Origin of the sequence: Blautia sp. HCP3S3_C12, from assembly GCF_052064155.1 — a bacterium.
GTDB lineage: Bacteria > Bacillota > Clostridia > Lachnospirales > Lachnospiraceae > Blautia_A.
The window spans coordinates 1-57,671 of record NZ_JBQHWC010000021.1 but is presented as its reverse complement, the minus strand read 5'-3'; the positions used below and the strand labels follow the sequence as shown (position 1 = coordinate 57,671).

The window sequence follows — 57,671 nt, the reverse complement described above, 5'->3', positions numbered from 1 at the left end:
TAATGGATTTAAAATCTATGGAAATGTTGGTACAAATGTCGAAAAATATGCAAAAGGAAATGGTTTTGATTTTATAAACTGTAAACCGGCAGCAGGACGTTTTTCTTTAAGTTTGAAGTCCAAAACGATGAATTATACTGGTAAAATGGTTAAACCAGGAATTACGGTAACTTATAAAGGGAAAAAAGTATCCAGTAAAAATTATACGGTAAAGTATTTCAATAATAAAGAAGTTGGAACAGCTACGGTTCTGGTTACCGGAAAGGGAAGCTATAAGAACTGTTCTGGTTTCACAACTTTCGAAATCCTTCCAAGTCCTGTGCAGAATTGGAAATGTGTAAGTAATAAAAAGGGAACGATTCAAGTTACATGGAAGTATAATAAAAATGCAGATTTATACAGGATTGAATTCAGTACAAAGGCTGACTTTTCAGATATGATATCGGAAATGATATATGATCCAAATAAAACTACTTGCACAAAAGAAAATTTGAAGTCAGGAAAGAAATATTATGTCAGAATATGTGTAAGTGATGTAAACGGAAAAACGTCTAATTGGAGTAAAGTAGCAACAGTAGTTGTGAAGTGATTTTTACTAAATGCATTGTAGGAAAACATGCATATGGAAAGTATCTGTGTATTCCTAACTGGGGGAACGGCGGTGTTGCAATATTGGATGCCTACTTTTTGATAATAATAAAAAAATATAGTGTATGAAAATAAAATAATTGTTATAATCTAAGTAAGAATATAACAGAAAGGTTGGTAGTGATTATGTGTGAGAAAAAAGAATTGAGTTTTTCAATTTTCATGATATATAGTCTTGCAGATAAATGGAAAATGTCCCCAGCCAAAGTGTATAAAATATTAAACTCAACTGGGATTTTGGATAATTATATTATTAAATGCTACGATGTTCTTCATACACAGGGAAAGAAATATTTGGTAGAGGATATTACTGATTATGTGAGGGAAAAAGAGGTTAATGTATGATTGTATATCATGGATCAAACAATGGTAGATAAGAAACAATTGGCAGAAGATTTGATTGAGAATGAACCGAAGCTTTTTGGATAAACCGAAACCGGTCAGAAGAATGGAAAAGAAAAAGATCTCAATGCCAGTGATGGCAGAGAGATCTTTTTTGTGTGGAATAAAATGTCTGGAAATGTTTTTTCTACTTGACATTCTGAGCAGTTCATCATACTCTTTTGTAGATGCGTTATTGTGAATGGAGCAGTAACTAAGATTTATGAACATAAAATGTAGAGGAAAGGGAAAAGCACAGATGAAAAACTGGGATAATGTAGTTTTGATGCCGGAGTTCGATGAGCAGGGTGTTGCATGCTATCGTCTCGAAGGTGGAGATTATGAAAATGAGTATTATGTTATTTCTGAGGCAGAATCAAGAAAACTTTTGAATACACCGGAAATAGTAGGATATGAGGTTTATAACTGTCTTGTTTCTTCCACTTCTCAGATGCTTTATTATCTGAAGGAGCAGAAGAAGGTTACAACAGCAAATATTCTTTCTATCCTGAGAGGTGCGCTGAATTATCCTCTCGAAGAGGCTTGTTATAGAGAACATATCCGTGTTCATGATATCAGCTTTCTTTCAAGTGAGCGTGTCTTTGAAGAAGAGGAGATCGCAGGCCTTGAAATCAAATACAGCAAGCTTACCATGGTACCGGACAGTACACTGATGATCGGTGACATCATTGCAAGCGGAGAGACACTGATCCACTGTCTTCGTTATGTAACTGATTTCTACAGAGATCACGGCGCAAGACTTCGCAATATTATTATCTTTACTATCGGCGGAACAAAAGGAATTGATATTCTTGAGAAGCTTACTGCAGAAATCCGCCAGTTCTGGCCGGAGTTTGAAGGCTTTATCACCGTTTATTATGAAGGAATCTTCAGTACATATCAGGATAAGGGTGTTTCCGGAATTAACCTTCCGGACGTGGATTTCTACTGGAAAGGTGGTATTGTTGCGCCTGAGTTCAGAAGAGAGACGCTTTCCATGTGCAGCCCTCTTTTTGAAAAATGTATTATTTATGATGGTGGTGCGAGACGTTACGAGATTCATGAGCATGTAGAAGAAGTTCTGGAATTCTGGAAAGGGATCAGTGAAAGAGCGGATAAGATCGATTTTAAGGAACTTCTGGATGAAAAACTGGGTTATCCGACTCCGATCAGCTATGAAGACTGGGTTAAGGCAAACCACTATCAGGATATCCGCCCGGCAGATGCAAAATGGCTGTATCGTCAGGAACTTGGATATATTGAAAGTATGAAAGATATTACATTAAAAGAGCTTGCAGAGCAGCGTATCGGAGAATTTACGGACGCACTGCGAAAATATATTTTAGATTAAGGAAAAACGGGGAGAACAGATGAGTGAAAAAATGACAACAGCAAATAGCGCAGAGCAGGGAAGTATAGACATTGACTTTGCAGAGTGCGCAGTTCCGAAATGGAGCAGACGCAGATTTCTGACAATGTTTATGATCATGCTTGGATTTACTTTCTTTTCTGCGAGTATGTGGGTAGGACAGGAAATGGCAGCAGGACTGGACTTCTGGGGATTTATCAAAGCCCTTCTTCTGGGTGGAGCGATCCTTGGTGTTTATACAGGTCTGCTTGGTTATGTAGGCGCAGAGACAGGTTTAAGCCTTGACCTGCTTTCCAAGAGAGCGTTTGGAGAAAAAGGTTCTTATATTTCTTCAGCACTGACAAGCTTTACACAGATTGGATGGTTTGGTGTAGGTATTGCGATGTTTGCGATTCCTGTTGCACGCGAACTTTTTGGCGGAAGCACAGCAGTTGAATGGGTATTGATTCTGATCGCAGGAGCATGTATGACTGCATCTGCATATTTTGGAATCAAGTCTCTTACAATCATCAGTTATATTGCCGTACCGCTTGTTGCAGTTCTTGGAACAGTGGCAATGGTCATGGCAGTAAGACAGGGGGATGGCACGATCATTGATCAGTTTGCTGTATCCAGTGGCTCTCTGAGTGTTATCGGCGGTGCAGGACTTGCAATTGGTTCTTTTGTATCAGGAGGAACTGCAACACCGAACTTTACACGATTTGCAAAAAATGGTAAACAGGGAACGATCGCAACAGTAGTTGCCTTCTTTATCGGAAACTCCCTGATGTTCTTCTTTGGAGCAATCTCTTATATTTTTGTTGGTGGAAATGATATTTTTGAAGTTATGATTCGTCTGAATCTGTTCTATCTTGCAATCCTGGTTCTGGGATTAAATATCTGGACAACCAATGACAATGCTCTGTATACAGCAGGACTTGGTCTTGCAAACATTTTCAATAAGAGAAAGAAACCCATGGTTCTGATCTCCGGTATTATCGGAACACTGCTTTCTGTATGGCTGTACTACAACTTCTGCGGATGGCTGAATATCCTGAACTGTACACTGCCGCCGGTTGGTATCATCCTGGTCCTCTCTTATTTTATGAATAAAAAAGCTTACGATACAGATACCTTTGAGATCGTAACAGTCAACTGGTTTGCAGTTGCCGGAGTTATTCTTGGTGCGATCGTGGCAAACGTAGTGACATGGGGAATTGCATCCATCAATGGTATGATTGTTGCAGCGCTGTGCTATGTAATCGGAGAAATGTACAAGAGAAAAAAATAAAAATTGTAATTATAAGAGAAATGAAAAAAGCCAGTCTTTTGACCGGCTTTTTTCATACTATTTCCGCAGTTTTGCTTCATCCAGCAAATTCAATTTTTTTGCAGAAAGTACAAGTTCTGTTTGCAGAAATGCAAGATTGCAGGCTGTTGAAAATGCATCCATAAGTAACTCGATACTGATCACTAATGCAATTCCTGCAGAGGGGATTCCTAATTGTGCAAATAAAATGGATTTACAACTTTTCCTTCAGCAGGTAAAAGAATATAGGTTCTGCCGAATTTAGAGCCACTGGTAAAGGTACAATTTTTTCTGTCATCTTTTGCATTGAATACTCCTTTTTGGTCTTATTCTTTATTAATTTCTGCGAATCCGGCAGCATCAATCTTTAAGTCTGTTTTTTCGCCTTTTTTCAGCTTTTTCCATTCAGAGAAATCCATCTCATAGCGTTCTGTTTCGGTTTTGCCTTCCTTTTTCTCATAGGTAGCAGTCACGAAATAGTGCTCATCCTTTGTTCCTGTTCTCTGGTTGTCTTTCAGCTTTGGTTCTGGCCAGGCTGGATTCTGGTCCCTTCCGGAATTTTTCGCAGTGTCTACCACAGTCCACCGGTCTATTTCGTAGTAATATTTTGTAGCATACACCGGTTCTTGTCGATACACTGGTTTATCCGTGGTTTCTGTATAGGTTTCATCTTTGTATACAGGAACACTCTTGGTTTTCTCCTCAAAATACCCGTTTCCTAGGTCAACATGGGAGACTTCATCTTCATAATGGTCGATAACGCGGCGTGTTTTGGTTTCCGTAACTTTCTCATAGTGGTCTATGACTTGTTCGTATGACTTAATCTCATTTTTCGTGTATTGTAGCCGTGCGTCATCTGGCAGCTGCCAATCACTTTCGCTGTGTGTAACGATTTCTTCGATGTCGATGGTTCGTTCCCAGTCAAAGTCATCAATGGTTACATTTTTTACTTTCGGTGCCAGACAGGACATCATTCCGAAAATGATGACAGCAAAGATTCCCAGAAAGAGAAGAGCTCTTTTCATCAGTGATTTCTTCTTTTTTTCTTTTTTCTTTGGTGCACTTTTTGCAGTATTTTTCTGGTGCGTTTCTTTTTTCTCTTCTTTTTTGCGTTTCTTTTCTTCTTCCTGCTGCCGTATTTCGAAATAGTTTCTCTCAGAGTCTTCTTTTGTGGCTCCGCAGTTTTTGCAGATGTTCAGATCGTCACTGTTAAGGCTGCCGCAAAAACTGCACTGCCAGTCTGGATTTCGGCTGATTTTGGCAGCCTTCTCCTCTGAAACATATTCAATTGCGTCCGGCATGTAGAATTTTGTGTTTTCATCCTGTGGATGTCCGCAAAGTGGACAGGTTTTCTGCCCGGCTTTGATTCTCTTATTGTCACAAAACGGACAATCCCAGAGTCCTTCGATTAATTTTCCCATACTTAGTTCTCCTTTCCTGTCTATTATACATTTAATTTGACGAAAAGAATAGACTGATAATTCGTTACTGTTCACACACCACTACGTTACTGTGAACGAAGTGAACAGTAACGATAATTCAGGAATTGCATCGCATTTGCCGGATTCTGTGTTATAATAAAAATAATTGATATGATAAAAAATACTACAGAAGAGGAGCAAAAAGATGCTGTATATAGGAAATCACACAAGTTCATCCCGGGGATATGTTGCAATGGGAAAGCAGATGCTGGCAAATGGCGGTAACACATTTGCATTTTTTACCAGAAATCCAAGAGGAGGAAAAGCCAAAGAAATAGATCCCCAGGATGTGCAGGCATTTCTGCAGCTGGTAAAGGACAATCATTTTGGAAAGCTGGTAGCTCATGCACCCTACACTATGAACTGTTGTGCTGCCAAAGAAAACCTCAGAGATTTCGCCAGAGAAATCATGACAGATGATCTGAAACGTCTGGAAATGACACCGGGAAATTATTACAATTTTCATCCGGGCAGCCACGTAGGACAGGGCGCAGAAGTAGGAATCCGTAAAATTGCAGAAATTCTTAATGAAGTGCTGACAAAAGACCAGAGTACAATTGTACTTCTGGAAACTATGGCAGGAAAGGGGACGGAAGTAGGAAGAAATTTTGAAGAACTCCGTCAGATCATTGACCAGGTGGAATTAAAAGATAAATTAGGGGTTTGTCTGGATACCTGTCATGTCTGGGATGGTGGATATGATATTGTAAATGATCCTGACAGTGTATTTGCAGAATTTGACCGGGTCATAGGTCTGGACAGACTAAAGGCTATCCACCTGAATGACAGCATGAATCCACTTGGCAGCCATAAGGACCGTCATGCCAGAATCGGAGAGGGTCAAATAGGACTGGAAGCACTTGTTCGCGTGATCAATCACCCTGCCACAAAAGGAATTCCCTTTATTCTGGAAACACCCAATGATGATGAAGGATGGACTCATGAAATCGCCTTGCTCAGAGCAGAGTATAAAGGAAAATAAATAAGATAAAGAAAAGTAAAGATAAAAAATTTCTTGGAGGAAAAGGAGATGTTTATGAAAAAACGGAAACGGATTCTGTCAGTGATACTTACCATTGTAACATTGCTTCTGCTTGTGTTGGATATTCCTGTGGCAGCAGCCAAAACCAAAAAGGTAGACGTTTTGTTTACCCATGATACCCATTCCCATCTGGATAGCTTTTCAACTATTGTAGAAGGCCAGCAAAAAGAAGTTGGCGGATTTGCCAGACTGAAAACCCTGATGGATGAAAAGCGAAAAGAAAATCCGGATACTCTGGTGCTGGATGGAGGAGATTTTTCCATGGGTACACTGATCCAGACTGTATATGATACAGAGGCAGCGGAGCTTCGGATGCTGGGGTATTTGGGGTATGATGTAACTACCTTTGGAAATCATGAATTCGACTACCGGTCAAAGGGGCTGGCAAATATGCTGAAGGCAGCTGTAAATTCCGGTGAGACACTGCCGGAGCTTGTAGTGTGTAATGTGGATTGGGACGCTATGGAGAAAGAGGGCTTAAGTGATGGCCAGAAGCAGATCAAAGAAGCATTTGAAGCCTACGGTGTAAAGGATTATGTGGTGGTTCAAAAGGGGGATACGAAGATTGCAGTAGTTGGTGTCTTTGGAAAAGATGCCCTGGAATGTGCCCCTACCTGTGAACTGCTGTTTAAGGATCCGACAGAGTCAGTAAGGCAGACAGTAGCAGAGATTAAGAAAAATGAAAAAGTAGATATGATCGCATGTGTGTCTCATGGCGGAACCTGGGAGGATGAGGATAAGTCTGAGGACGAAATCCTTGCAAAAAAGGTTCCTGAGCTGGATCTGATCATCAGTGGACATTCCCACACAGAGCTGAAGGAAGCCATCAAACATGGGAATACCTATATTGTATCCTGCGGTGAGTATGGGAGAAATCTGGGATCGCTTTCCATGACACAGAAGCAGGACGGACGCTGGAAGATGACCTCCTACGAGCTGATTCCTGTGTCCGAAGAGATCAGGCCGGATCAGGCAACACAGAAACGGATTGATGAATTAATGGATACCGTAGACACCAATTACCTGGAAGATTTTGGTTACACCAGGGATGAAGTCCTGGCTGAGAATGACGTTGAATTTAACAGCCTGGAAGAAATGGGCACAAAGCATGAAGAACTGAATCTTGGCGATATTATGTCTGATGCCTATGTATATGCTGTGGAACATTCAGAATATTTTGATGGAGATCCTGTAGATGTAGCAGTGGTTCCAAGCGGGACTGTCCGCGATACCTATACAAAGGGAAATATTACAGTAGAAGATGTCTACAATTCATTCTCTCTGGGAATCGGAAAAGACGGAGTAGCAGGATATCCTCTGATCAATGCCTATCTGACAGGAAAAGAATTGAAGCTGGTAGCAGAAGTGGATGCTTCTGTTTCAGACTTTATGACAACTGCAAGATTATATTGCAGCGGACTGAATTTTACATACAATCCTCATCGAATGATTCTGAACAAGGTGACGGACTGCTATCTGACCAGAGAGGACGGAGAACGGATCGAAATCCAGGATGATAAACTGTATCATGTTGTGACAGACCTGTACACCGGACAAATGCTTGGCTCTGTAATGAAAATGTCATATGGCCTGCTGTCTCTGGAACCAAAGGACAAGAATGGAAATCCTATTGAAAATCTGGAGGACCAGGCAATCATGGAGAATGGCAGGGAGCTGAAGGCATGGGATGCCATTGCAAGATATATGCAGTCCTTTGAAGATACAGACGGGGATGGAATTGCCAATGTACCGGAATATTATGCAGCCACACATAACCGTAAGGTTGTAGATGACAGTAAAAACATCCTGGATCTGGTGAAACATCCCAATAAATTCTCAGTAATCATAGTGCTGATTTGTTTGATCTTTATTGTAATAATTGTCGTTATTATCATTCTGATCCGGAAGCTTGTCCGCAGGAGAAAAAAGAAAAGAATATCATAAAACGTTATTGAGATGACTTATTCCAGGTATGCCATATATGGCATACCTCAGGTCTAAAAAGGAATATGTCAATATCCCCCCGCAGGGCTTACTGATGTCAGAATTGTCTGATATCATAAAAGCCAGTTACCAATAAAGAAAAAGCGAGGGAACATGAAATGAAAAAGGGTTTATTGACAATGGCCGGAGTGCTTCTGACTGTATCACTGGTCAGTGCCGGAACAACAGTGCCTGTACTGGCAGAGGAAGAAACAACACTGGTATACGGAAGCGGAGATTATACCAGGATCAATCCTGCTATGGATGAACATGGAGAGATCAATATTCTGATCTTCAACGGTTTAACTGCACATGACGGAGATAATCAGGTAGTTCCGGGATTGGCGGAGAGCTGGGATTTTGATGATGAAACCAATACCTATACATTCCATATGGCAGAAGATGCCAAGTGGCAGGATGGCGAACCTGTGACAGCAGAGGATGTTAAGTTTACTATCGAAGCAATCATGGATCCGGAAAACGGTTCTGAGAATGCACCCAACTACGAGGACGTAGAGGAAATCAATGTTATTGATGATCATACGGTTGCGTTCAAGCTTGAGGACAAAAACGTTGCATTCCTTGATTATATGACAATGGCAGTTCTTCCTAAGCATCTGCTTGAGGGCGAAGATATGCAGACCTCTGATTTCTTCCGTAATCCGGTAGGAACAGGTCCATACAAGATTGAATCCTGGGATGAGGGACAGGCGATCATACTGGTTAAGAATGAAGATTATTTTAAGGGTGAGCCTTCCATCGATAAAATTGTATTCAAGATCGTACCGGATGACAATGCGAAAGCACTTCAGTTAAAATCCGGAGAACTTGATCTGGCATTATTAACACCAAAGGACGCAGCTGCTTTTGCAGATGATGAGGCATATACATGCTACGATATGAAGACTTCTGACTATCGTGGAATCATGTTTAACTTTGGAAATGAATACTGGCAGAAAAACCGTGATCTGATCCCGGCAGTATGCTATGGGCTTGACCGTCAGGCGATCATCGACGCAGTTATCCTTGGACAGGGAATGCCGGCTTATGGTCCTCTTCAGAGAAACATCTATAATTATGAAGATGTAGAGCATTATGATTACAATCCTGAAAAAGCAAAAGAAATTCTGGAAGCTGCAGGATGCGAGATGGGTGATGACGGATTTTATTATCGTGATGGCGAAAAAGTTGGATTTGTAATCAGCGTAAGTGCAGGAGATCAGGTACGTATTGATATGGCTCAGATCGCAGCACAGGAACTGAAAGAGATCGGCATGGATGTATCAGTAGAGATCCCTGCACAGACAGACTGGGCAGGACAGATGGCATTCCTCATCGGATGGGGAAGCCCATTTGACGCTGACGACCATACATACAAAGTATTCGGAACAGATAAGGGAGCAAACTACTCCGGCTACTCTAATGCAGACGTTGACAAGTATCTGAAAGAAGCAAGACAGTCAGCTGATCCAAAAGTACGTGCAGAAGCCTATGCTAATTTCCAGAAAGCTCTGGCAGAGGATCCGGCTTATGCAATGATCTGCTATATTGATGCCAACTATGTTGCTGACAGCAATATTAAGGGAATTGATCCTGATACAATTATGGGACATCACGGAGTTGGTATTTTCTGGAATGTAGCAGACTGGACTATCGAATAAATAAGATAAAGGTTGTGACGGGGGCACGAGGAGTGCCCCCTTTTCACACGAGCGGAAAAAGGAATAAAGATGGAACATTTATTAGAAGTTAAAAATCTTTCTGTCAGCATAGACGGTCCTGCCGGAGAAGTTCAGGCAGTAAGAGATGTGTCTTTTTCATTAAAAAAGGGAGAGGTGCTGGCTATAGTTGGAGAGTCCGGATGCGGAAAGAGTGTGCTTTGCAAAAGTATTATGAAGCTTTTACCGCCAAGTGCAAAGATTAAAGAGGGCAGCATTTGTGTGAACGGACAGGATATTACCTGTTACAGGGAAAGGGAGATGCAGAAACTGCGTGGAAGAGTTTTTTCCATGATCTTTCAGGATCCTATGACTTCCCTGAATCCAACTATTAAAATTGGAAAACAAATTGGGGAAGCAGTGGTGATCCACAATAAGAATTATACGAAAAAACAGGTAGATCAAAAAGTTCTGGAACTTATGGAACTGGTAGGTATCTCCCATCCAAAGGAACGATATCATCAGTATCCATGGCAATTCTCCGGGGGAATGCGTCAGAGATGTGTCATGGCCATCGCTCTGGCAGCAGATCCGGATATTTTATTTGCAGATGAACCAACTACTGCACTGGATGTGACTATACAGGCACAGATTCTGGATCTTCTCCGGGAAATACAGAGGAAGCTGGGAACAGCTACCATACTGGTATCCCATGATCTGGGAGTGGTTGCACGTGTGGCAGACAGGGTGGCAGTCATGTATGCAGGCAAGATCGTAGAGATTGGTACAGCAGAGGAAGTGTATTATGATCCCAGACATCCATACACATGGGGGCTGATGAGATCACTGCCTGCATTTGCAAATGGAAAAGAAAGCCTGTACACTATCCCCGGCATGCCTCCTACTTTGATAGATCCGCCGAAAGGTGATGCTTTTGCATGTCGAAACGAATATGCCCTGAATATTGATTATGAAGAAATGCCGCCTATGTTTAAGATAACAGATACTCATTATGCGGCAACCTGGCTGCTGGATCCAAGAGCACCGCAGATCAAATCACCTATGGGAGGAACAGCGCATGAGTAAAGAAGTTTTATTAGATGTCAGGCATCTGACTCAGCAGTTTCATCTGACAAAAAAGATCAAGGTAAAGGCTGTAGATGATGTCTCATTTCAGATCCATAAAGGTGAGATCTTTGGTCTGGTAGGGGAATCCGGTTCAGGAAAGTCCACAGTTGCCAGATGTCTGATGAATATATATCAGCCGGCTCAGGGAGAAATCTGGTATAAAGATGTAAATATCTGCGACAAAAAGGAATTCAAAAAGCATAAAAAAATGCTGCAGACCTGCCGCCAGATGATCTTTCAGGATTCCGCATCCAGTCTGAACCAGAAAATGAAGGTGTCAGATATTATTACGGAACCAATGAGAATCCAGCATATTACACCTCCGAGAGGAAGCTTTGTGAAGGAAGCTGCTTTTCAGATGGAATATGTAGGACTTGAGAACAGTTTCCTGAATCGTTATCCATCTGAATTATCAGGGGGACAGAGGCAGCGAGTGGCCATAGCCAGATCTCTGTGTATGGAACCGGAATTTCTGGTGGCCGATGAACCGATAGCTTCCCTGGATGTGTCCATGCAGGCCCAGATCGTCAATCTGTTCCGTCATCTGCAGGAGGAGCATGGATTTACATTTCTGTTTATAGCTCATGACCTGGCTATGGTTGAGTATCTCTGTGACCGTGTGGGAGTTATGTATCATGGAAAACTGGTAGAACTGGCGCCATCAGAAGAATTGTATTCCCATCCGGTGCATCCTTATACAAAAACATTGTTGTCTGCAATTCCTGTTCCTGACCCCATCAGGGAGAGAAAAAGAGTTCTGCAGTACTATGATGGCGAAGGAATGGAAAACAGCGTGTGGACAGAAGTGTCACCCGGACATTTTGCAATGCTTCCGGCTGAAGGAAAGGGGTGCAGTATATCATGAGACAAAAAAAGTTAGTCTACTATGGTAAAAAATGCCTGATATTCCTGATCTCAGTATTTATATTGTCTGTAGCTGTATTTTATGTAGCCCGTCTTGCACCGGGAGATCCTCTGATTTCCTACTATGGTGACCGTACAGAGAAGATGAGTCCGGAAGAACGTGAATGGGCTATGGGAAAACTGGGATTGAACGAACCAATTTCTGTGCAGTATGTAAAGTGGGTAAAAAATGCCTTTCATGGAGAATTTGGAATTTCATTTAAATATAAACAGGATGTAGTAGAAGTGATCGGCGGACGTATTGGCAATACACTTGTGCTTGGAGGAATCGGATTTATCATTATGTTTGCCGGAGCCTTGCTCCTGGGAATTCTGTGTGCCTGGTACGAAAACCGGCTGGCAGACCGGATTCTGTGTAAGCTGGGAACCATATCCAGCTGTATTCCTGAGTTTTGGATGGCTCTGGTCCTGATCCTTGTTTTTTCCGTAAATCTTAAGATCCTGCCAAGCAGTGGCGCTTACAGTACAGGAAATGCAGGAGATATAGGTGACAGAGTGCTGCATCTGATCATGCCTCTGACCATCGTGGTCATGGAGCATTTATGGTATTATGCTTACATGATCCGAAATAAGATTCTTGAAGAGGTTCGCGCAGATTATATACTTTTGGCAAAGTCAAAAGGCCTGGATAAGAAAAAGCTTATGTTCAGACATTGTGTCCGAAATGTAATGCCTGCTTATCTGAGTATTATGGCCATTGCAGTCCCCCATGTACTTGGAGGAACCTATGTGGTAGAAAGTGTATTCTCTTATCCCGGAATCGGAGCTCTGTCCTATGAGAGCGCCAGATATCATGATTACAATCTGCTGATGCTGCTTTGTATGATGTCAGGAATCCTGGTTATTTTCTGCAATATTGTCAGTCAGACGATTAATGAACAGATAGATCCCCGTATGAAGGACGAAGTAATAACCGAGAAATCGGAGGTAGTAGAAGGATGACCAATCATTTATTTGAACTGGCAGGAAACAGAAAGACAGAAACAGTAATTCCCAAATCAAAGAAAAAGTGGTATCAGGGAAAACCTGTTGTTTCAGCAGCAATCCTGATTTTTATCGTACTGGGCTGCCTGTGCGCGGAACTGATCATGACAAAGGATCCTGCTTATATGGATCTGTTAAACTATAATAAAGCTCCTGACAGGGAGTTCCTTTTTGGAACGGATACTATGGGAAGGGATATTTTTTCCATGATCTGGTATGGAGGAAGGATTTCAATTCTGATTGGTGGATTAGCCACTGTTATTTCTACTTTTATTGCAGTAGTAGTCGGTGCCTTCAGTGGAGTGGCACCTGCCTGGCTGGATGAACTGATCATGAGATTTACAGAAATATTCTTAAGTATACCAACTCTGCTTCTGATCATTTTGCTGCAGGCTATTATGGGAAATGCCAATATTCTGAGCCTGTCCTTTGTAATCGGTGTGACCAGCTGGACCAGTATTGCGAAGGTGGTACGCACAGAGGTACGGCAGATACGAAACAGTGAGTATATCATCGCTGCAAGATGTATGGGAGCCGGGTTCTTCCGTATTTTGTGGAAGCATCTGGTGCCGAACTTTTTCTCATCCATTATGTTTATGGTAGTTATGAATGTAAGAACTGCAATGATCTCTGAGGCGACTTTGAGCTTTATGGGTATTGGACTTCCCATAGAGGTTATCACATGGGGAAGTATGCTGTCTCTGTCAGATAAGGCATTAATGACAGGATCCTGGTGGATCATTCTGATCCCCGGACTTTTCCTGATCACCACAGTGCTCTGCCTGACCAATATAGGAAACGCCTGCAGAGAACAGACAAACAGAAAAGAAAGTAATTTCTGATACTGGGCTGTGCTGTTACCCCATAATTTGTCACAAAAAATGTCAAATTGTCCTTTTTTCCTTGTTGAATGGGTGAAAATTGTGTATGCTGTATTAAAGGAGGAAGTAGTTATGTATAGGAAAAAAAGTTTTATAAGTCTTAGCTTAAGTCTGATGCTGGCAATGGGAAGTCTGGCAGCACCGGTAGGAGCAGCAGAGTTTTCAGATGGAGAGGTGCAGGCTGTACAGCAGCAGGACGCAGAGGCAGCACAGGTAGAAGAATTTTCAGATGTGGAGCAGGCACCGTCTGTAGAACAGGAAGAAGAAACAGAGGTCTTTGGGGCAGAAGCACAGCAGGAATTTGACTTTTCAGACATGGAAACAGAGGAAAGTAATTTTACAGTTACAGACCGCAGTGTGGAGGAGCTTCCTGACGGTACTGTCCATGTGACAGAGAAAATCAGCATAAAGATAGAGGATCAGCCGGATGGGGATAAATTGTTCGGAGAATATGCCAGTCGCTTTTTCTATGATCAGGTATCTACCGCACCGGGTACCTCTATCGGTGAAACCGTTCTTTCCGGAGTACAGCAGGCACTTTATGAAGAAATGAAAACAAAGGTTACATCCATAGCAGCCAGAGGCGGATCTACCAAATTGGGAATTACTTCAGATCTTGGACTGCGCTGGCAGACTTCTGCCACAGGTGCAAAGCTGGAACAGGAAGTATCCAGGAAGTTTGACAGCCTGAATAAAGAAAAGATCACGACCTGTCTGCTGGCAGACTGTCCCTATGAGTTATACTGGTATGAAAAGACTGCAATGACACAGTGGGATTATAGTTATTCCGTATCTGTCAGGGGCGGAAAAAGAATCGCAGAGATTTCAGATATAACAGTTTCCATGCCTGTGATCAGCGAATATGCAGCTAAGGAGTACCGGGTAGATTCCCGTATGGTGAAGACTGCAAAGAAAGCAGCTTCCAATGCAAAAATGATTGTTAATGAATTTAAAAATATGTCTGAGCCGGAGAAGCTGGCTGCATATAAAGAAATGATCTGTTATCTGACAGATTATAATGATGAGGCAATCTCTGATTCCTATGGAGATAAATACGGAGATCCGTGGCAGCTGATCTGGGTATTTGACTGGGATGAATCTACCAATGTAGTTTGTGAAGGATATTCCAAAGCTTTCCAGTATCTGTGTGACCTTAGCGATATTACCTGTTATACAGTAACCGGTGATATGGATGGCGGAACCGGTGCAGGTGCCCATATGTGGAATATCGTGGAACAGGACGGCAGATATTATATTGCGGATATTACAAACAGTGACACGGATTCAGCAGGAGAGAATGGTGAGCTTTTCCTGAACACACCTGCCAGAGGAAGTGTTTCAAAAGGTTATACTTATGAGACTGAGGGCGGAGATATCTATTTCAAATATGATTCAGATACAAGAAAGGCCTATGGAACAGGAGCTTCCTCCATTCTGCAGATGACAAATGTAGAATATAATGTGGAAAGCACCACAGTAAAGCCTTCCAGACCGACGATCAGCAGTATTTCCAACAAAAATGCAAGAAGACTTACACTTACCTGGAAGAAATCCAGAAATGCAAAAGGATATGAAATCTACCGCAGGATCGGGACAACCGGTTCTTATAAGAGAGCTGCAGTGATCAAATCCGGTTCTACGGTACGATACACAAATACAGGTCTGAAAAAAGGAACAAAATATTATTACAGAATCCGTGCATATGCTTATAATGCCCAGGGGAAAAAGGTATACAGCAGATGGTCGGATGTGAAATATAAAGCTTCCAGATAAATAAAATAATAAAAAATAATTTAAGCCATCTGGCAGGACAAGAACCGGTATCTGAGAGCAGAATAAGAAATGATTTTTCTGCTCTGATATAAAGACAAATGAAACAGCTTCATGTAAATGGATGGATAGTTCTTTGCATGGAGCTGCTTTTTATGGAAAGATAAGGAAGGCAGAAATGAAAACATTAATTTTTAACGGATCGCCCAGAAAAAAAGGTGAGACAGCGTATATGATCAAGACATTGCAGGAAAAACTTGGCGGGGAATTTAAGGTAGTGGATGCATACAGAGCCAGAATAAGTCCATGTATAGACTGCAGGTGGTGTTTTGAACATGCAGGATGTGCGGTACAGGATGAGTGGCAGGAAATTCTTTCTTTTATTGAAGAGTGCGACCATATTGTGATAGCTTCACCTGTATATTTTGAAGAGGTGACGGGAATGCTTCTTGCTGTGTTAAGCAGGCTTCAGACATATTTCAGTGCCAGGTATCTCCGCAAGGAAGAACCTGTCCCCAAAAAGAAAACAGGAGCAGTCCTTCTGGCAGCAGGGAGCATTGGACCGAGAGAAAAAGCGGAAAGTACAGCAGAAATGCTGCTCCGCCAGATGAGCTGTGACAGTCTGGGAACTGTCTATGTGAATCGCACAGATAAAGTACCGGTAAGAGACCGTGAGGATATTATACAGGAAATAGAAGAGCTGGCAGAGAAATTGAGATAAATGTGGACCTGAGGATAACGGACGGAGAATGATATGAACACAAATTTTGAATATTATAAGGTGTTTTATTATGTATCGAAATATGAAAATCTGACTAAGGCGGCTGCTGTATTAAAGACAAGCCAGCCAGCAGTGACCAGAACCATACATAATCTGGAAAATATGCTTGGCTGTAGATTGTTTACCAGAAGTAAAAGCGGAATGAAACTTACCCCTGAGGGAAAGGTTTTTTATCAGTATGTAGCTGCAGGATGTGCACAGTTCTTTAAGGCGGAAGACAATCTGAATAACCTGATCAGCCTTGAGAATGGGACTATTTATATCAGTGCTACAGAAACTGCTCTTCACTGTTATCTGTTTGAGGCAGTGAGAGATTTCAATATACAGTATCCAAATGTGCATTTTAAGATATTAAATAACAGCACGACAGATTCGGTAAATGCACTGAAGGAAGGAAAAGTAGATCTTGCTGTTGTATCGGCTTCTTTGCAGGTGTCAGAACCTTTGAGGATGAAGGTAGTGAGGAAGTATAAGGAAATCCTAATCGGCGGGAATCGTTTCGCTGAGCTGAAGGGAAGAAAAACCTCTCTGGAAGAATTATCTTCTTATCCATGGATCAGCCTGACTTCTGAAGCAATCACCAGACAGTTTCTGAATGCATATTTTGAAAAGAATGGTTTGCAGTTTTCGCCGGATGTGGAGCTGGCAACTACAGATATGATCCTTCCTGCCGTGCGTTATAATATGGGAATCGGATTTCTTCCGGAAGAATTTGCCAGGGAAGATCTGGCATCTGAAAAGGTTTTTGAGATTGATGTAAATGAGACCTTTCCGGAGAGAAGTATTATTTTGATCCATGATACGGAATATCCTCAGAGCATTGCATCCAAGGCATTTCAGAAGTTTTTAACAGACAGAAAATAAGTGCTCAGGCTCAAATATGGGAGAATAGAGACTTAAAATATAGTAAAAGTAAACAGCCGTCAGGAATTGACCAAATGTGGATTTCCTGACGGCTGTCTGTAAGATTAGGAATTTATCATTTTGTCTTGTAAGAGATTATTTATGCCACTCCCAGTTTCTGACCTCTTCCAGATCCTGGCCATATTCAGCAATGTACTGTTTGTGCTCAACAAGCTTGTCGTTCATCTTCTGAATTAAGAAGGAACCTTTGTTTCCAAGCTGTGGAAGATGCATGATGGCATCCTTTACAAGGTTGAAACGGTCGATCTGGTTCTGTACACGCATATCGAATGGAGTAGTGATAGTACCTTCCTCCTGATATCCGTGAACAGAAATGTTGCGGTTGTGACGTTCATAAGTAAGCTCATGGATCAGTGTTGGATATCCGTGGAATGCGAAGATGACAGGTTTATCTTTTGTAAAGATTGCATCATATTCTGCGTCACTTAAACCGTGTGGATGTTTGTGGTCGGATTCCAGTTTGAACAGGTCCACAACATTAACAACACGAATCTTAAGTTCCGGCATTTCATCACGAAGGATAGTAACTGCAGCCATGATCTCAAGTGTAGGTGTATCACCGCAGCAAGCCATAACAACGTCTGGCTCTTCCCCACAGTCATTACTTGCCCACTCCCAGATACCGATACCCTGTGTGCAGTGCTTAACAGCCTGCTCCATGGTCAGCCACTGGCAGCTTGGATGTTTGGAAGCTACGATTGCGTTTACATAGTTCTTACTCTTGATGCAGTGATCGAAGCAGGAGAGTAAGCAGTTAGCGTCCGGTGGTAAGTACATACGAACCACGTCTGCTTTCTTATTTGCAATGTGATCTAAGAATCCAGGATCCTGATGAGTAAATCCGTTGTGATCCTGCTGCCATACATTGGATGTCAGGATGAAGTTCAGGGATGCAATGGGCTGTCTCCAGGAAAGCTGGTTGCAAACTTTCAGCCATTTTGCATGCTGGGCTGCCATGGAGTCAACAATACGGATGAAAGCTTCATAGCTTGCGAAGAAGCCATGACGACCTGTTAACAGGTAACCTTCCAGCCATCCTTCACACATATGCTCACTGAGCATACTGTCCATAATACGTCCGTCTCTTGCAAGGCAGTCATCAGTATCAAGCATTTCTGCGTTCCAGTCACGTTTCTGATATTCAAATACTTTGTACAGACGGTTGGACATGCTTTCATCTGGTCCAAAGATACGGAAGTTCTTGTTTTCTTCATTCAGTTTGAAGATGTCGCGGATGTATCCGCCAAGCTCGATCATATCCTGAGCTTTTGTTTTGCCAGGCTGTACTTCAATACCGTAATCGCGGAAGTCCGGAAGACGAAGATCTTTCAGAAGAAGTCCGCCATTTGCATGTGGGTTGGCACCGAGACGTGCATTTCCCTTAGGAGCCAGTTCAGCCAGTTCAGGGATCAGGCGTCCGTTTTTATCAAACAGCTCCTGAGGACGATAGCTTTCCAGCCACTCCTTCAGAAGTTCAAGATGTTCCGGTTTTTCCATAGTGATCGGAACCTGATGAGCACGGAAGGAACCTTCAATCTGAAGTCCGTCAACAACCTTAGGACCTGTCCATCCTTTAGGAGTACGGAGGACGATCATTGGCCATACCGGACGTTCCGGATCATTGTTCTCACGGGCGTTCTTCTGGATTGCTTTGATTTCTTCGATTACTGTGTCCATTGTCTCAGCCATCTTCTTGTGCATTGTCATTGGATCGTCGCCTTCAACGAAGTATGGCTTCCATCCACAGCCCTTGAAGAAGCATTCAAGCTCTTCGTGGGAAAGACGGGAGAAGATAGTCGGATTGCTGATCTTATATCCATTTAAGTGAAGAATAGGAAGTACAGCACCGTCAGTAATCGGGTTCAGGAATTTGTTGGACTGCCAGGATGTCGCCAAAGGACCAGTCTCAGCTTCGCCATCGCCTACAACAGTAGTTGCAATCAGATCAGGGTTGTCAAATACAGCTCCGAAAGCATGAGCGATGGAGTAACCAAGCTCGCCACCTTCATTAATGGAACCAGGTGTTTCCGGTGCGCAGTGGCTTGGAACTCCGCATGGGAAGGAGAACTGTTTGAACATTTTCTTCATACCTTCCTCATCCTGGCTGATGTTAGGATAAACTTCGCTGTAGGAACCTTCCAGATAGGTGTTGGCGATCATGAAGTTTCCGCCATGTCCAGGACCGGAAAGCAGGATCATATCAAGGTCATAACGTTTGATGACACGGTTGCAGTGTGCATAAATGAAGTTCTGTCCTGGTACAGTTCCCCAGTGACCAACAATTTTTTTCTTGATCTGATCCATAGTTAATGGCTCTCTCAGAAGCGGATTGTCAAGAAGATAGAGCTGTCCGGCAGACAGATAGTTAGCTGCACGCCAGTAAGCATCGATTTTGTCAAGCATTTCCTGGTTTAAAGGCTGCTTTTCCAGACATAATTTGTTGTCTTCCATTTTCTTACCTCTTTCTTTGTCTTTGATGTGTATAGTTTAAGATGTCGAAGATATCTGTATAAGAAACTTTCTGATGACAATTAATAGGAAACGCTTCTTAACAGATAAGTTGGAGTGTTGCTTTGTTATTTTTTTAACCGAACACATCCTATCATATCAGAAACAGAACGTAAAATAGCAATATTACATTATAATTATAAGTTTTTGATATGGATATTAATTGGAAAATATATTGAAATAAGAAATTAATACTTGTAATATGGATTACAGGGTGTTATAATTTATTTTAAGCAAAGGTGCTGAAGAGAAATCTTCGGCACCTTTTTTGTTTAAAGTCCGTTATCCGGGGCTTTAAACATTAAAAAAATTTGAATTTTACTTGCGTAAAGTGATAAAGCATGGTATAATTCAAAAAATGTTTGAGAGATGAGGACAGATGTTCTCTGAGGAAAAACAACCAAATTATCTTAAAGGAGGAAATTATTATGAAGAAAAGAGTTTTAGCCGTATTACTTAGCGCAGCAGTAGCAGTATCTATGGTGGCAGCCACAGCAGCAACTGCATTTGCAGCTGACACAGTAAAGATTGGTGTATATGAACCGGCATCCGGCGACAATGGTGCAGGCGGTAAACAGGAGACGCTGGGTATCCAGTATGCCAACAGTGTACAGCCTACCGTAGAGATTGATGGCAAGGAATATAATGTAGAGCTGGATATTGTTGATAATGAATCCTCCAATGATAAAGGACCATCTGCTGCATCCAAGCTGGTAAGTGATGGAGTTTCTGTTGTACTTGGATCTTACGGTTCCAGTGTTGCCATCGCAGCATCTGATATTTTCAAACAGGGCGGGGTTCCTGCAATCGGTGTTACATGTACCAATCCACAGGTAACTCAGGGAAATACCCATTATTTCCGTATCTGTTTCCTGGATCCTTTCCAGGGTACTGTACTTGCAAACTTTGCAAGTGACAAATTTAAAGCAAAAAAAGCCTATGTGCTGACAAAACAGGGTGATGATTATTCTGCCGGTCTTGGACATTACTTTACAAAAGCATTTGAGGATGCAGGCGGTGAAGTTGTATCTGATACATTCCCGGAAGGAAACAGCGATTTCGCTTCCTATGTAACAACAGCTAAGAATGAAGGGGCAGATGTATTCTTTGCACCGGTTTCCACAGAGGCAGCAGCCCTGATCATTGACCAGGCAGCTTCCCAGGGACTGGAGGCTCCTCTTCTTGCAGGCGATACCTGGGATTCCAATGTTATCCTGAATGCTGTTAAAGGCAAAGATCTTCAGCTTTATGTAACAACCTTCTACCAGGAGGGTGGTAACAAAGAATTTGATGAAGGTATGAAAGAATTTGTAAATTCTGATTCCACAAACAAAGCCAACAATGGTGGAAATGATACCATCGCTGCTGTATCTGCCATGGGCTACGATGCATACTTTACAGCTCTGGAGGCACTGAAGGGAGCTGGCTCCACAGATCCGGCAAAGGTAAATGAAGCACTCTGGGATGTTAAGTATGACGGCGTATGCGGACACATCGAATTTGACAAGGAAAACGGGGATGCAGTAAGAGATACAGCATATGTAAAACAGGCAAATACAGAGACCGGTGCATGGGAATTTGTAGGAGAACAGGGAATTAAATAATCTTTTTACTTATAAAACTGCAGTCGTGATATTAAAATGAATATCAGTAAGTAGCAGGGTATTTCCCGAGAAAGATACCTGACTGCTCCGGTGTTAGGGATGATGCATCTCTTAGCCGGAGCAGTTTTGGTTGATTATTATAAATCGTAAGCATAAGGAGAAATTATATGGAATGGTTCAGCAGAAATCTGCCCTATTTGCTGGCAGGTATTTCAGTAGGCGGACAGTACGCACTGATCGCCATAGGATATACCATGGTATATGGTATTCTGCGACTGATCAATTTCGCCCATGGTGATATTTTTATGGTCGCAGGTCTGATTATGATATATGCATCCACGGTTATGCCCATGTATATATCTATCCCTTTAGTATTAGTTGCAACTGTTGTGATTGGTTTTCTGGTAGAACGTGTGGCTTACAAGCCTCTGCGGTCTGCACCCAGAATGTCCATCATGATCTCAGCGATCGGTGTTTCCTATCTGCTGCAGAATCTTGCTTTGTACATAACTGGAGGTCTGGCACAGCAGTATCCGGCAATCCCATGGATCAGTGATACTATTACAGTATTTGGTGCTACCACAAAACGTGTAACAGTGATCACACCCTTTCTGACGATTATTCTTGTAATCGCCCTGGTTGCCCTGATCAAATATACAAAGATCGGTATGGCCATGCGCGCAGCATCCAAGGATTTTGAGACTTCACAGCTTATGGGAATCAAGATCAATTCGGTCATTAGTATGACCTTTATTATCGGTTCTTTCCTGGCAGCAGTGGGAAGCCTTCTGTTTTTTACAAACTATACAGGTGTTACTCCTACTGTAGGTGCTATGCCTGGCCTGAAAGCTTTTGTAGCAGCTGTTTTCGGAGGTATCGGTTCTATCCCCGGTGCGGTGATCGGAGCGTTTATCATCGGTATCTGTGAGAATATTATTAAGGGTATGGGCTGGACGACCTTCTCAGATGCATTTACCTTTGCATTGCTGATCGTCATCCTTATTGCCAAACCAACCGGACTTTTCGGTGAGAAATCTACAGATAAGGTTTAAGGAGGCAGATATTATGACAAAGAAGAAAGAAACGATCATAAGCGTTGCCTTAATCGCTGCCTTACTGATCGTATTATATGTGCTGGAGCAGATTCTTCCGTCTACCTCCATGCTTTTTACAGTTTTGAAAAAAGGCGCTATTTATGCGTTGGTTGCAGTTTCCATGAATCTGTTAAACGGATTCACAGGACTGTTCTCTCTGGGACAGGCAGGATTTATGCTTCTGGGTGCCTATACCTATGGAATCCTTACCATTCCGGTGGAACAGAGAGAAAATGTATATATGTATTTTGACGGCGGTATTGTACAGTTTACTGTGCCGGTTTTTGTTGCACTGATCGCAGCCGGTGTGGTTGCAGCGATTTTTGCATATCTTATCGGTTTGCCTGTGCTTCGCCTGAAAAGCGATTATCTGGCTATTGCCACACTGGGCTTTGCGGAAATTATCCGTGCAGTGTTCCAGTGGGATAAATTAGGACCTCTGACAAATGGTTCCAACCTGCTGAGATCCTATCCTACCTTTAGCAGTGTGCTGTTTCCTTTCATTGTATCCGGAATCTGTATTGCCATTATCGTGATGATGATTAATTCCACTTACGGCCGTGCTTTCAAGGCAATTCGCGATGACGAGGTGGCTGCAGAGGCTATGGGAATCAACCTGGCTCATCACAAGAGAATTGCCTTTGTAGTAAGCTCCTTTTTTGCAGGAGTTTCCGGTGCATTACTTGCCATGTATCAGACTACGATCCAGGCATCTACCTTCAAATCAGCCATGACCTATGAAATCCTTCTGATCGTGGTAATCGGAGGTATCGGTTCTGTTACAGGAAGCTGTATCAGTTCTTTCCTGTTTATCATTTTCTCTGAATGGATTCTTCGATTCCTTGACAATGATACTTATATAGGAAGCTTCCATGTGCCTCTTCTGCGTGCCGGTTTCCGTAAGGTTGTATTCTCAGTGGTCATCATGATCATCGTACTTTTCTTCCGACAGGGTATTATGGGAACCAGAGAATTTTCCATCAGGGGAATCTATAATTTCCTGACCGGAAAATCCAGAAAGAAAAAAACTGCCAAAGGAGGTAACGCCTGATGAGTGAGAACAACGTACTGAAGGTTGAGAATGTTACCATGCAGTTTGGTGGTGTGATCGCTGTAGATAACATGAATATTGAGGTAAACAAAGGGGAGATCGTTTCACTGATCGGTCCTAACGGTGCAGGCAAGACTACTGCGTTCAATGTAATCACAGGAGTGTATGCGCCTACCAACGGAGCTGTTTATTTCCAGGGGGAAAAGATCATTGAAAATCATCCTCAGGGTAAAATGAAAAAGCTTTATCAGGGAGAAAATAATGGAAAATATACTCATTCCATTGTTCCCACGCCGGATAAGATCACAAAGCTGGGGATTGCCAGAACCTTCCAGAATATTCGTCTGTTCAAAAGCCAGACTGTATTCGAGAATATTCTCATTGCCAAGCATCTGAGAAGAACCAGTAATCTTTTTACCGCCACCTTCCATCTGAATGGAAAAGAAGAAGCGAAAATGCGTAAGGAGGCAGAAGAGCTCCTTCGCATCGTAGGTCTGGAAGATCTGAGAGATGAGATGGCAACTTCTCTTCCTTATGGTAAACAGAGAAGACTGGAGATTGCCAGAGCCCTGGCTACAGAGCCCAAGCTGCTTCTCCTGGATGAGCCTGCTGCAGGTATGAATCCACAGGAGACTGATGATCTGACTGCTTTTATTGCGAAAATCCGTGATGAATTTGGTCTGACTATATTTATGATCGAACATCATATGGATCTGGTTATGGAGATTTCTGACAGAATCTATGTTCTTGATTTTGGTAAACCTATTGCAGAGGGTGTGCCTGAAGAAATTCAGAATAATCAGAGAGTTATTGATGCATATCTTGGAGGTGCCGCAGATGAGTAATATTTTGGAAGTAAAGGATTTAAGCGTAAGCTATGGCGGCATTAAGGCTGTAAAAAACATCAGCTTTCAGGTCCCGAAGGGGGAGATCGTAACCCTGATCGGAGCCAACGGTGCCGGCAAAAGCTCCACCCTGCGTTCTATTGTAGGTCTGGTAAAGCCAAAGACTGGCAGCATCAAATTAAATGGAAGTGAGATCGCAGGAAAAACTCCGGAACAGATCGTAAGTCAGGGAATTACCCTGGTTCCGGAAGGACGTCGCGTTTTTGCAGATCTTACAGTGCTGGAGAATTTAAAGATCGGTGCATATATGCGCAAGGACAGCCTGGAAGAGGACATCAACTGGTGTTATGATCTGTTCCCCAGATTAAAGGAAAGAAACTGGCAGCTGGCAGGAACTCTATCCGGTGGTGAACAGCAGATGCTGGCCATTGCCCGGGCCCTTATGTCCAGACCGGATATTATCATGATGGATGAGCCCTCGCTGGGACTGGCACCTATTGTTGTTAAGGGCGTGTTTGATATTATCCGCGAGATCAATAAGCAGGGAAAAACTATCCTGCTGGTAGAACAGAATGCCAATATGGCTCTCCGTGCAGCTCACCATGGCTACGTAATGGAAACTGGAACCATCACCCTGTCCGGAACAGGAGAGGAGCTTGCATCCGATGAGTCAGTAAAGGCTGCATATCTGGGTAAAAATAAGAAGAATAATGCAGTAAGATAAAAAAATACCATTCTGTACTGAAAAATAGTACAGGATGGTATTTTTTTGCCGGAAACAGAAAAATCAGTGAAATATCAGATTTCCCTGACTCCCGCCAGGGAGGGCTCTGCCATCAGAGAATAATTGGTATAATAAACCACAAAGCCAGGCTTGGCACCTGCCGGTTTTTTTACCTGTTTTTTCTGGATATAATCAATTTCCACCTTTGGTGCAGTACGTCCTTTGGAATAATATGCTGCAAGCTGTCCTGCAATCTCAAAAATATGATCCGGCAGCTCTCCGTCCCTGGATTTTACCACAACATGGGAACCGGCCATCTTCTTCGCATGAAACCACCAGTCATTTCCTGTGGCAAACTTAAAGGTAAGTTCATCATTCTGGAAATTATTTTTCCCTACATAAATATCATAGCCATCCTCTGTGACATAGTGGAAGGGCTTGGATTTGGTCTGCATTTTCTGGCCTTTTTTTCGATCATAATGCTTCTTGATATAGCCGCATTCTGCCAGCTCCTCCTTGATCTGGGACAGATCGCTTTCAGCCAGCGCAATATCCAGGGCATTGGAGATAGACTCTAGATGATCGATCTCACTTCTTGTCTCTTCAAGCTGTTCCTTAAGAGCCTCCTCCGTACGTTTCAATTTGCCGTATTTGTCAAAATATTTCTTGGAATTTTCGGCAGGAGTCATGGTAGGATCCAGAGGAATGATAACTTCTTCATTATTATAATAGTTCACAGCCTTAAATGACTTACAGCCATCCTCCAGGCCATAACCATAAGTATTGATCAGCTCTCCATAGATTTTATACTTGTCCTTTTTGGCAGTATCCTTCATCTGCTTCTCCTGCAGTATCAGCTTCTTGCGGTTGCGCTCCAGGGCAGTCTGTACAATCCGGCGCAGATCTGCAGACTTCTGATGAATACGTGAAAGAGTATTCTTTTTCGCATAATAAGTTTCCAGCATGGCAGACACACTGTCAAAGGTCTCAGCATGATACTCAGCCCCATACTGCTGAAAAAGAAACACCCCATACTCCACAGGCTCCTCACCCCGGAACACAATGTTGGGGGTAAAATCACATTCCTTAACCTGCTCCATCAGTCTGCTGAAGGTATGGTACAGATGCACCTGGGCTGCTTCATCCAGTGACTGCGCCGCATCACTGCCGTCAATGGAAGCCCTGTAGCAGATTTCCTCTGCAACAACAGGACTAAGTCCGGTGAGAGAAGAGTAGATCGCCTTGGAAATATTACAAGGCTTACTGCAGATAACCCTTATAAAATCCTCCTCACTTACAGACAGCGGATCCAGCTTATCCTGAGTTTTCGGAATAAAATATTCCCTTCCCGGAAGAACCTCCCTTACAGAACTCATATGAGAAGAAACATGCTTAATACTGTCCAGAATCATCCTCTGATCATCACAGAAAATAATATTACTGTGTTTCCCCATCAGCTCCATGATCAGAACCTTCTTACAGGGATCCCCCAGCTCATTCAGATGCTCCAGCTCAAACTTCACCACACGCTCCAGCCCCGGCTGCCTGATCCCGGAAATACGCGCACTGCCAATATGCTTACGCAGCAGCATACAGAAATTGGGCGCAGTCAGAGGACTTACCTTATTCTTAGACGTAAAATAAATAAGCGGAAGCGAAGCACTGGCCGACAAAAGCAGCCTGCACTGCCCATTCGCCCCCTTCCCCGTAATCAACAACTCATCCGCCTCCGGCTGAGCAATCTTATTAAACCTGCCCCCATCCAAATTCAAATGCAGCTCCGCCACCATCGCCGCAATGGTAATTCCATCAAATGCCATACATACACACTCCTAATTAAAATTTATACATATAAGAAAGACAAACAAATCCCCGCAATCTTATTCCTGTCCCCATAGCATAGCCAGCAGGAGAAACGTCATGTCCGGGGCGCATTTGCAGGAGTTGTGTAGTTCTTAGTGCGTGGAAGACTGCGTTATGAGCCCAAAGCCTCACTGTCTGAGCGTCAGCGAGTTTGAGCTTTGGGCGAATGCACTTAGCAGTCTTTCACACACTTAGAACTACTAAACTCCGAAACCGCGCCCCGGACATGACGTTTCTCCTGCGTTCCTATAGTATACCATACCCCACGTCTCACAATCAAGGATTCAAGCATACCCCCAAAACCACAAAAAATATTTGACTAAGATTTCATAATGAACTATAATAAATCTGTATGTAAATTTTACACCCCAATACTTTTAAAACAGACCCACAAAGAGAGAAAAAACATGATAAAAAGTATGACAGGTTTCGGCCGCTCAGAAGTCGTAACCGATGAACGAAAAATAACCATCGAACTCAAATCCGTTAACCACAGATATCTGGATCTGAGTATCAAAATGCCAAAGAAACTCAGCTTTCTGGAAGGCTCCATCCGAAATCTGATGAAAACTTATATCCAGAGAGGTAAGGTAGACGTTTATATCACATACGAAGACTATACCATAAACAACGGCACTCTGAAATACAACAAAGAGCTGGCAGCCGAATATATAGCCTGCCTGAAGCAGATCCAGCAGGACTTTGACCTGGACTATGACATAAAAGTCAGCACCCTCTCCCGATACCCGGATATCCTTACTATGGAAGAACAGTCCGTAGATGAAGAAGAACTGTGGAGCATACTGGAGCCGCCGGTGCGGGAAGCCTGTGAGAAATTCGTTCAGACCCGTACCCAGGAGGGACACAACCTGGAGAAAGATCTTCTGGAAAAACTGGATGGCCTGGACAAGAAGGTTACCCGTATAGAAGAACGTTCTCCTGAGGTGGTAAATGCCTACAGGACAAAGCTGGAAGCCAAAGTTTTCGAGCTTCTTGAGGACACTCAGATTGATGACAACAGGATCGCAGCAGAGGTTATTCTTTTCTCTGATAAAATCTGTAATGATGAGGAAACAGTACGTCTGCACAGTCATGTGAAAAACATGAAGAAAATGCTTACCACAGAGACAGAGGGGATTGGACGAAAGCTGGACTTCATGGCACAGGAGATGAACAGAGAAGCAAATACCATCCTGTCCAAATCCAGTGATATGGAGATTTCTGATATAGCCATAGACCTGAAGACAGAAATCGAGAAAATAAGGGAACAGATCCAGAATATAGAATAAAAAGGATGGATGATGGTGGCCAGACTGATCAATATAGGATTTGGAAATGTAGTGAATTCACAGAAAATCGTGGCTGTGGTCAGCCCTGATGCTGCACCGGTGAAGCGTATGGTGCAGAGCGTCAGAGGAACCAGGTCATTGATCGATGCAACCCAGGGCAGGAAAACCAAAGCAGTGATCGTTACCAGTGATGATTATCTGGTGCTCAGCGCACTGCAGCCTGAAACCATCGCCCGCAGGTTTGCAGAAATATATGAATATGAAGATAAGGGAGAAGTTCATGAGTAAAGGAATTTTAGTTGTAGTTTCCGGCTTTTCAGGTGCAGGTAAAGGCACAGTGATGAAGCGTCTTCTTGAGAAATATGATGACTATGCACTGTCTGTTTCCGTGACTACCAGAGCACCCCGCCCAGGTGAGGAAGACGGTATTGCCTACTTTTTCCGCAGCAGGGAAGAGTTTGAGCAGCTGATCAGGGAGGACGCGCTGATCGAATATGCCCAGTATGTGGAGAATTATTACGGTACTCCCCGTTCTTATGTAGAAGAGCAGCTTTCAGCAGGCAGGAATGTGATCCTGGAGATTGAAATCCAGGGGGCAATGAAGGTAAAAGAAAAAATACCGGAGGCTTTACTGGTATTTGTAACTCCGCCTACAGTGGCAGAGCTGGAAAAGCGTCTCAAAGGCAGAGGAACAGAAACTGATCAGGTAATTGCAGACCGGCTGGCCAGAGCTGGAGAGGAAGCAAAAGGCATGGATCAGTATGATTATATTCTGGTTAACGATGATGTGGAGGAATGTGTGGATCATCTTCATGATATTATTGTAAGTGAGCATTCCAGAGCATCCAGAAATATTGATTTTATTGAGGACATCCAGAGACAGACAAAAGCTTTTCAGAAATAAAAGATAACTATATGGCAAAGCCATTAAAAATGAAAGGAGAATATAAATGATACATCCATCTTATACAGAATTAATTGAGGCAATCAACACAAACAATGAGGACGATGATACCACAATGTCCATCAACAGCCGCTATTCCCTGGTACTTGCTGCCAGCAAGCGTGCACGTCAGCTGATCGCAGGAGCAAAACCTATGGTAGCTGGTGCAGCAGGTAAAAAGCCACTTTCTGTTGCTATTGATGAATTATATCAGGGACAGATAAAGATCCTGGCACCTGAAGAGGAGACAGAAGAAACAGCAGAAGCTGTACAGACAGAGGCAGCTGTGGAAGAGACAGAGGCTGTGGCAGAAGCTGAGACAGAAGAAAACTGATTGGGAGATTATATGAAGCTATTATTTGTATCATTAGGCTGCGATAAGAATCTGGTAGATTCTGAGGAAATGCTTGGACTTCTGACCAGAAAAGGATTTGAGATCGTAGATGATGAAACACTGGCAGAGGTGATCATTATCAATACCTGCTGCTTTATTAATGATGCTAAGGAAGAGAGCGTAAATACAATCCTGGAGATGGCAGAGTATAAAAAGGCAGGAAGCTGTAAGGCTCTGATCGTCACCGGATGTATGGCTCAGCGTTACAAAAATGAAATCACTGAAGAGGTTCCGGAGGTAGATGCAGTACTGGGAACCACTTCCTATGAGGATATTTACAGAGCAATCCAGGAAGCAGTGGATGGGAAACAGTTTCAGGAATTCAAGAGTATTGATTATCTGCCGGAAAGCCTGGGCAGGCGTGTCCTGACTACAGGCGGCCATTTTGGATACCTGAAGATAGCAGAAGGCTGTGACAAGCACTGCACTTATTGTATTATTCCAAAGCTTAGAGGTAAATTCCGAAGCGTTCCTATGGAGCGCCTGCTTACCCAGGCCAGAGAAATGGCTGAGGAAGGTGTGAAAGAACTGATACTGGTAGCACAGGAGACTACAGTATACGGTACAGATATTTACGGAAAAAAATCTCTTCATGTTCTTTTGAAGGAATTATGTAAGATCAGCGGAATCCGTTGGATCCGGGTGTTATACTGCTACCCGGAAGAGATTTATGATGAACTGATTCAGACCATGAAAGAAGAGAAAAAGATATGTCATTATCTGGATCTTCCCATTCAGCATGCCAGCGACAGGATCCTGAAGCGTATGGGAAGACGTACCACCAGGGCAGAACTGGTGGATATTGTAAATAAACTCCGGGGAGAAATTCCGGACATTGTTCTGAGAACGACTCTGATCACAGGATTTCCCGGTGAAACTGAGGAAGACCATGAGGAACTGATGGAATTTGTAGACGAAATGGAGTTTGACAGACTGGGAGTATTTACTTACTCAGCTGAGGAGGATACTCCTGCTGCAGGAATGCCGGACCAGATTCCTGAGGAGATCAAGGAAGAACGAAGGGATGAGATCATGGAGCTCCAACAGGAGATTTCTTATGATAAGGGGACGGACCGTATTGGCCAGGAGCTGCTTGTCATGATTGAGGGCAAGGTAGCAGATGAAAGCGCCTATATCGGCAGAACCTATGGAGACGCACCGAAGGTGGACGGTTATATCTTTGTGCAGACCGGGGAACTTCTGATGACTGGTGATTTTGCAAAGGTACGTGTGACCGGTGCGTTGGAATATGATTTGATAGGAGTGTTGGCAGATGAATACACCGAATAAATTGACAGTTGCCAGAATGATCTTTGTACCATTTCTGGTGTTGTTTATGCTTACAGGATGGGGCGGAGAAGGAAACCGCTATATATCCCTGGCTATTTTTGTGGTAGCCAGTGTTACAGACTGGTTTGACGGTAAGATTGCCAGAAAAAATAATCTGGTAACAAATTTCGGAAAATTTATGGATCCTCTGGCAGACAAGCTTCTGGTCTGCTCTGCTATGATTTGTTTTATTGAGCTGGATAAGCTTCCAGCATGGATTGTGATCATCATTATCGCAAGAGAATTTATTATCAGTGGTTTCCGCCTGATTGCAGCAGAGAATGGAATTGTAATTGCGGCGAATTACTGGGGCAAGTTCAAAACCGTTTCTCAGATGATCATGATTATTCTTCTTCTGGCAGATCTGGGAGGTGTGTTTGACGTGCTGGCACAGATTTTCATCTGGCTGTCAGTAGCTTTGACTATTATTTCTCTGATCACTTATATCTGGCAGAACAAGAAAGTATTATCCATGCAGGACTGATAAAATGCAGGACTGACAAAGAAATTCAGCGTATCATCTTCATTAGCTGAACTACCTTGTCAAGCTTTTGAATCTCCTGAGGAGATTTCCCTGCTTTTAACACATCAATGATTGTTGAGATTTCACTGGCGCTGAAGTTCATACCGCTTTTCTTCCCCTGGGAGGCTGCTCCCAACAGGAAAGGCAGGAGTTCACCGGCGCCTTTTGTATTTCCCTGAGAAGCCAGGCTGCGGAGCATTTCCAGCTTGGTTTTGTCTATATCTGCAAGCTTTGGATTGTTGATCCAGTTATCATTCAGGTTATTATTTAAGGGATCCTTCATTGGAATCCTCCTTTCTGTATTCCGGCTGGTTTATGATATTTACTATTTGAACCATTGCCATCATATTCACAAGCTGATCCAGCTTCGACCTGGCAGGACCGTAGCAAAAGCTGCGGATATCGTTAAGCATATCCATGGGATCTGCGTCTGCAGTACTTGCAGCAGTCAGGTCGGATTCGTAATTCTTTTTTCCAAAAATAGAAACTGTATTTCGAAATTCCATTGCTTTTTCATAAATAGAGAGAATCTGGCGGCTTCTGGCAGGCAGGTAAGGAATAGCAGCCTTCAGCATCTGTCCGTAATCAGTACCTGTGATCTGATCCAGAGGAGTCTGGGAAATAAAATCCTGATTCATGATGATGCTCCTTTTTGTTTATGATTGATGACGGGCCTGAGATTTTTTGCCCCTAACAGTTTATGAGCTTTGCTATCAAGATATGAAGGAATTATGACGGAAACCGGGCAATAGTTATGGCGAAGCAGACAGCTGCGACATATAATAAATTATAAACAGAAGGAAAGAGGAAGGAAAAATGAAGGATCAGAAGGAAAAACAGATAATGGAGGGGAATTCTTTTTATGAAATAGATCTGGAATGCGTGCGAAGAAAGGAAGAAGCTGAAAAAGGTACGGGATCTGGTTGTGACAAATCGGATAGCCGTCCCCAAAGGCAGAGGGGTTAACCTCTGCCCGGGAAGGGAATAACGGCAGCCGGTCAGCAGCAGCTGTTATTGCATCCGCTGCCATTGCCACACAGGCAGAGGAGAACGATAATGATCCAGCAGTTGTCATTGCATCCGCAGCTATTACCTCCGCCAAATCCATTGTTACCGCACAGACAAAGAAGAATGATGATCCAAAGGATATTGCTGCAGGAATTGTTTCCGCAGGAGAGTCCACAGCCATTTCCGCATCCGCATCCACAGCCCATATTGCATCCACAGTTAGTGTCACAACCGGAATTGCATCCGCATCCTCCTCTGTCGTCGCAGCAGTTTGTAGCAGCTAAATCACTCATGTTGATTCCTCCAGAATTTCTTTACACTCTATCATATGTACCAGGATCAAATGTGTTACTGTGAACGGAGTGAACAGTAATTCAAATGTGTTGTTTGAGTAAACCGAATAGAAGTTGACATTAATATGAGATTCAGATATAATATATGTAACAATTTTGTAAAGAATGCAAAGATTGTGAAAAACAAATGCAATAAAAAGTCGAAAAATAACTATGAAAAGAATGGAGAGTATTCATGAAGAAACATAGAAACATATGGAAAAGCTGCCTGCTTCTTTCTGTGATCGCCGTTTTTGTACTGGGGTGTTTTTCTGTGTCGGCTGCGACCAAAACAGGCTTTGTCACTGAGAATGGCAAAACCTATTACATAAACAAGGATGGTTCCAGACAGAAAGGATGGCTGGAGCTAAATGGCAGAAAATATTATTTTAACAGAACTACAGGAGTTCAGCTGAAAGGCTGGGCCAAGGATTCCAGCGGTAAAGTGATCCGGTATTTTACCAAGGGTGCAGGCTATATGGTTACCGGCAATCTGAAGGATTCCAAGGGAAATATCCGTTATTTTGATGAGAAGACAGGCCTGCTTACCAGAGGATGGCGTACAGATGCCAAGGGATATAAATATTATTATTACAGTGGTTCCGGAGTGATGGCTACCGGTTGGGTACAGGATAAAAAATTACAGAGACGTTATTTCAGTAAAGCAAACGGCAGGATGCTTACGGGATGGGTTGAGAATTCTGCAGGTAATTACAGATATTTTCATCCGACGTCGGGAATTCTGTATGTAGGACTTCAGAAGGTGGGAGAAGATTACTACTATTTCTCCAAGACTACAGGTATCCGTTATGAGAAGGGCTTTGGCACGGTCGGAAGTAAGAAATATTATTTTGACAAAAAAACAGGCAAAATGAAAACCGGATGGCTGGAGGAGGATGGCAAAAAATATTATTTTGAATCCTCAGGTGCCATGGTTGTAAATGATGTGCGGGCTATTGACGGCGCTACTTACAAGTTTGATGAAAACGGTGTGGCGTCTAAAGTAGATTCCAACTATGTGATAGATGGAAAGTATGTCAAGGTATTTGATGCTAAAAATAATAAATGGTATTATATGGAGAAAGAGTTTCTGGAGCATCCGGGAATTGCTGACGGCACAGTTTCTGACCTGGATCTGCTGGCTGCAGTATGTGATGCGGAGGCAGGAGACCAGGGGCTTGTGGGTATGGAAGCAGTGGCTCTCTGTGTGCTGAACTGTACAGTGGACAAGTATAAGGAATTTCCGTCACAGATCCGTTATGTGGTATATCAGGGAAAACCGAACCAGTATGCAGTTGTGATTGACGGTGCTCTGATCAAACGACTGAAGGGACAGTTTGAAGACAGAACCAATGCCTATGCAGCTGCAAAAGCGGCAATGGCAATGTTTAATGATTATATTAATAAAGGAACTGCCAGAACTCTGCCCGGATTTAAGAAAAAGGATTTTGATTATAAATTCTTTATGACTCCTCAGGCCTTCTGGGCGCAGAACCTGAATTTCAGCAAACTGGATTATGAACAGTACAAGGGTCATATGTTCTTTGTAGACTGGATATCAGGCTGACACATTAACACTTTAAGTTGACAGAGAAAAACGAAATTATCTGTAAAATTTCTTGACAAACAAAATCTGTATTTGTATACTTGCAGATAGATAAGACAGTCAGGAAAAGAGTAATTCCCTATTCTAATCCTGACGGCTATATGAAAGTAAAGGCACAGATGGGAAATAGTAGCACGTGGAAAGCAGACAGAGAGCAGCCGGCTGGTGAGAGGCGCCTGAGGGAACCGTGTGAATACCTCCCGGAGCTCTGCACCGAAACTTCCGGATCGAATGTTTCTGAGAACAGTAGGCTGCAGCGGTTTGGCATCCGTTAATTTGCTTAAGTGAAAGGTCTGGCCGGGAAGATACTCTGGCAGTGACTTTATATCATTCACTTATGGAGGCAGAAAATGCGAGTTTTCTGTAAATTTAGGTGGTAACGCGAGACCCGGTTCTCGTCCTAAACGGACAGAGGAACCGGGTTATTTTAGTTATATTACGAGGAGGAAACAAACAATGACAGTTTGGGACGAGCTGAAAGCCCGTGGTCTGATTGCCCAGGTAACAGACGAAGAAGAGATCAAAGAAATGGTAAATAATGGAAAAGCCACATTTTACATTGGCTTTGACCCTACCGCAGACAGCCTTCATGTGGGACATTTTATGGCGCTCTGCCTGATGAAACGTCTGCAGATGGCAGGAAATAAACCAATCGCATTATTAGGCGGCGGAACCGGTATGATCGGTGACCCGTCCGGAAGATCTGATATGCGTCAGATGATGACAGTGGAGACAATCCAGCACAACATTGACTGCTTCAAGAAACAGATGGAGCGTTTTATCGACTTCTCAGACGGCAAGGCATTAATGGTAAACAATGCAGACTGGCTGATGAACTTAAATTACGTAGAGGTACTCCGTGATGTTGGACCACATTTCTCTGTAAACCGTATGCTTTCTCATGAATGCTACAAACAGCGTATGGAACGTGGACTTACATTCCTTGAATTTAACTATATGATCATGCAGAGCTATGACTTCTACATGTTATATCAGAAATACGGCTGTACCATGCAGTTCGGTGGCGATGACCAGTGGGCAAATATGCTTGGCGGTACAGAGCTGATCCGCCGTAAGCTTGGCAAAGATGCCTATGCCATGACGATCACACTTCTTCTGAACTCCGAAGGCAAGAAGATGGGTAAAACACAGTCTGGTGCTGTATGGCTTGATCCGGAGAAAACTTCTCCTTTCGATTTCTATCAGTACTGGAGAAACGTGGATGATGCAGATGTTATCAAATGTATGCGTCTCCTCACATTCCTTCCATTAGAAGAAATTGACGAGATGGCGAAATGGGAAGGAAGCCAGTTAAATAAAGCAAAAGAAATCCTTGCATACGAGCTGACAAATCTGGTTCACGGCGAAGAGGAAGCAAAGAAAGCGCAGGAAGGCGCAAGAGCACTTTTTGCAGGCGGCGCTGACACAGCACATATGCCGACAACTGAGCTTGCAGACGAAGACTTCTCAGAGGAAGGAACAATCGATCTGATCTCCATGCTTGTAAAAGCAGGAATGGTTCCAACACGTTCCGAGGGACGCCGTGCCATTGAGCAGGGCGGTGTTTCCATTGACGGTGAGAAGATCACAGATGTGAAATACACAGTTGCCAAAGATGCACTTACAGGTGAAGGTGTAGTGCTGAAAAAAGGCAAAAAGAAATTTAATAAAGTTCTGGCAAAATAAAAAATTCATTATAGAAATATCGGCGGATACTGATGGTTCCGCCGACTTCAGGAGGAAAAGATTATGAAGAAATACGGAGTAAACGAACTTCGTCAGATGTTCCTGGACTTCATGGAAAGCAAAGGACATCTGGTAATGAAAAGCTTTTCCCTGGTACCACAGGGAGATAAGAGTCTTCTGCTGATCAATGCAGGTATGGCTCCGCTGAAACCATATTTTACAGGTGCTGAAATCCCGCCGAGAACAAGAGTAAGTACCTGCCAGAAATGTATCCGTACAGGTGATATCGAGAATGTAGGTAAAACTGCACGCCACGGTACATTCTTTGAGATGCTTGGTAACTTCTCCTTTGGTGACTATTTCAAGACAGAAGCCATCCACTGGTCCTGGGAATTCCTTACAGAGGTAGTAGGACTGGATGCAGACCGTCTTTATCCTTCTGTATATCTGGAAGATGATGAAGCATTTGACATCTGGAACAAAGAAATCGGAATCCCTGCTGACAGAATTTTCCGTTTTGGAAAAGAAGATAACTTCTGGGAGCATGGCGCAGGTCCCTGTGGTCCATGTTCAGAAATCTACTATGACCGTGGAGAGAAATACGGTTGCGGGAAACCTGGCTGTACAGTAGGCTGTGACTGCGACCGTTACATGGAAGTATGGAACAACGTATTTACCCAGTTTGAGAACGATGGTAACGGAAATTATACAACACTGAAACAGAAGAACATTGATACAGGTATGGGTCTGGAACGTCTGGCAGTTGTTGTGCAGGACGTAGATTCCATTTTCGATGTAGATACCATCTGTGCACTGCGTAACCTGGTATGTGAAATCTCCGGAAAAGAATACGAGAAGAACTATAACGATGACGTATCCATCCGTCTGATCACAGACCATATCCGTTCTGCAACATTTATGATCTCCGACGGTATCATGCCTACAAACGAAGGCCGCGGCTATGTACTTCGCCGTCTGATCCGTCGTGCAGCACGTCACGGACGTCTTCTTGGCATCGAAGGCACCTTCCTTGCAAAATTAAGTGAAGAAGTGATCAATGGTTCCAAAGCAGGATATCCGGAGCTGGAAGAGAAGAAAGAATTTATCTTTAAAGTTCTCACAAACGAAGAAAACCAGTTCAACAAGACCATTGACCAGGGTCTCCGTATCCTTGGAGAGATGGAAGATGAGATGAAAGCAGCAGGAGAGAAAACACTTTCCGGCGAAAATGCATTCAAATTATATGATACTTACGGATTCCCGATGGATCTTACAAAAGAGATTCTTGAGGAAAAAGGATATGATATTGACGAGGCAGGCTTCCAGAAATGTATGGAAGAGCAGAGAAACAAAGCACGTTCTGCCCGTGAAGTGACCAACTATATGGGTGCTGATGCAACTGTATATGATGATATCGATGTAAATGTTACAACAGAATTCGTAGGATACGATCATCTTACCTTTGATTCCAAAGTAACAGTCCTTACAACAGAGACAGAGATCGTAAACTCCCTGATGGAAGGCCAGAAAGGAACTGTCTTTACAGAGCAGACTCCATTCTATGCAACTATGGGTGGACAGATTGGTGACACAGGTGTGATCGAAACTGCAAACGGTAAGTTCGTAGTAGAAGACACCATCAAGCTTCGCGGCGGCAAATTTGGTCATGTTGGCCATATGGAATCCGGTATGATCTCCACAGGCGAAACTGTTTCCCTGAAAGTGGATGAAGCTGCAAGAAGAGACACTGAGAAGAACCACAGTGCAACACATCTTCTCCAGAAAGCATTAAAGACAGTTCTTGGAAGTCATGTAGAACAGAAAGGTTCTCTGGTAACACCGGACAGACTTCGTTTCGACTTTGCTCATTTCCAGGCTATGACAGCTGATGAGATCGCACAGGTAGAAGCGCTTGTTAATAAAGAAATCCAGGCTGGTCTTGAAGTCCGTACAGATGTTATGGATGTGGAAGAGGCTAAGAAATCCGGAGCAATGGCTCTGTTCGGAGAAAAATATGACCAGAAGGTACGTGTGGTATCCATGGGCGACTTCTCCAAGGAACTCTGCGGTGGTACTCATGTGGCAAACACAAGCTCCATCATGCTGTTCAAGATCGTTTCCGAATCCGGTATCGCAGCAGGTGTTCGCCGTATCGAAGCTCTGACAGGCAACGGAGTTCTGGAATACTATAAGAAACAGGAAGAACTGCTTCACGAAGCAGCCAAAGCACTGAAAGCAAATCCTGCAGAGATCGTAGAGAAGATCGGACATCTTCAGGGAGAAGTAAAAGCACTTTCCAGCGAGAACGAATCCTTAAAGAGCAAACTGGCTCAGGGCGCTCTGGGAGATGTTATGGATAAAGTAGTAGAAGTCAAAGGTGTGAAACTCCTTGCTGCAAAAGTAGACGGAGTGGACATGAACGGACTTCGTGACCTTGGAGACCAGCTGAAAGGCAAACTTGGCGAGGGTGTTGTCCTTCTGGCAGCAGTAAACGGTGAAAAAGTAAACCTTCTTGCAATGGCTACTGACGCAGCACAGAAAGCAGGTGCTCACGCAGGTAACCTGATCAAAGCAGTAGCAGCTATCGTAGGCGGTGGCGGCGGCGGACGTCCGAACATGGCTCAGGCCGGCGGAAAGAACCCTGCCAAAGCTCAGGAAGCCGTAGATGCAGCAGCAGGAATCCTGGAAGGTCAGTTAAAATAATTTCAAAAATTAACCAAAAAGATGTTGACGAACCAAGAGCCAATGATATATAATATCACTTGTGCAAGAAAAATACCCAGACAGTTGTATTTTAGCACAATCTACAACTGGAGGGAGGTTAGGTGTGAGTCTATGTCAAACGTTATCGTAAAAGAGAACGAGACTTTAGATAGCGCTCTTCGCAGATTCAAGAGAAGCTGTGCAAAAGCAGGAATTCAGCAGGAAATCCGCAAAAGAGAGCATTACGAGAAACCAAGCGTTCGTCGTAAAAAGAAATCTGAAGCCGCAAGAAAACGTAAATATAATTAATTGTGCGCAAAAATCCCTGGCAGTATGTCAGGGATTTTTAACATTGTAAAGTATTACTGTGCTGCGAAATCTGCTGTAGGGCATGAAGCAGACAGGAAAATTTTTTGGGGAAAGGAAGCAGGCTTGAAGGCAGAGAAAAATGAAAATTTAAAACAAAAGAAAAACTTTATATTACTGTTGCTCAGAAAATTGCTGAAGCTGCTGTTTAACAGGATTTTCTATGTGGTATTCGCTATGCTTATTCAGTTGGGCTGGATTTTTGTCATGGTTTTGAAGATTGCAGCCTTTTCCCGTTATGTGGATATATTTATCGGGATCGTGGGAGTACTGATCGTTCTCTGGATTGTTAACAAAGAGATCAATCCTTCTTATAAACTGGCCTGGACCATGTTGATCTTAAGTCTTCCCATTCTGGGAGTAACTCTGTATTTTCTCTTTGGAAAGTCCAGAATTGCATCTATTATGGACCGTCAGTTCGTGAAAAGGATAGAGGAGAGCAGTGAATTAATGCAGGATGATCCGGAGACTGTCAGCGGCCTCTGGGAGAGAGATCCTTCTGCTGCCATGCAGTCCCATTATATTTCCAGTGCTTCTCATTTTCCGGTACATCAGAATACTTCAGCTGAATATTTTCAGGTTGGGGATGATATGTTTCCTGTATTGGTAAAAGAACTGAAGCAGGCAAAAAAATATATTTTTATCGAATATTTTATTATTAATGACGGAGTGATGTGGCAGACAATTCTGGATATTCTGGAACAGAAGGCTGCAGAGGGAGTGGATGTAAGGCTGATCTATGATGGTTTTGGATGTCTGACCACCTTACCTCACAAATATTATGAAGAGCTTCGGAAAAAGGGAATTACCTGCCAGGTATTTAATCCTTTCCGTCCGATCCTTAATATTATCCAGAATAACCGTGACCACAGGAAACTGTGTATCATTGACGGATGGGTAGGATTTACCGGCGGGATCAATCTTTCAGATGAGTATATTAACCAGAAAGAACGATTCGGGCACTGGAAAGATACGGCTATTATGCTGAAGGGAGAAGCGGTCTGGAATATGACGGTGATGTTTCTCCATATGTGGGCAGTGATTGGACGCACAGAGGAGAAAATCGACTATGAAGTATATCTGCCCCACAGAAATCACCAGGAACAGTTTATGGGAAATGGATTTGTACAGCCCTTCTGTGACACTCCGCTGGATGAGGAGATTGTAGGGGAGAATGTATATCTGAATATTATTAATAAGGCCAGACGATATGTATATATCTGTACACCATATCTGATCATAGATAATGAAATGATGACAGCATTATGTCTGGCTGCCAAAAACGGGGTGGATGTAAGGATCATGACACCTGGTACCCCGGATAAGAAGCTGGTATTTTTACTGACCCAGTCTTATTACAGACAGCTGCTGGAAAACGGAGTAAAAATTTATGAATATCAGCCCGGATTTCTCCATGCAAAAACCTTTGTGTGTGATGACGAGATCGCAGTGGTGGGAACCATCAATCTGGACTACCGCAGTCTGTACCTGCACTTTGAGGATGGTGTGTGGATCTATGGCAATGATGTGATCTGGTCTATGAAGGAGGACTTTGTGCAGACTCTGGAGGATTGTCATACAGTGCCTCTGGAATTCTGCAAAAACCGCAAAATCCCGGTACGTATTATGCAGAATGTACTTCGGGCTTTTGCACCCATGCTGTGATGTGCGGGCAGTAATGCAGTCGTATCGTTACTGTTCACTGATAATATTCCGCGAGGTGTTTTTTGTGAGCGAAGGTCACAGAAAACCCGAGACATACTGCGCGAATTTATGCGATTAGCATAAATTCTGTGCATCGCGAAGCGCGTTGCTGGGAACGGAGTGAACAGTAACGCTGTATCTGATTAACAGTTTTGAAAATTGGGAGATTTATGAAGAGATTTAGAACTGTATACCATACAATAAATACACACAGGATTATTCCTGGAAAAACTGTCAGATTTGCAGTGCTGGCAGATCTACATGGACTGGAATTTGGTCCGGGAAATGAACGGCTGATACAAAAAATACAGGAATGCTCTCCGGATGCGGTGCTGGTATCCGGAGATGTGATCGTGCGGAATTGTACAGACACCTTCGATACAGCAGCTGAGCTTTTGACCAGACTGGCAGAAAGTTATCCGGTGTTTTATGCACTGGGAAATCATGAATATAAATTATATACTGCAGATCCCGGAGAGAATGGGCTGGCAGAAGAATATCTGAAATATGAAGAAAGGCTGAAAAAGGCCGGAGTAAGAATCCTGCATAACCAGTGTGAGCTTCTGGAGGCAGAGGGCTGTCCTTTTACTGTGTATGGTCTGGAAATTCCCTTGATTTACTATAAAAAGCCAAAATCCCCCATGCTGCAGACAGAAGAAATCGAGCAGTTGATTGGAAAGCCTGATCAGGACAGGGTTAATCTGTTGCTGACTCATAATCCCAAATATGGAAATGCTTATTTTGAATGGGGGGCAGACCTGATTTTATGCGGCCATTATCATGGAGGAATTGTGAGATTTGGACGGAACAAAGGAATACTTTCTCCTCAGTTTCAGTTATTTCCCCCTTATTGCTGTGGGGCTTTTCACAGGAAAAATCAGCATATGTATGTAAGTGCCGGTCTTGGAGAACATACAATTCCGGTGAGAATCCACAATCCCAGAGAGCTGTTGATAGTGGATTATAGAGGAAGAGAGGAAAAATAATGGGAATCCCCATAAAGCTTGAGGTATTTGAAGGTCCGCTGGATCTGCTGATGCATCTTATTGAGAAAAATAAAATAGATATTTATGATATTCCTATTGTTGAGATCACAGATCAGTATATGGAGTATATCCATGCCATGGAGCGTGAAGATCTGGGGATTATGAGTGAGTTTATGGTTATGGCTGCCACTCTTCTGGATATTAAATGTCGGATGCTTCTGCCTAAGGAAGTAAACGAGGACGGAGAGGAAGAGGACCCCAGGGCAGAGCTGGTGGAAAAGCTTTTGGAATATAAGATGTATAAATTTATGTCTTATGAACTGAAGGATAAAATGGATGAAGCGGCCAATTCTTTTTTTAAGGGTCCTACCATTCCAAAGGAGGTTGCTGTATACAGGGAACCGGTAGACACTTCCCAGCTTCTGGCAGGGCTGACTCTGGAGAAATTAAATGCCATTTACAAATCCATCATCCGCCGCCAGGAGAATAAGCTGGATCCCATCCGCAGTAAGTTTGGAACCATTGAGAAAGAGGAGGTCACCCTTTCGGAGAAAATGCTGGAGATGAAAGAGTTTGCCAGAACCCATAAAAAGTTCAGCTTCCGGAACCTTCTGGAGAGCCAGTGCTCCAGAGTTCAGGTTATCGTAACCTTTCTCTCTGTGCTGGAGCTGATGAAGATGGGACACATCCAGGTGGAACAGAAGGAACTTTTTGATGATATTTCCATTGAAGTAAAGACAGATCCGGATACATGGAAAAATCTGACAGAATTTGCGGAAGAAGCAGAAGAAGGATAAGGAGTATTCAGTGAAAATGAAAGAACTAGAGGGAGCCATCGAGGCGATCCTTTTTGCAATGGGAGAATCGGTGGAGCTGTCCCGTATAGCCAAAGCGATTAATATGGACACCAAAACAACGGAGAAGCTCATTCACAATATGATGGACCGGTATGAGCAGGAGGAAAGAGGAATCCAGATCATAGAACTGGGGGATTCCTATCAGATGTGTACCAGAAAGAAATATTATGAATATCTGATCAATATTGCCCTTCATCCCCAGAAGCCGGTACTTACAGAGGTAATGCTTGAGACCCTTTCTATTATTGCATATAAACAGCCTGTGACAAAGGCAGAACTAGAGAAAATCCGAGGTGTAAAATGTGATCATGCAGTAAATAAGCTGGTAGAATATAATCTGGTAAGGGAATTGGGAAGACTGGATGCACCGGGAAAGCCGATTCTCTTTGGAACCACAGAGGAGTTTCTGCGAAGCTTCGGAGTACAGGATCTGGATGAACTGCCTATGCCGGATCCGGTCAAGGTAGAGGATTTTAAGGCAGAGGCAGAAGAAGAGGTCCAGCTGAAACTGGATATATGATCAGAGATCAGGAGGGAACAGTTATGCCAACCACATATGCACATGATTTGTTTGGAAGAGAAGTGTACAGGAGATTGCCGTCGGATATGAAGGGACTGATCCGCAGACATGGAGATCTGTACAGGATCGGACTTCATGGACCGGATATTCTGTTTTATTATATGGTTTCCAAAAATCCGGTCACTCAGTTTGGAATTGACATGCACAGAGAGAAGGCAAAGGCTTTTTTTGAAGAGGGAATGAGTCAGGTGCGCCGAAATAAGGATGAAGCGCTTCTGGCATATCTTCTGGGGTTTGGATGCCATTATATGCTTGATTCTGCATGCCATCCTTATGTGAACCGGATGGCAGAAGAGGGAGTGATTCCCCACATTGTTTTGGAAAAAGAATTTGACCGTGTGCTTATGGAGGAAACCGGCAGAGATCCGGATCATTATTATCCAGCCTGTGGTATTGTGCCAAGGATGGAATATGCCAGAGTGATCCACAGGGCGATGCCTCTGGTGAAAACAGTAAATATTTATATTTCTGTCAAAATGATGAAGCTTCTGACCAATTTTATGGTATGCGATGATCATGGCAGAAAGCGCCGGATCATAGGGAAATTTCTGAGCTTTGGCGGAAAATCTGCAGGCTCGGTTATTGAGCATTTTATGACTGCAGAAGCAGTAAAACAGGCAAAGGCTCCTATGCCTGAGCTGGAGAGGCTTTACAGAGAGGCCATTCCTGAGACAGTGGAATATCTGAAGGAGCTTTATACCTTAAGGGAAGGGGCTTATCATCTGAGCGCCAGATGGAACCGGACTTATAATGGATGATTTGACAGTACCCTGAACATATTTTTTCTGAACGGATATAGTCATATTCCGGACATGCAGGCATAAATTATCTTATAGATAAGATTTCTGAGCATGTGAGGTGGAATATGAGAATGAAGCATATTGCCGCTGTCATTATTGTGACGGCGGTATTGTTGTTTACGCAGACTTATGCTTTTGTGCGGGGAGAGGAGAATGAAATACCTCAGCTGGTAGATATGACGCCGGTTGCAGAGGAGCCGAAGCAACTGTATGCTTTATCTGCTGTTCTTATGGACGGGGATTCTGGCAGAGTACTGTATGAAAAGAATGGGGAAACACCTCTGGCAAATGCCAGCACCACGAAAGTACTTACCTGTATTGTGGCGTTGGAAAGTGCACCGGGAGATGATTATGTTCAGGTTTCTCAAAATGCAGTCTCCCAGTCAGAAGTGAAGCTTGGACTTCAGAAAGGGGAACAGTATTATCTGGAGGATCTGTTGTATTCCCTGATGCTTAAGAGTCATAATGATACTGCAGTTGCAATTGCAGAGCACTGCGGCGGTACAGTGGAAGGCTTTGCCAGAATGCTGAACCGGAAAGCGAAGCAGATAGGATGTGAGGACACTTATTTTATCACACCTAATGGGCTGGATGCAGAGGATGAGAATGGAAAGCACCATACAACTGCAAAAGATCTGGCTCTGATCATGAGATATGCCATCAGAAACCGGACATTTCTCCACATTGCACAGACCAGAGACTATACATTTTCGGAGATTACCGGAAAGAGAACTTTTTCTGTACATAATACAAATGCACTTCTGGACAGGATGGAGGGTGTTCTTGCCGGAAAAACAGGTTATACTTCTCAGGCGGGTTATTGCTATGTATGTGCCTGGGAAAAGGAAGGCAGGACATTTATCGTCAGTCTTCTGGGGTGCGGATGGCCTAACCATAAAAACTATAAATGGAGTGATACAGAAAAACTGCTGAGCTTTGGAGATTATAATTTTGATTATAAAACTTACTGGCAGGAGCCGCAGACAAAAAGAATCCTGGTGACAGATGGGGCTGCAGATAACTGGGATATGGGAGCGGAAGTTTATCTGAGGGGAAAGTGCAGTGTGACGGCAGAGGACAGGAAAAAAGAAATTCTTCTGAGAAAAGGAGAGACCGTAACCTGCAGGACGGAAATTCCCTCCAAAGTCACTGCACCTGTTCTTGCAGGGGCGAAGCTGGGCCGCATTGCCTATTATCTGGATGGGAAATTAATAGATGCTTATCCGGTTTATGCAGAGAAATCCGTGGAGAAGATCAGCTTTAAATGGTATGCGGAAAAGGTATTTCATGACTTTTTCCATTAACGGAAAATAATCAGGGATAATTTAATGATTTAAAGGGTTGAAATGCTGAGACGGTATTGATATAATAAATTCTAACAGAAAAATTACAGGAAAGACAGAGGAAAGAGATATGGATCAGTTAGAAATACTCAGAGAGAGTCTTGGACAGTGTGATGAGATCATCCTGGATGCCCTTATCATGCGAAACAGAATCGTAGAGGACATTATGGCATATAAAGAAGCCAATGGGCTTCAGATCCTGCAGCCGGAGCAGGAAGCAAAGCAGAAAGAATGGCTGGAAGGCAGAATGGAAGGCAGACGCCATAAAGATGAGGTGGCCGATGTATTTGACTGCATCCGCACCAACAGTAAACGCATCCAGGCAAGAAAGCTTTTTAACTATAATATTGTATTGATCGGTTTTATGGGCGCGGGAAAATCCACAATTTCTGATTTCCTTAAGAATGTATTTGCAATGGATGTGGTAGAGATGGATCAGATTATTGCCCAGAGACAGGGAATGAGTATTTCTGATATCTTCGAAACATACGGTGAGCAGTACTTCCGTGACCTTGAGACAAATCTGCTTATTGAAATGCAGTCCCGCAGCAATGTGGTGATCTCCTGTGGCGGTGGTACTCCTATGAGAGAGTGCAATGTAGTGGAGATGAAGAAGAACGGACGGGTTGTTCTCCTTACTGCGAAACCGGAGACAATCCTGGACCGTGTTAAAGACAATCACGACCGTCCGCTGATTGAGAACAACAAGACAGTTCCGTTCATTGCAGACCTGATGGAGAAACGCCGCGCTAAATACGAGGCGGCAGCTGACATCATCATCGAAACAGACGGCAAGAACGCGTTGGAAATCTGCGAAGAACTGGTACAGAGACTCCGCTCTATATGAATTATCTGCTGCTGGATAGAAGTGATATCAGACGACTATAGGCAAGAATAACATCTGATATCACATCATTCATCAACAGATCACAGGCTGCTGTGAATAATATCCAGCACCTGCTTTAGCTCATTCACACCGACCTGTCCCGGAGCGGAAGCTTTGGAAGCAGCGCCGAAGGTGAGAGCGGAGCCAAATGTCTCACCTGTCAGGCGGCTGACAACACCTGTTCCAGCCATGGACATAGTAATGATCGGGCGATCTGCATATTTCTCAGACATTTCCAGAGTAGCAGACAGCAGTGTGATAACATCCTGTTTACAGGTAGGCATTACTGCAATCTTAGGGATATCAGCACCAAATTCCTGCATCATGCAGAGGCGTCGGATGATCTCCTCCTTCTCCGGAGTCTTAAAGAAATCATGGTTGGAAGCAATTACCTTTACACCTGCCTCGTGAGCAGCATTGATGATTGTCTTGACAACTTCATCACCTGTAAATGCTTCTACATCAATTAAATCTACATAACCGCTCTGAGCAGCTGCAATATTTAAAGCAGCATAATCACTTACAGAAATTTCCTTCTCGCCGCCTTCTTTGGAAGTACGGAATGTAAGGAGAACAGGGATATCTTTTAAGGCTTCCTGAAGCTCTTTGGCGGTTTCTAATACTTTCTCAGTAGTAAAGACATCATCAAACCAGTCTACACGCCACTCAACCACATCAACAGGAAGAGTGGTGATCTTTTTGGCTTCTTCCAGAATGTCTGTTTTTGTTTTTCCTACGATGGGAACGCAGATCTTAGGTCTGCCTTCACCGATCACAGTGTTTTTTACCTGAACTGTGTTCATCTTTTTATCCTCATATTTTTATTGCTTTCTAAGATTCTTTCAGCATTTATAATACTCCTTTTTATGTTTTGTTGTAAAGTTTTTATTTGCATAAGGATTGTCATATTAATTTGTATTACCTATTTTAAATAGGAAGAAACACAATTTCTGCCATTTTTTTAACAAAAATGCTAAAAAAATATTGAAATATTGTGTTAAAAAAGGTAGAATTAAAATTGGCTAAATTTTTGGGTTAACTTTAAAATATTCTCATAAAGATGGAGGGCAAACAAGAATGAGTAATGCAACACAAAGCTTAGCAGGCACAAGAATTACTTCTTTGCTTGACGCAAACAGTTTTGTCGAAATCGGTCAGAGCGTAACAGCCAGATCTACAGATTTCAACATGACTGCAAACAAAGCACCATCTGACGGTGTAATCACCGGATATGGTGTCATTGATGACAAACTGGTTTATGTATACAGCCAGGATGCATCCGTATTAAATGGTACTGTTGGCGAAATGCATGCCAAGAAGATCACAAGACTTTATGATCTTGCCATGAAAACAGGTGCTCCTGTTATCGGTCTGGTTGACTGTGCAGGTATCCGTCTGCAGGAGGCAACAGATGCACTGGAAGCTTTCGGAGAAATCTATCTGAAACAGACAATGGCCTCCGGCGTGATTCCGCAGATCACAGCAATCTTCGGAACATGTGGCGGTGGTATGGCAGTTATCCCGTCCCTGACAGATTTCACATTTATGGAATCTAAAAAAGGAAAAATGTTCGTTAACACACCAAATGCATTAGAAGGAAATAACACAGACAAATGTGATACAGCAGCTGCTGATTTCCAGAGCAAAGAGACAGGTGTGATCGATGGTGTTGGTACAGAAGAAGAGGTTCTTGGCCAGATCCGCTCTTTAGTATCACTTCTCCCATCCAATAATGAAGATACAGATAACTATACAGAGTGTACAGATGATCTGAACCGTGTATGCGCAGACCTTGCAAACTGTGCAGGAGACACTGCAATCGCACTTTCTCAGATTTCTGATAACGGTGAATTCTTTGAGACAAAAGCAGACTATGCAAAAGACATGGTTACAGGCTTCATCCGTTTAAACGGTGCTACAGTAGGTGCTGTTGCAAACAGAAGCGAAGTATATGATGCAGAAGGCAAGAAAGTAGAAACCTTTGATGGAAGCATCTCTGCAAGAGGCGCAAGAAAAGCAGCAGATTTCGTGAAATTCTGTGATGCTTTTGATATCCCGGTACTTACACTTACCAATGCTACAGGCTTCATGGCAACCTTATGCAGCGAGAAAATGATGGCAAAATCTGTAGGTGAACTGGTTGCTGCATTTGCAGATGCAACTGTTCCCAAGGTAAATGTGATCATCGGCAAAGCTTATGGTACCGCTTATGTGGCAATGAACAGCAAATCTATCGGTGCAGACCTTGTATATGCATGGGATAACGCAGAGATCGGTATGATGGATGCTTCCCTGGCAGCCAAGATCATGTATGCAGATGCAGATGCTGCTGAATTAAATGAGAAAGCTGCTCAGTACAGAGAACTTCAGAATGGCGTTGCTTCTGCAGCAGCAAGAGGCTATGTTGACACTGTGATCAGCCCGGCTGACACAAGAAAATATGTAATCGGTGCATTTGAGATGTTGTTCACAAAAAGGGAAGATCGTCCGTCTAAGAAACACGGAACGATTTAAGCGGGGTGACGCATATGAAAATGATCAAAAAAATAACTTCTGTATTCATGACATTTCTTGTAATGGCTGCACTGGTGATCGGAAGTACTTCCATGGTATTTGCAGCTGATAAGATCGATGAATCTGTAAAAACCTCACTGGTAACAACTGCAGAGGGTCTGACAGATGCCATTGTCGCACTGAAGGATGCAGACATCGAGAATTACATGAACACAGGGGATGACTTTACTACAAGCGCAATGCAGTCCTGGCAGACCTCCAAGGATGAACTTGGTGCGAAGAAGGAAAGCAACGGCGAGACAACTGTAACTTTAAAAGATGATCAGTATACAGTAACTGTCCCTGTAAAATTTGAGAAAACAAATGCAAACTTTGTATATGTTTTTGAGTCAACAGGAACACCGGTTTCCATGTCTGTAGATGTACAGTATGGTCTGGGCAAAACTCTCCAGAGAGCCGGACTTAACACTCTGATGGGTGTTGGAACTGTATTCGTAATGCTGGTTTTATTAAGTCTTCTGATCTCTCTGTTCCGTTTCATCCCGAATCCGGAAGCAAAGAAAGCAGCAGAAGCAAAAGCAGCGAAAGAAGCACAGGCAGCAGTAATTGCAGCAGCTCCTGTACAGGCAGAAGAGAATCTTGCAGATGACGGAGAGCTGGTAGCTGTTATTGCAGCAGCTATCGCAGCAGCAGAAGGAACTACAACAGACGGCTTCGTAGTTCGTTCCATCCGTAAAGTAAAAAGAAATAGAAGATAATTGTCATTTATTTAGGAGGATTTTAAAATGAAAAGCTATACAATTACAGTAAATGGTACAGCATATGAAGTAACTGTTGAAGAAACAGGAAGTGTATCTGCTCCTGCAGCAGCTCCAAAAGCAGCACCTAAGGCTGCACCTGCAGCAGCTCCGAAAGCAGCAGCACCTGCAGCAGGCGCCGGCGCAGTAAAAGTAACTGCTTCCGTACCTGGTAAGGTTGTCAAAGTAGCAGCAAGTGTTGGACAGGCAGTAAAAGCCGGAGACAGCGTAGTTATTCTTGAATCCATGAAAATGGAAATCCCTGTAGTAGCTCCTCAGGACGGTACCATTGCAAGCATTGATGTTGCAGAAGGTGCCTCTGTAGAAAACGGAGATACTTTAGCAACAATGAACTAAGACGGGAGGTAGTCAAATGTCTTATGTAACAGAAACATTGTCCAACCTGATTCACCAGACAGCATTCTTCAGTTTGACATGGGGCAATTACCTGATGATCGCAGTAGCCTGCGTATTCCTTTATCTTGCTATCAAGAAAGGATTTGAGCCACTTCTGCTGGTTCCTATCGCATTCGGTATGTTGCTTGTAAATATCTATCCGGACATTATGGCAAACCCGGAAGACATGTCTAATGGTGTAGGTGGACTTCTTCATTATTTCTACATCCTTGATGAGTGGAGTATTTTACCATCCCTGATCTTCATGGGTGTAGGTGCCATGACAGACTTCGGTCCGCTGATCGCAAACCCGATCAGCTTCCTGATGGGTGCTGCAGCGCAGCTTGGTATTTATGCAGCTTACTTCCTGGCAATCTTCCTTGGATTCAACGGAAAAGCAGCAGCTGCAATCTCCATCATTGGTGGTGCTGACGGCCCGACCTCCATTTTCCTTGCAGGTAAACTTGGTCAGACAGCTCTGATGGGACCAATCGCAGTGGCAGCATATTCCTATATGTCACTGGTTCCGATCATCCAGCCGCCTATTATGAAGCTCTGCACAACAGAGAAAGAACGTAAGATCAAAATGGATCAGCTTCGCCCGGTTTCCAAACTGGAGAAGATCCTGTTCCCGATCATTATCACAATCGTTGTCTGCCTGATCCTGCCTACAACAGCTCCGCTGGTTGGTATGCTCATGCTTGGTAACCTGTTCAGAGAGTGCGGCGTTGTAAAACAGCTGACAGAAACAGCTTCCAATGCCCTGATGTATATCGTAGTTATCCTTCTGGGTACATCCGTAGGTGCTTCCACAAGTGCAGAAGCATTCTTAAACGTAGATACTCTGAAGATCGTAGTTTTAGGTCTTGTTGCATTTGCCATCGGTACATTCGGCGGATGTATGCTTGGTAAACTGCTTTGCAAACTGACTCATGGAAAGATCAACCCACTGATCGGTTCTGCAGGTGTGTCCGCAGTACCTATGGCAGCCCGTGTATCCCAGAAAGTGGGCGCAGAGGCAGATCCTACAAACTTCCTTCTGATGCACGCAATGGGTCCGAATGTTGCCGGTGTTATCGGTACAGCCGTAGCAGCCGGAACATTCATGGCTATTTTCGGCATTTAATTGAATCAACAGAATTATATAAGGAGATATAATAATGGCAGAATTAGAGAAAAAACCTGTTAAAATTGTGGAAACCATTCTCCGTGATGCTCATCAGTCCCAGATCGCAACACGTATGACCACAGAACAGATGCTTCCGATCGTAGATAAACTTGACAAAGTCGGCTATCACGCAGTAGAGTGCTGGGGTGGTGCAACCTTCGATGCATCCCTTCGTTTCCTTCATGAAGATCCATGGGAAAGACTTCGTAAATTACGTGACGGCTTTAAGAACACAAAACTTCAGATGCTTTTCCGTGGACAGAACATCCTTGGATACCGTCCATATGCAGATGACGTTGTAGAATACTTCGTACAGAAATCAGCTGCAAACGGAATTGATATTATCCGTATTTTTGACTGCCTCAATGACCTTCGTAACCTGCAGACAGCAGTAAGCGCTGCAAACAAAGAGAAGGCTCATGCACAGGTAGCTCTTTCCTACACATTAGGAGATGCTTACACACTGGAATACTGGACAGACATTGCAAAACGTATTGAAGATATGGGTGCTGATTCCATCTGTATCAAAGATATGGCAGGTCTTCTCCTTCCAAACAAAGCTACAGAGCTTGTAACAGCATTAAAAGAAACCGTTAAGATCCCGATCGACCTTCATACACATTACACCTCAGGTGTAGCTTCCATGACTTACTTAAAAGCAGTAGAAGCAGGTGTGGATATCATCGATACAGCAATGTCTCCATTTGCACTGGGAACATCCCAGCCTGCAACAGAGGTTATGGTTGAGACATTCAAGGATACACCATACGACACAGGATTTGACCAGAAGCTTCTTTCTGAAATCGCTGACTACTTCCGTCCGATTCGTGACGAGGCTCTTGACAGCGGACTGCTCAATCCGAAGAACCTTGGTGTTAACATTAAGACTTTACTGTACCAGGTACCGGGCGGTATGCTTTCCAACCTGACTTCTCAGTTAAAAGAACAGCACGCAGAAGACAAATTCTACGATGTTCTCGAGGAAGTTCCCCGTGTACGTAAAGACCTTGGTGAACCGCCACTTGTTACTCCGTCTTCCCAGATCGTTGGTACACAGGCTGTATTCAACGTGCTTATGGGCGAGAGATACAAAATGGTTACAAAAGAAACAAAGGATATTCTGTTAGGAAAATACGGTGCAACTGTAAAACCGTTTAATCCGGAAGTACAGAAGAAGTGCATCGGCGATGAGAAACCGATCACCTGCCGTCCTGCAGATCTTCTTGACAACGAGCTTGAGAAACTTGAGAGCGAAATGGCTCAGTACAAGGAACAGGATGAGGACGTATTAACATACGCACTGTTCCCACAGGTAGCTATGGACTTCTTCAAATATCGTCAGGCACAGCAGACAAAGGTTGACGAGAAAGCAGCAGACAAAAAGAACGGAGCATATCCTGTATAATATGAAATAAAAACAAAAAGGAGCTTGCGTAAGCAGGCTCCTTTGCGTTATTATGAAAGAATATGATACCCGGGAAATAGGATCCGCAGGGTAAAACAAATACAGGAGAATATTCCATGAGTAAAGTTTTAATTATCGGCGGCGGCGCCGCCGGAATGATGGCAGGGGTTTTTGCAGCCCGCAACCATCATGAAGTTCATATATTAGAAAAAAACGAGAAATTGGGCAAGAAAGTATTTATTACAGGAAAAGGCAGATGCAATGTGACAAATGCCTGCGACACAGAAGAACTCTTTCCTGCAATGATGAGCAATCCCAAGTTTCTCTACAGCAGCTTCTATTCATTTACTCCTCAGGATGTAATGGAGTTCTTTGAGGAAGCAGGTGTCCCTCTGAAAACAGAGAGAGGAAACCGTGTCTTTCCACAATCAGACCATTCCTCAGACATTATCCGTGCCCTGGAGCGGGAACTGAAGAAAGCAGGAGCAAAGATCCATCTTCATACAGCCGTAAAAGAAGTCGTAAAAGAATCTGAAACAGATTCTGTAACAGGAGTTATCCTGACAGATGGCACCTTTATGGAGGGCGACGCAGTCATTGTGGCCACAGGTGGATTCTCTTATCAGAGTACAGGCTCCACAGGTGACGGATATCGTTTCGCAAGAGAACTGGGACTGAAAGTCACAGACATTGCCCCATCTCTTGTGCCATTAAAGACAAAAGAAGACTATATCCCTAAGCTTCAGGGGCTTTCCCTTAAGAACACAGGTCTTACCATAAAGAATGGCAAGAAAGTGCTTTACGAGGATTTCGGAGAGATGATGTTCACCCATTTCGGAGTCACAGGCCCCATGATCCTCTCAGCCAGTGCACATATAGGCGCAAAACTGGCAAAAGCACCAAATGGCGAGCTGTCCGCATACCTGGATCTAAAGCCTGCCCTTACAAAGGAACAGCTGGATGCCAGAATTCTCCGTGAATTTGAAGCAGGACCAAACAAACAGTTCAAGAACGTGATCGGAGTACTTTTTCCCTCATCCCTGACACCGGTAATGCTGGAGCTGGGCGGTATCCCTGCAGAGAAGAAAATCCACGATATCTCCAGAGAAGAACGCCAGCACTTTATTGACCTTATAAAAGCCTTTCCCTTCACAATCACAGGAATGGGCGAATTCAAGGAAGCCATTATCACCAGAGGCGGTGTCTCTGTAAAAGAGATCAACCCCGGAACAATGGGATCAAAGAAAATATCAGGTCTTTACTTCGCAGGCGAAGTGCTGGATCTGGATGCAGTGACAGGCGGATACAATCTGCAGATTGCATGGTCAACTGCATATCTGGCAGCACAGGCCATACAGTAAGCTGTTTGTTACTGTTCACACACCACTATTCCGCGAGGTGTTTTGGCATGAATATGCCAAAATCCCGAGACATACAAGCCAAAATTCCATTGCCGCAGGCAATCTGGAATGAATTTTGGCTACGTTACTGTGAACGGAGTGAACAGTAACAGCTGTTTGTTTATAGAAATAGGCAGAGGATGAGTACCTTGTAAGCAAATTATATTTATGATATGATTCGGTTATGCGTTATTTAGCGATTCATAAATATTGATCAATAATAGAAACAGGAGGAACCGTGAAAATGGGATGTAATATTGCCATCGACGGACCTGCAGGAGCAGGAAAGAGCACCATCGCCAAAAAAGTAGCAAAAGAATTATCATTTATCTATGTGGATACAGGAGCCATGTACAGGGCAATGGCCTTATATCTTCTGAACCACGGGGTAAATGGAGACAGCCAGGAGGAAGTTGAAGCTGCATGCCCCGGAGCTGATATCTCTATTGAATATAAGAACGGAGAACAGATCGTAATTCTGAACGGTGAAAATGTAAATTCCATGCTTCGCACAGAGCAGGTGGGGAACATGGCATCTAAAAGTTCTGCCAATGCAAAGGTAAGAGCACATCTTCTCAAGCTCCAGAGAACACTGGCAGAGAAAAACAATGTAGTCATGGATGGCAGAGACATCGGCACAACCATCCTTCCAAATGCAGAAGTAAAGATTTACCTTACCGCCAGCGCCGATACCAGAGCAAAAAGAAGAGCACTGGAATATGAACAGAAAGGCGAACCATTTGATCTTGACCAGATTCGCAAAGATATCATCCAGCGCGATGAACGCGATATGAACCGGGAAGTTTCTCCTCTGAAACAGGCAGTAGACGCAGTGCTTGTTGATTCATCAGAAATGGGAATTGATCAGGTTGTAGATGCTATTCTTGATGTGTATAATAAGAAAGTACAGAAATAACTGCCTGTAGTTCATCAGAAGGGCGGTTATTCGGTTGAATTTCAGAAGAATGGTAATGAATATAAATTAAGAGGACTAGTCATGAAAGTTAAAGTAGCAGAGACAGCAGGCTTCTGCTTCGGTGTCAAACGTGCAGTAGACAAAGTCTACGAACTCATAGACACAGAACAGAAACCCATCTTCACTCTGGGGCCGATTATCCACAATGAAGGCGTAGTAGCAGATCTGGAAGCCCGAGGCGTCCATGTTATCACAGAAGCAGACCTGGATTCCCCGGATGACATCCTGCAAAGCGGAACAGTAGTCATCCGTTCCCACGGTGTGGGCAAACCCATCTACGATAAACTAAAAGAAAAAAACATCTCTTACGTAGATGTGACCTGCCCCTTCGTTCTGAAGATCCACCGCGTCGTAGAGAAAGAAAGTCTGGCCGGAAATCACGTAGTGATCATCGGTGACAAAGATCACCCGGAGGTTCAGGGAATCTGCGGATGGTGTCAGGGCCCTTACACAGTGATCAAAAACCAGGACGAAGCAGAGGCATTTGTACCTCCAAAAGGGAAAAAAATAAGTATTGTGTCCCAGACGACATTTAATTACAACAAATTTAAAGATTTAGTTGAAATTCTTTGCAAAAAGAGGTATGATAATAATGTTTTAAATATTCTCAATATTTTAAACACTATTTGTAATGCTACCGAAGAACGGCAGAGAGAAGCAAAAAACATAGCCGGAGAGGTAGACACTATGCTGGTCGTAGGCGGCCGGCACAGTTCCAATACTCAAAAGCTGTTTGAAATATGTAAAAAGGAATGTGGAAATACTTACTATATACAAACACCTGTAGACTTGGATTCTGAAATGTTCCAATGCAGTAGTTATGTAGGTATTACAGCAGGGGCTTCCACCCCAAACAAAATTATTGAGGAGGTTCAAGAACATGTCAGAATTAAGTTTTGAACAGATGCTGGAAGATTCCGTAAAAACTATCAGAAATGGAGAGATTGTACAGGGTACTGTCATCGATGTAAAAGAAGATGAGATTATTCTGAATATCGGTTATAAAGCAGACGGTATTATCACAAAGAACGAATACTCTAACGATGCAAGCCTTGTACTCACAGATGCTGTTCATGTTGGAGACACAATGGAAGCAAAAGTTCTCAAAGTAAATGATGGAGAAGGTCAGGTTACTCTTACTTACAAGAGACTGGCAGCAGAGAAAGGCAACAAACGTCTTGAAGAAGCATTTGAGAATCAGGAAGTATTAAAGGCTCCTGTAAGTCAGGTACTTGACGGTGGACTTTGTGTAAACGTAGACGAAGCAAGAGTATTCATTCCTGCAAGTCTTGTTTCCGACACATACGAGAAAGACCTTTCCAAATATGCAGATCAGGAAATCGAATTCGTTATTACAGAATTCAATCCGAGAAGACGCCGCATCATCGGTAACCGTAAGCAGCTTCTTCTTGCTGAAAAAGCAGAAAAACAGAAAGAATTAATGGAAAAGATCCATGTTGGCGACACAGTAGAAGGTGTTGTTAAGAATGTTACAGATTTCGGTGCATTCGTTGACCTTGGCGGTGCAGACGGACTTCTTCACATTTCCGAAATGTCCTGGGGCAGAGTAGAGAATCCGAAGAAGGTATTCACTGTTGGCGAGAAGCTGAAAGTTCTGATCAAGGATATCAATGGAGATAAGATTGCACTTTCCCTGAAATTCCCTGAGGAGAATCCATGGCTTACAGCAGCTGAGAAATTTGCTGTAGGAAACGTAGTAAAAGGTAAAGTTGCACGTATGACAGACTTCGGTGCATTCGTAGAACTTGCACCTGGAGTAGACGCACTCCTTCACGTATCCCAGATTTCCAGAGAGCACGTTGCCAAACCTGCAGACGTACTGTCAATCGGACAGGAGATCGAAGCTAAGGTTGTTGACTTCAACGGCGAAGACAAGAAGATCAGCCTGAGCATGAAAGCTCTTGAGGCACCGGCAGCTGAGGAAGCTACAGAAGAATAATTTCTTTATACAGAATTGCAGTGAAATTGATAAACACCATCTTTGCATAATCAGATTTATGCCAAGATGGTGTTTTTGTTTTGGGAAAATTATTTTAATGTGTTCAGCAAATAGGAAAGTGCATGTTCCAGATATTGTTTCTTTTTCTCCTGTGAGATAAAACTGTTCATTTCCATTGGAGAATTTCTGCGGAAGTTGATAAGGAAGTGTTAATTCCAGAATCAGATTTTCATCATCCAGTTCCGCATATGTAACCTCATACTCGGAATCATAAATACACAGATAACTTAGCATCTCAAAAATTCTTCCAAGTCCCAGCACATCTTCCAGGTTATGACCGAGAATTTCTTCTGCTGTAATGGCATCTCGTTTTTTCAGAAAATCTTTATAAAGCTGAATGCATTCTTTCCCATTGTTAGGAAATACTCCGGGGTCAGACCCTATGAGATATCCGCTTGATAAAGTATGGCAGTTACGGGAAAATGTCACACTGACAAGGAGGTTTATTATGGCAAAGGTACGAGAAATAAAACCTGCCGTGGCAGAATGCGTAAAAAGAAAAAGGGTAGCTGCATATGCCAGAGTTTCACTAGAAACAGAACAGCTTCATCATTCACTTTCTGCCCAGGTAAGCCATTACAGCGCAATAATACAGGCTAACCCCAGATGGGAATATGCTGGAGTCTATGCTGATGACGGTGCGCCACGAAGGCGAGGACTTGTGGCATGAAGCCAAACAAGTATAGCCATGCTGTGTGAATGATGATGGCAGGCCCATCGGAACCGCCA

The 57,671-nt window shown here is 43.3% G+C and carries 54 protein-coding genes and 1 other annotated feature (1 of these 55 running past the window's edge); of the genes, 47 read left to right on the top strand and 7 right to left on the bottom strand.

Annotation, left to right across the window (positions count from 1 at the left end; translation table 11 throughout):
- The 4 genes from ACTNDS_RS14150 to codB all read left to right on the top strand — a co-directional run.
- A protein-coding gene (locus tag ACTNDS_RS14150) for a leucine-rich repeat protein (protein ID WP_441036500.1) crosses the window boundary here: on the top strand, positions 1 to 589 show its 3' portion. It extends 269 nt beyond the left edge of the window; 589 of the gene's 858 nt are visible here — the last part of the coding sequence; the start codon falls outside the window, past its left edge; the stop codon is at positions 587 to 589.
- 185 nt (positions 590 to 774) lie between these two features.
- Positions 775 to 993, top strand: a complete 219-nt coding sequence (locus tag ACTNDS_RS14145; RefSeq protein ID WP_441036498.1) for a DUF3791 domain-containing protein — start codon at positions 775 to 777, stop codon at positions 991 to 993.
- A gap of 259 nt (positions 994 to 1,252) precedes the next feature.
- Positions 1,253 to 2,380 carry a hypothetical protein gene (locus ACTNDS_RS14140; RefSeq protein ID WP_441036496.1) on the top strand — a complete coding sequence of 376 codons (1,128 nt, stop codon included), beginning with the start codon at positions 1,253 to 1,255 and terminating at the stop codon, positions 2,378 to 2,380.
- 19 nt (positions 2,381 to 2,399) lie between these two features.
- Entirely contained in the window at positions 2,400 to 3,668 is a 1,269-nt protein-coding gene (codB, locus tag ACTNDS_RS14135) for a cytosine permease (protein WP_441036494.1), read from the top strand.
- 344 nt (positions 3,669 to 4,012) lie between these two features.
- Here the strand turns inward: codB and ACTNDS_RS14130 are convergent, their stop codons facing one another.
- Positions 4,013 to 5,107, bottom strand: a complete 1,095-nt coding sequence (locus ACTNDS_RS14130; protein ID WP_441036492.1) for a hypothetical protein — start codon at positions 5,105 to 5,107, stop codon at positions 4,013 to 4,015.
- 205 nt (positions 5,108 to 5,312) lie between these two features.
- Here ACTNDS_RS14130 and ACTNDS_RS14125 point away from each other — a divergent pair, with 205 nt between their 5' ends.
- The 10 genes from ACTNDS_RS14125 (at position 5,313) to ACTNDS_RS14080 (ending at position 17,182) form a co-directional block, all read left to right on the top strand.
- Positions 5,313 to 6,149 carry a deoxyribonuclease IV gene (locus ACTNDS_RS14125; protein WP_441036490.1) on the top strand — a complete coding sequence of 279 codons (837 nt, stop codon included), beginning with the start codon at positions 5,313 to 5,315 and terminating at the stop codon, positions 6,147 to 6,149.
- Between the two features lie 54 nt (positions 6,150 to 6,203).
- Positions 6,204 to 8,153 (top strand): bifunctional metallophosphatase/5'-nucleotidase, encoded by a 1,950-nt coding sequence (locus ACTNDS_RS14120; RefSeq protein WP_441036488.1) that lies wholly within the window; start codon positions 6,204 to 6,206, stop codon positions 8,151 to 8,153.
- A 158-nt stretch (positions 8,154 to 8,311) separates the two neighbouring features.
- The gene (locus ACTNDS_RS14115) at positions 8,312 to 9,853 is read left to right on the top strand and encodes an ABC transporter substrate-binding protein (RefSeq protein WP_441036486.1); all 1,542 of its coding nucleotides are present in this window, start codon (positions 8,312 to 8,314) and stop codon (positions 9,851 to 9,853) included.
- Positions 9,854 to 9,922: 69 nt separating this feature from the next.
- Complete coding sequence (locus ACTNDS_RS14110; protein WP_441036484.1) at positions 9,923 to 10,936, top strand: ABC transporter ATP-binding protein; 1,014 nt, start codon at positions 9,923 to 9,925, stop codon at positions 10,934 to 10,936.
- On the top strand, positions 10,929 to 11,843 hold the full coding sequence (locus ACTNDS_RS14105) for an ATP-binding cassette domain-containing protein (protein WP_441036482.1): 915 nt from the start codon (positions 10,929 to 10,931) through the stop codon (positions 11,841 to 11,843). Before ACTNDS_RS14110 ends, ACTNDS_RS14105 begins: the two co-directional genes overlap by 8 nt.
- Entirely contained in the window at positions 11,840 to 12,844 is a 1,005-nt protein-coding gene (locus ACTNDS_RS14100) for an ABC transporter permease (RefSeq protein WP_441036480.1), read from the top strand. The genes ACTNDS_RS14105 and ACTNDS_RS14100 overlap by 4 nt, the downstream gene beginning before the upstream one ends.
- Positions 12,841 to 13,728: an ABC transporter permease gene (locus ACTNDS_RS14095; protein ID WP_441036478.1), complete on the top strand. Its 888-nt coding sequence runs from the start codon at positions 12,841 to 12,843 to the stop codon at positions 13,726 to 13,728. The genes ACTNDS_RS14100 and ACTNDS_RS14095 overlap by 4 nt, the downstream gene beginning before the upstream one ends.
- A 111-nt stretch (positions 13,729 to 13,839) precedes the next feature.
- Positions 13,840 to 15,540: a fibronectin type III domain-containing protein gene (locus ACTNDS_RS14090; RefSeq protein ID WP_441036477.1), complete on the top strand. Its 1,701-nt coding sequence runs from the start codon at positions 13,840 to 13,842 to the stop codon at positions 15,538 to 15,540.
- Between the two features lie 175 nt (positions 15,541 to 15,715).
- The gene (locus tag ACTNDS_RS14085) at positions 15,716 to 16,258 is read left to right on the top strand and encodes a flavodoxin family protein (RefSeq protein ID WP_303243515.1); all 543 of its coding nucleotides are present in this window, start codon (positions 15,716 to 15,718) and stop codon (positions 16,256 to 16,258) included.
- A gap of 33 nt (positions 16,259 to 16,291) precedes the next feature.
- Positions 16,292 to 17,182 carry a LysR family transcriptional regulator gene (locus ACTNDS_RS14080; protein ID WP_433844246.1) on the top strand — a complete coding sequence of 297 codons (891 nt, stop codon included), beginning with the start codon at positions 16,292 to 16,294 and terminating at the stop codon, positions 17,180 to 17,182.
- Between the two features lie 135 nt (positions 17,183 to 17,317).
- Here ACTNDS_RS14080 and ACTNDS_RS14075 read toward each other — a convergent pair whose 3' ends face one another.
- Positions 17,318 to 19,693 (bottom strand): phosphoketolase family protein, encoded by a 2,376-nt coding sequence (locus ACTNDS_RS14075; protein WP_441036474.1) that lies wholly within the window; start codon positions 19,691 to 19,693, stop codon positions 17,318 to 17,320.
- A gap of 485 nt (positions 19,694 to 20,178) precedes the next feature.
- Between ACTNDS_RS14075 and ACTNDS_RS14070 the strand changes: the two genes are divergently transcribed.
- From ACTNDS_RS14070 to ACTNDS_RS14050, 5 genes are all read left to right on the top strand, one after another.
- Complete coding sequence (locus tag ACTNDS_RS14070; RefSeq protein ID WP_173742581.1) at positions 20,179 to 21,354, top strand: ABC transporter substrate-binding protein; 1,176 nt, start codon at positions 20,179 to 20,181, stop codon at positions 21,352 to 21,354.
- Between the two features lie 167 nt (positions 21,355 to 21,521).
- A complete protein-coding gene (locus ACTNDS_RS14065) occupies positions 21,522 to 22,406 on the top strand; it encodes a branched-chain amino acid ABC transporter permease (RefSeq protein WP_303242654.1) in 885 nt (294 codons plus the stop codon).
- Positions 22,407 to 22,419: 13 nt separating this feature from the next.
- A complete protein-coding gene (locus ACTNDS_RS14060; protein ID WP_173742579.1) occupies positions 22,420 to 23,499 on the top strand; it encodes a branched-chain amino acid ABC transporter permease in 1,080 nt (359 codons plus the stop codon).
- Positions 23,499 to 24,344 carry an ABC transporter ATP-binding protein gene (locus tag ACTNDS_RS14055; protein ID WP_173742578.1) on the top strand — a complete coding sequence of 282 codons (846 nt, stop codon included), beginning with the start codon at positions 23,499 to 23,501 and terminating at the stop codon, positions 24,342 to 24,344. Before ACTNDS_RS14060 ends, ACTNDS_RS14055 begins: the two co-directional genes overlap by 1 nt.
- Before the next feature lies 1 nt (position 24,345).
- Complete coding sequence (locus tag ACTNDS_RS14050; RefSeq protein ID WP_441036514.1) at positions 24,346 to 25,068, top strand: ABC transporter ATP-binding protein; 723 nt, start codon at positions 24,346 to 24,348, stop codon at positions 25,066 to 25,068.
- Between the two features lie 74 nt (positions 25,069 to 25,142).
- Here the strand turns inward: ACTNDS_RS14050 and ACTNDS_RS14045 are convergent, their stop codons facing one another.
- Complete coding sequence (locus ACTNDS_RS14045) at positions 25,143 to 26,888, bottom strand: Rqc2 family fibronectin-binding protein (protein WP_441036470.1); 1,746 nt, start codon at positions 26,886 to 26,888, stop codon at positions 25,143 to 25,145.
- Positions 26,889 to 27,338: 450 nt separating this feature from the next.
- Between ACTNDS_RS14045 and ACTNDS_RS14040 the strand changes: the two genes are divergently transcribed.
- From ACTNDS_RS14040 to pgsA, 6 genes are read left to right on the top strand one after another with little or no spacing between them, the layout of a single operon-like run.
- Positions 27,339 to 28,220, top strand: coding sequence for a YicC/YloC family endoribonuclease (locus ACTNDS_RS14040; protein ID WP_441036468.1), 882 nt, complete (start codon positions 27,339 to 27,341; stop codon positions 28,218 to 28,220).
- 15 nt (positions 28,221 to 28,235) lie between these two features.
- Complete coding sequence (locus ACTNDS_RS14035; protein WP_173742575.1) at positions 28,236 to 28,508, top strand: DUF370 domain-containing protein; 273 nt, start codon at positions 28,236 to 28,238, stop codon at positions 28,506 to 28,508.
- Positions 28,501 to 29,124 (top strand): guanylate kinase, encoded by a 624-nt coding sequence (gene gmk / locus ACTNDS_RS14030; RefSeq protein WP_019161441.1) that lies wholly within the window; start codon positions 28,501 to 28,503, stop codon positions 29,122 to 29,124. Before ACTNDS_RS14035 ends, gmk begins: the two co-directional genes overlap by 8 nt.
- Positions 29,125 to 29,170: 46 nt before the next feature.
- Positions 29,171 to 29,497 (top strand): DNA-directed RNA polymerase subunit omega, encoded by a 327-nt coding sequence (rpoZ, locus tag ACTNDS_RS14025; RefSeq protein WP_441036466.1) that lies wholly within the window; start codon positions 29,171 to 29,173, stop codon positions 29,495 to 29,497.
- Positions 29,498 to 29,509: 12 nt separating this feature from the next.
- On the top strand, positions 29,510 to 30,847 hold the full coding sequence (gene rimO / locus ACTNDS_RS14020; protein WP_441036464.1) for a 30S ribosomal protein S12 methylthiotransferase RimO: 1,338 nt from the start codon (positions 29,510 to 29,512) through the stop codon (positions 30,845 to 30,847).
- Positions 30,831 to 31,370, top strand: coding sequence for a CDP-diacylglycerol--glycerol-3-phosphate 3-phosphatidyltransferase (gene pgsA, locus ACTNDS_RS14015; RefSeq protein WP_441036462.1), 540 nt, complete (start codon positions 30,831 to 30,833; stop codon positions 31,368 to 31,370). Before rimO ends, pgsA begins: the two co-directional genes overlap by 17 nt.
- A gap of 25 nt (positions 31,371 to 31,395) precedes the next feature.
- Here the strand turns inward: pgsA and ACTNDS_RS14010 are convergent, their stop codons facing one another.
- Together ACTNDS_RS14010 and ACTNDS_RS14005 are read right to left on the bottom strand one after the other, a co-directional pair.
- Positions 31,396 to 31,692 carry a hypothetical protein gene (locus tag ACTNDS_RS14010; RefSeq protein WP_173742571.1) on the bottom strand — a complete coding sequence of 99 codons (297 nt, stop codon included), beginning with the start codon at positions 31,690 to 31,692 and terminating at the stop codon, positions 31,396 to 31,398.
- Entirely contained in the window at positions 31,673 to 32,047 is a 375-nt protein-coding gene (locus ACTNDS_RS14005) for a hypothetical protein (protein WP_441036460.1), read from the bottom strand. Before ACTNDS_RS14005 ends, ACTNDS_RS14010 begins: the two co-directional genes overlap by 20 nt.
- 178 nt (positions 32,048 to 32,225) lie before the next feature.
- On the opposite strand from ACTNDS_RS14005, the gene ACTNDS_RS14000 reads away from it, so the two are divergent.
- Positions 32,226 to 32,375 carry a hypothetical protein gene (locus tag ACTNDS_RS14000; RefSeq protein ID WP_441036455.1) on the top strand — a complete coding sequence of 50 codons (150 nt, stop codon included), beginning with the start codon at positions 32,226 to 32,228 and terminating at the stop codon, positions 32,373 to 32,375.
- A gap of 32 nt (positions 32,376 to 32,407) precedes the next feature.
- On the opposite strand, the gene ACTNDS_RS13995 is transcribed toward ACTNDS_RS14000, so the two are convergent.
- On the bottom strand, positions 32,408 to 32,710 hold the full coding sequence (locus tag ACTNDS_RS13995) for a hypothetical protein (RefSeq protein ID WP_303242647.1): 303 nt from the start codon (positions 32,708 to 32,710) through the stop codon (positions 32,408 to 32,410).
- A gap of 235 nt (positions 32,711 to 32,945) precedes the next feature.
- Between ACTNDS_RS13995 and ACTNDS_RS13990 the strand changes: the two genes are divergently transcribed.
- From ACTNDS_RS13990 to ACTNDS_RS13940, 11 genes are all read left to right on the top strand, one after another.
- Positions 32,946 to 34,316 (top strand): cell wall hydrolase, encoded by a 1,371-nt coding sequence (locus ACTNDS_RS13990; protein ID WP_441036453.1) that lies wholly within the window; start codon positions 32,946 to 32,948, stop codon positions 34,314 to 34,316.
- A 146-nt stretch (positions 34,317 to 34,462) separates the two neighbouring features.
- Positions 34,463 to 34,761, top strand: a binding site (T-box leader).
- 50 nt (positions 34,762 to 34,811) lie between these two features.
- Positions 34,812 to 36,041, top strand: a complete 1,230-nt coding sequence (tyrS, locus tag ACTNDS_RS13985; protein WP_008704520.1) for a tyrosine--tRNA ligase — start codon at positions 34,812 to 34,814, stop codon at positions 36,039 to 36,041.
- 63 nt (positions 36,042 to 36,104) lie between these two features.
- A complete protein-coding gene (gene alaS / locus ACTNDS_RS13980; RefSeq protein ID WP_441036451.1) occupies positions 36,105 to 38,744 on the top strand; it encodes an alanine--tRNA ligase in 2,640 nt (879 codons plus the stop codon).
- Between the two features lie 132 nt (positions 38,745 to 38,876).
- Positions 38,877 to 39,053: a 30S ribosomal protein S21 gene (rpsU, locus tag ACTNDS_RS13975; RefSeq protein ID WP_004222305.1), complete on the top strand. Its 177-nt coding sequence runs from the start codon at positions 38,877 to 38,879 to the stop codon at positions 39,051 to 39,053.
- Between the two features lie 234 nt (positions 39,054 to 39,287).
- The gene (cls, locus tag ACTNDS_RS13970; protein ID WP_173742609.1) at positions 39,288 to 40,775 is read left to right on the top strand and encodes a cardiolipin synthase; all 1,488 of its coding nucleotides are present in this window, start codon (positions 39,288 to 39,290) and stop codon (positions 40,773 to 40,775) included.
- Positions 40,776 to 40,984: 209 nt separating this feature from the next.
- A complete protein-coding gene (locus tag ACTNDS_RS13965) occupies positions 40,985 to 41,800 on the top strand; it encodes a metallophosphoesterase (protein WP_441036446.1) in 816 nt (271 codons plus the stop codon).
- Complete coding sequence (locus ACTNDS_RS13960; protein WP_441036444.1) at positions 41,800 to 42,597, top strand: segregation and condensation protein A; 798 nt, start codon at positions 41,800 to 41,802, stop codon at positions 42,595 to 42,597. The genes ACTNDS_RS13965 and ACTNDS_RS13960 overlap by 1 nt, the downstream gene beginning before the upstream one ends.
- A 10-nt stretch (positions 42,598 to 42,607) precedes the next feature.
- Positions 42,608 to 43,177 carry an SMC-Scp complex subunit ScpB gene (gene scpB / locus ACTNDS_RS13955; protein ID WP_173742563.1) on the top strand — a complete coding sequence of 190 codons (570 nt, stop codon included), beginning with the start codon at positions 42,608 to 42,610 and terminating at the stop codon, positions 43,175 to 43,177.
- Positions 43,178 to 43,200: 23 nt separating this feature from the next.
- Positions 43,201 to 43,995 carry a zinc dependent phospholipase C family protein gene (locus ACTNDS_RS13950; protein WP_441036442.1) on the top strand — a complete coding sequence of 265 codons (795 nt, stop codon included), beginning with the start codon at positions 43,201 to 43,203 and terminating at the stop codon, positions 43,993 to 43,995.
- Positions 43,996 to 44,108: 113 nt separating this feature from the next.
- Entirely contained in the window at positions 44,109 to 45,341 is a 1,233-nt protein-coding gene (locus ACTNDS_RS13945; RefSeq protein ID WP_441036440.1) for a D-alanyl-D-alanine carboxypeptidase family protein, read from the top strand.
- A gap of 109 nt (positions 45,342 to 45,450) precedes the next feature.
- A complete protein-coding gene (locus ACTNDS_RS13940) occupies positions 45,451 to 46,227 on the top strand; it encodes a shikimate kinase (RefSeq protein WP_441036438.1) in 777 nt (258 codons plus the stop codon).
- An 80-nt stretch (positions 46,228 to 46,307) separates the two neighbouring features.
- Here ACTNDS_RS13940 and aroD read toward each other — a convergent pair whose 3' ends face one another.
- The gene (gene aroD, locus ACTNDS_RS13935; protein ID WP_441036436.1) at positions 46,308 to 47,069 is read right to left on the bottom strand and encodes a type I 3-dehydroquinate dehydratase; all 762 of its coding nucleotides are present in this window, start codon (positions 47,067 to 47,069) and stop codon (positions 46,308 to 46,310) included.
- Between the two features lie 274 nt (positions 47,070 to 47,343).
- Here aroD and ACTNDS_RS13930 point away from each other — a divergent pair, with 274 nt between their 5' ends.
- The 10 genes from ACTNDS_RS13930 to ACTNDS_RS13885 all read left to right on the top strand — a co-directional run bounded on the left by ACTNDS_RS13930 (position 47,344) and on the right by ACTNDS_RS13885 (position 57,612).
- On the top strand, positions 47,344 to 48,780 hold the full coding sequence (locus ACTNDS_RS13930) for an acyl-CoA carboxylase subunit beta (protein ID WP_441036434.1): 1,437 nt from the start codon (positions 47,344 to 47,346) through the stop codon (positions 48,778 to 48,780).
- Between the two features lie 14 nt (positions 48,781 to 48,794).
- Positions 48,795 to 49,538 (top strand): OadG family transporter subunit, encoded by a 744-nt coding sequence (locus ACTNDS_RS13925; RefSeq protein WP_441036432.1) that lies wholly within the window; start codon positions 48,795 to 48,797, stop codon positions 49,536 to 49,538.
- A gap of 27 nt (positions 49,539 to 49,565) precedes the next feature.
- Complete coding sequence (locus tag ACTNDS_RS13920; protein WP_008704467.1) at positions 49,566 to 49,934, top strand: biotin/lipoyl-binding carrier protein; 369 nt, start codon at positions 49,566 to 49,568, stop codon at positions 49,932 to 49,934.
- Between the two features lie 16 nt (positions 49,935 to 49,950).
- Entirely contained in the window at positions 49,951 to 51,099 is a 1,149-nt protein-coding gene (locus tag ACTNDS_RS13915) for a sodium ion-translocating decarboxylase subunit beta (protein WP_441036429.1), read from the top strand.
- Positions 51,100 to 51,133: 34 nt separating this feature from the next.
- A complete protein-coding gene (locus ACTNDS_RS13910; protein WP_019161473.1) occupies positions 51,134 to 52,546 on the top strand; it encodes an oxaloacetate decarboxylase subunit alpha in 1,413 nt (470 codons plus the stop codon).
- A 116-nt stretch (positions 52,547 to 52,662) separates the two neighbouring features.
- Entirely contained in the window at positions 52,663 to 53,907 is a 1,245-nt protein-coding gene (locus ACTNDS_RS13905; protein ID WP_441036427.1) for an NAD(P)/FAD-dependent oxidoreductase, read from the top strand.
- Positions 53,908 to 54,190: 283 nt separating this feature from the next.
- Positions 54,191 to 54,862 carry a (d)CMP kinase gene (gene cmk / locus ACTNDS_RS13900; RefSeq protein WP_441036425.1) on the top strand — a complete coding sequence of 224 codons (672 nt, stop codon included), beginning with the start codon at positions 54,191 to 54,193 and terminating at the stop codon, positions 54,860 to 54,862.
- An 81-nt stretch (positions 54,863 to 54,943) separates the two neighbouring features.
- Positions 54,944 to 55,822, top strand: a complete 879-nt coding sequence (ispH, locus tag ACTNDS_RS13895) for a 4-hydroxy-3-methylbut-2-enyl diphosphate reductase (protein ID WP_441036423.1) — start codon at positions 54,944 to 54,946, stop codon at positions 55,820 to 55,822.
- Positions 55,803 to 56,882 carry a 30S ribosomal protein S1 gene (rpsA, locus tag ACTNDS_RS13890; RefSeq protein ID WP_173742552.1) on the top strand — a complete coding sequence of 360 codons (1,080 nt, stop codon included), beginning with the start codon at positions 55,803 to 55,805 and terminating at the stop codon, positions 56,880 to 56,882. The genes ispH and rpsA overlap by 20 nt, the downstream gene beginning before the upstream one ends.
- Before the next feature lie 508 nt (positions 56,883 to 57,390).
- Positions 57,391 to 57,612 (top strand): hypothetical protein, encoded by a 222-nt coding sequence (locus ACTNDS_RS13885; protein ID WP_441036421.1) that lies wholly within the window; start codon positions 57,391 to 57,393, stop codon positions 57,610 to 57,612.
- The last annotated feature ends 59 nt before the right edge of the window (positions 57,613 to 57,671 follow it).

Excerpts from the sequence above, each read along its gene's own strand:
- ACTNDS_RS14145 (WP_441036498.1), top strand. The coding sequence starts at position 775 with ATGTGTGAGAAAAAAGAATTGAGTTTTTCAATTTTCATGATATATAGT.
- ACTNDS_RS14140 (WP_441036496.1), top strand. The coding sequence starts at position 1,253 with ATGAACATAAAATGTAGAGGAAAGGGAAAAGCACAGATGAAAAACTGG.
- codB (WP_441036494.1), top strand. The coding sequence starts at position 2,400 with ATGAGTGAAAAAATGACAACAGCAAATAGCGCAGAGCAGGGAAGTATA.
- ACTNDS_RS14130 (WP_441036492.1), bottom strand. The coding sequence starts at position 5,107 with ATGGGAAAATTAATCGAAGGACTCTGGGATTGTCCGTTTTGTGACAAT.
- ACTNDS_RS14125 (WP_441036490.1), top strand. The coding sequence starts at position 5,313 with ATGCTGTATATAGGAAATCACACAAGTTCATCCCGGGGATATGTTGCA.
- ACTNDS_RS14120 (WP_441036488.1), top strand. The coding sequence starts at position 6,204 with ATGAAAAAACGGAAACGGATTCTGTCAGTGATACTTACCATTGTAACA.
- ACTNDS_RS14115 (WP_441036486.1), top strand. The coding sequence starts at position 8,312 with ATGAAAAAGGGTTTATTGACAATGGCCGGAGTGCTTCTGACTGTATCA.
- ACTNDS_RS14110 (WP_441036484.1), top strand. The coding sequence starts at position 9,923 with ATGGAACATTTATTAGAAGTTAAAAATCTTTCTGTCAGCATAGACGGT.
- ACTNDS_RS14105 (WP_441036482.1), top strand. The coding sequence starts at position 10,929 with ATGAGTAAAGAAGTTTTATTAGATGTCAGGCATCTGACTCAGCAGTTT.
- ACTNDS_RS14100 (WP_441036480.1), top strand. The coding sequence starts at position 11,840 with ATGAGACAAAAAAAGTTAGTCTACTATGGTAAAAAATGCCTGATATTC.
- ACTNDS_RS14095 (WP_441036478.1), top strand. The coding sequence starts at position 12,841 with ATGACCAATCATTTATTTGAACTGGCAGGAAACAGAAAGACAGAAACA.
- ACTNDS_RS14090 (WP_441036477.1), top strand. The coding sequence starts at position 13,840 with ATGTATAGGAAAAAAAGTTTTATAAGTCTTAGCTTAAGTCTGATGCTG.
- ACTNDS_RS14085 (WP_303243515.1), top strand. The coding sequence starts at position 15,716 with ATGAAAACATTAATTTTTAACGGATCGCCCAGAAAAAAAGGTGAGACA.
- ACTNDS_RS14080 (WP_433844246.1), top strand. The coding sequence starts at position 16,292 with ATGAACACAAATTTTGAATATTATAAGGTGTTTTATTATGTATCGAAA.
- ACTNDS_RS14075 (WP_441036474.1), bottom strand. The coding sequence starts at position 19,693 with ATGGAAGACAACAAATTATGTCTGGAAAAGCAGCCTTTAAACCAGGAA.
- ACTNDS_RS14070 (WP_173742581.1), top strand. The coding sequence starts at position 20,179 with ATGAAGAAAAGAGTTTTAGCCGTATTACTTAGCGCAGCAGTAGCAGTA.
- ACTNDS_RS14065 (WP_303242654.1), top strand. The coding sequence starts at position 21,522 with ATGGAATGGTTCAGCAGAAATCTGCCCTATTTGCTGGCAGGTATTTCA.
- ACTNDS_RS14060 (WP_173742579.1), top strand. The coding sequence starts at position 22,420 with ATGACAAAGAAGAAAGAAACGATCATAAGCGTTGCCTTAATCGCTGCC.
- ACTNDS_RS14055 (WP_173742578.1), top strand. The coding sequence starts at position 23,499 with ATGAGTGAGAACAACGTACTGAAGGTTGAGAATGTTACCATGCAGTTT.
- ACTNDS_RS14045 (WP_441036470.1), bottom strand. The coding sequence starts at position 26,888 with ATGGCATTTGATGGAATTACCATTGCGGCGATGGTGGCGGAGCTGCAT.
- ACTNDS_RS14040 (WP_441036468.1), top strand. The coding sequence starts at position 27,339 with ATGATAAAAAGTATGACAGGTTTCGGCCGCTCAGAAGTCGTAACCGAT.
- gmk (WP_019161441.1), top strand. The coding sequence starts at position 28,501 with ATGAGTAAAGGAATTTTAGTTGTAGTTTCCGGCTTTTCAGGTGCAGGT.
- rpoZ (WP_441036466.1), top strand. The coding sequence starts at position 29,171 with ATGATACATCCATCTTATACAGAATTAATTGAGGCAATCAACACAAAC.
- rimO (WP_441036464.1), top strand. The coding sequence starts at position 29,510 with ATGAAGCTATTATTTGTATCATTAGGCTGCGATAAGAATCTGGTAGAT.
- pgsA (WP_441036462.1), top strand. The coding sequence starts at position 30,831 with ATGAATACACCGAATAAATTGACAGTTGCCAGAATGATCTTTGTACCA.
- ACTNDS_RS14010 (WP_173742571.1), bottom strand. The coding sequence starts at position 31,692 with ATGAAGGATCCCTTAAATAATAACCTGAATGATAACTGGATCAACAAT.
- ACTNDS_RS14005 (WP_441036460.1), bottom strand. The coding sequence starts at position 32,047 with ATGAATCAGGATTTTATTTCCCAGACTCCTCTGGATCAGATCACAGGT.
- ACTNDS_RS14000 (WP_441036455.1), top strand. The coding sequence starts at position 32,226 with ATGAAGGATCAGAAGGAAAAACAGATAATGGAGGGGAATTCTTTTTAT.
- ACTNDS_RS13995 (WP_303242647.1), bottom strand. The coding sequence starts at position 32,710 with ATGAGTGATTTAGCTGCTACAAACTGCTGCGACGACAGAGGAGGATGC.
- ACTNDS_RS13990 (WP_441036453.1), top strand. The coding sequence starts at position 32,946 with ATGAAGAAACATAGAAACATATGGAAAAGCTGCCTGCTTCTTTCTGTG.
- tyrS (WP_008704520.1), top strand. The coding sequence starts at position 34,812 with ATGACAGTTTGGGACGAGCTGAAAGCCCGTGGTCTGATTGCCCAGGTA.
- alaS (WP_441036451.1), top strand. The coding sequence starts at position 36,105 with ATGAAGAAATACGGAGTAAACGAACTTCGTCAGATGTTCCTGGACTTC.
- rpsU (WP_004222305.1), top strand. The coding sequence starts at position 38,877 with ATGTCAAACGTTATCGTAAAAGAGAACGAGACTTTAGATAGCGCTCTT.
- cls (WP_173742609.1), top strand. The coding sequence starts at position 39,288 with ATGCTTATTCAGTTGGGCTGGATTTTTGTCATGGTTTTGAAGATTGCA.
- ACTNDS_RS13965 (WP_441036446.1), top strand. The coding sequence starts at position 40,985 with ATGAAGAGATTTAGAACTGTATACCATACAATAAATACACACAGGATT.
- ACTNDS_RS13960 (WP_441036444.1), top strand. The coding sequence starts at position 41,800 with ATGGGAATCCCCATAAAGCTTGAGGTATTTGAAGGTCCGCTGGATCTG.
- ACTNDS_RS13950 (WP_441036442.1), top strand. The coding sequence starts at position 43,201 with ATGCCAACCACATATGCACATGATTTGTTTGGAAGAGAAGTGTACAGG.
- ACTNDS_RS13945 (WP_441036440.1), top strand. The coding sequence starts at position 44,109 with ATGAAGCATATTGCCGCTGTCATTATTGTGACGGCGGTATTGTTGTTT.
- ACTNDS_RS13940 (WP_441036438.1), top strand. The coding sequence starts at position 45,451 with ATGGATCAGTTAGAAATACTCAGAGAGAGTCTTGGACAGTGTGATGAG.
- aroD (WP_441036436.1), bottom strand. The coding sequence starts at position 47,069 with ATGAACACAGTTCAGGTAAAAAACACTGTGATCGGTGAAGGCAGACCT.
- ACTNDS_RS13930 (WP_441036434.1), top strand. The coding sequence starts at position 47,344 with ATGAGTAATGCAACACAAAGCTTAGCAGGCACAAGAATTACTTCTTTG.
- ACTNDS_RS13925 (WP_441036432.1), top strand. The coding sequence starts at position 48,795 with ATGAAAATGATCAAAAAAATAACTTCTGTATTCATGACATTTCTTGTA.
- ACTNDS_RS13920 (WP_008704467.1), top strand. The coding sequence starts at position 49,566 with ATGAAAAGCTATACAATTACAGTAAATGGTACAGCATATGAAGTAACT.
- ACTNDS_RS13915 (WP_441036429.1), top strand. The coding sequence starts at position 49,951 with ATGTCTTATGTAACAGAAACATTGTCCAACCTGATTCACCAGACAGCA.
- ACTNDS_RS13910 (WP_019161473.1), top strand. The coding sequence starts at position 51,134 with ATGGCAGAATTAGAGAAAAAACCTGTTAAAATTGTGGAAACCATTCTC.
- ACTNDS_RS13905 (WP_441036427.1), top strand. The coding sequence starts at position 52,663 with ATGAGTAAAGTTTTAATTATCGGCGGCGGCGCCGCCGGAATGATGGCA.
- cmk (WP_441036425.1), top strand. The coding sequence starts at position 54,191 with ATGGGATGTAATATTGCCATCGACGGACCTGCAGGAGCAGGAAAGAGC.
- ispH (WP_441036423.1), top strand. The coding sequence starts at position 54,944 with ATGAAAGTTAAAGTAGCAGAGACAGCAGGCTTCTGCTTCGGTGTCAAA.
- rpsA (WP_173742552.1), top strand. The coding sequence starts at position 55,803 with ATGTCAGAATTAAGTTTTGAACAGATGCTGGAAGATTCCGTAAAAACT.
- ACTNDS_RS13885 (WP_441036421.1), top strand. The coding sequence starts at position 57,391 with ATGGCAAAGGTACGAGAAATAAAACCTGCCGTGGCAGAATGCGTAAAA.